Below are 55,723 nucleotides of genomic sequence, written 5' to 3'. Positions count from 1 at the left end.
TCTCGGCCTCGGTCCGGCCCAGCGCCTTGGCGGCCAGCGCCGCGACCTTCGAATTCGACAACGTGTCGATCTTCTCGCCGACGCGTTGTTCGACCTCGATGCGAACGACCTCGCGCGCGGCCCGCTCGACCCACAGTGGCTCGACCCAGGACAGCAGCAGCGCCGCACCGAACAGCGCGACGCCCGCCAGGCCGATGGCCAACAGCACGCTGCGCAGCAACGGGGTGGTTGGGGGAGGGTGCATGGGAGCCTTCTGGGTGGCGAAACCTGAGATTGCCCCGGAACGGTAGCGCAATACCGACCCGATCCTGCAACCCCACAAGCGGCGGCCAAGCGGCGGCCAAGCGGTGCGGGGCCGCCCGCCTCAGGCGCTTGCCGACGCCGCGCCGCCGCGTTGCAGGTACTGGCTCAAGGTCTGAGACAAGGTGACGAAGTCCGACGGGATCATCAGCACCGTCGTGCTGCTGTTCTCGGCCCCGACCTCCGAGATCATCTGCATCCGCCGCAGCTCCAGCGCGGCCGGGTTGGCCATGATCTGCGCCGCCGCCGCGGACAACTTCACCGACGCATCGAATTCGGCCTCGGCCTTGATGAGGCGCGCCCGCTTTTCGCGAATGGCCTCGGCCTGCATCGCCATGACCTGCTGCATGGCCACCGGCAGTTCGACATCTTTCATCTCGAAGCGTTGGACCTCCAGCCCCCAGGCCAGCGTCGAACCCTCGATGCTGTCGCCCAGCAGCGTGTTGATCTTGTCGCGCTCCTGCAGCACCTCGTCGAGGTCGTGCTGGCCGATGATGTTGCGCAGGCCCGTGAGGGCCAGTTGGTAGACGGCCGCCTCGGCGTCGGCAACCTCGATCACCGATTTGGCGGCGTCGACGATCCGGTACCACAGCACGGCGTTGACCTTGATCGTGACGCTGTCGCGGGTGATCGTCTCTTGCTGTTCGGCCGACACGGTGCGCGTGCGGATGTCGATCGTGACCGCCCGCTCGATGCCCAACGGGATGATCCAGTACAGCCCGGGCCCGCGCAGGCCCACATGGCGGCCCAACCTGAAGACCACGCCACGCTGGTACTCCTGCGCAATCCGCAGGCCGGACAGCAACAGCACGACCAGCACCACCAACGCAACTTCCACGATCATCCCCTTCGTCGAGAGTCCTTCGAATCGAGGCCCGCACCGACTCCCTGGCGGGTGCGTGGCTCGGGCCCGGCGGGCCGGGGATCATCGTGCGCCGCCGCGCATATGGATCGCATTGGGGTCGCGATCCGCGCGCCGATACTCGCGCCATCGGCCACGGCCTTTTTTGAGCCCATTGCGATGACCCGCTGCCTGCTGGTCGATGACGACCACGCCATTCGCACCCTGCTGCTGGACTACCTGCAGTCGTTCGGTTTCGAGGTCGAAGCGCTGGCCGATGGTGCGGCGCTGCGGCGCCGGCTGCCAGCCGGTGGCATCGACCTGCTGCTGCTGGACCTGATGCTGCCTGACGAGCACGGGCTCGGCCTGTGCCAGTGGGTCAAGCAGCAACAGCCTGCCCTGCCGGTGATCATGCTGACCGCACAGGGCGACCCGCTGTCGCGTGTGCTGGGGCTGGAGCTGGGTGCCGACGACTACCTGCCCAAGCCCTTCGAGCCGCGCGAGCTGGTCGCGCGCATCAAGGCCGTGCTGCGGCGCGGCCATGTGGTGCAAGCTGCGGCCACGGCCAGCCCCTCGCTGCGCTTCGGTGGCTGGGCCTTCGACCGGCTGCGCCAACTGCTGCAGGCGCCCGACGGCACGGTCGTTGCGCTGTCGAGCTCCGAGTACCGGCTGCTGTCGGCCTTCGTCGACCATCCCGGCCAGGTGCTGGGCCGCGACCGGTTGCTGGAGCTGTCGCGCCTGCCGGGCGCCGCGGCCAACGACCGAGCCATCGACCTGGCCGTCTCGCGCCTGCGCGGCAAGCTGCTCGGTGCCGGCGGCGCTCCGCTGATCCGCACCGTGCGCGGCGAAGGCTACCGCTTCGACGTACCGGTGGAGGCCCTGCGATGACATCGACCCCTGCCCGCGCCGTGACCGGTTGGCGGCGCTTCGACACGCTCGGCGTGCGCCTGTTCGTGCTGATGTGGGTGGTGCTGGTGGCCGCCCATGCGGCGGCGCACTGGATCGCAGTGCCACCGCCGCCGCCGGGGCACGCCGAGCCGCCGGCGAAACCGTTGGAGCCGTTCCCCTCGCTGCCGCCCGGGCCGCTGTGGCAGAAGAACGGGCCGCCGGCCGCCCATGGCGCGCCGCGGTCGCTGCCGCCTTGGCAGTCGATCTGGGTCGACTACGGCGTGCGCCTGCTCGTCATCGCGCTGGGGGCGGCGCTGTGCGCGCGCTGGCTGGCGGCGCCGATGCGGCGGCTGGCCGGCGCCGCGGGCGCGCTGTCGCAGGGCCTGCGCCCGGGCCAGGCGCCGCCGGCGCTGGACGAGCGCCACGGCAGCCGCGAGGTGCGCACGACCGCACAGGTCTTCAACCAGATGGCCGAGCGGCTGCAGGCGCAGTTCGATGCGCGCGGGCTGCAGATGGCCGCGGTCTCGCACGACCTGCGAACGCCGTTGACACGCCTGCGCATCCGGCTCGAAAGCCTGGACGCACCGATCGCCGCGGCGGCGATTGCCGACATCCGCGAGATGAACGCGTTGATCGACAGCTCGCTCGCGGTGCTGCACGAACAACGCGAGGCCGCACCACCCGCCATCGTCGACCTGGTCGCGCTGGCCCAGGCCGCGGTCGATGATTTCGCCGAACAAGGGCACGACGTGGCGCTGGCCACGGTCGCCCCACTGCGCGCCCGCGCCCACCCGGTCGCGCTGCGGCGCATCGTCGACAACCTGCTGGGCAATGCGCTGCGCCATGGTCGCCAGGTGCGCCTGAGCATCGGGCCCGACGCCGGTGGTGTGGTGCTGCAGGTCGACGACGACGGCCCCGGCATCGCACCCGAGCAGATCGAAGCCGCGCTACAGCCCTGGGTGCGGCTGGGGCCAGGCGACAGCGCCGGCCAGGGCCTGGGCCTGGCGATCGCGCGCGACCTGGCCGAGCGCGACGGCGGCCGGCTCGCGCTGGCCAACCGCGCCGAGGGCGGCCTGCGCGCCAGCCTGTGGTTGCCGGCGGCGTGACGTTTCTCCAGTACCGCCAATGTGTCGAGGTCGACACAGAGCGCCCAAACGCCCGATACACGGGGCCGCCACGATGCAGGCCATGGAACCCCTGCACGACGCCCACCCGCACGGCCTGGCGGCCGACCTGAACACCCTGGCCCAGCGCGCGTTGGCGCGCCGCGGCGTGCTGCGCTGGCTGGCGGCCGGCGCCGCGCTGGCCGGGCCGATGGCACTGATCGGCTGCGGAGGCGGCGGTGACGCCGACGTCGGCGACAGCAGCAGCGACAGTGGCGACACCAGCGGTGACACCGGTGGCGACACCGGCAGCTGCTCGGTGATCCCGAGCGAAACCTCCGGCCCCTACCCGGCCGACGGCACCAACCGCAACAGCGGCGGCACCGTCAACGCGCTGGCGATGACCGGCATCGTGCGCCGCGACATCACCACGAGTTTTGGCGACCACGGCGACAACGTGGCCGAGGGCGTGCCACTGACGGTGACGCTGAAGCTGGTCAACACAGCCTCCAGCTGCGCCAATCTGGCGGGCTATGCGGTCTACCTGTGGCACTGCGACCGCGGCGGCAACTATTCGCTGTATTCAAGCGACGCGGCCGACGAGAACTACCTGCGCGGCGTGCAGATCAGCGACAGCAACGGCGAGGTCAGCTTCACGACCATCTTCCCGGCCTGCTACAGCGGGCGCTGGCCGCACATCCATTTCGAGGTCTATGCGAGCGAGGCCGAAGCGACCAGCGGCAACAACGCCGTCAAGACCTCGCAGCTCGCGCTGCCCAGCGCCGCCTGCCAGCAGGTCTATGGCGTGGCCAGCGGCTACGACGCCAGTGTCAGCAACTTCGCCCAGGTCTCGCTGTCCAGCGACAACGTGTTCAGCGACGACAGCGCGGCGCTGCAGTTGGCCACGGTCGACGGCAGCGTGTCGGCCGGGTTCACGGCGACGCTGACGGTCGGCGTCAGCGGCTGACCAGGCCGCCGAGGCCACTCACGCGTCCGGCGGGCCCTTCAGCTCGATGGTGTTGCCCTCGGGGTCGTCGAGGTAGATCGACGGCCCTTCGCCCTCGGCGCCGTAGCGCTGGCCAACCGGCCCGGCCGGCACCCCGTGCGCCGCCAGTTGCTGGTAGATCGCCTCGGCATCGAACGGCTCGACGCGGAAACAGAAGTGGTCGACGTTGCGGCCCTCGCGCCCCGGCGCGGCGCCGCCTGCGCGGCCCAGCTTGCCGTCCACCGGCACCAGGTCGACCAGCGAACGGCCGGCGCGCAGCTGCACCAGGCCGATCTCGTCCTGCCGCCGCTCGATGCGGCAGCCCAGCACGTCGACGTAGAAACGCAGCATCTTGTCCAGGTCGACCACGCGCAGCACGATGTGGTCGATTTCGCGCAGGGTGATCGCGCTCATGCAGCCGGCTGCACCAGGTTGATCAGGTTGCCGCAGCCGTCTTCGAACAGCACCACGGTGACCGGCCCCATCGCCTGCGGCTCGCCGCGAAAGCGCACGCCCTTGGCGGTCAAGCGTGCGAACTCGGCGGCGATGTCGCTGCTGATGAACGCGGTGGCCGGAATGCCGGCCTCGAACAGCGCGCGCTGGTAGTCCCGCGCCGGCGCGAAGGCCATCGGCTCCAGCACCAGCTCGACGCCGTCCGCGCCCTCGGGCGACGTGACGGTCAGCCAGCGGAACGGTCCCATCGGGATGTCATGCTTCTTCTCGAAGCCGAGCGTGTCGGTGTAGAAGGCCAGTGCCTTGTCCTGGTCGTCGACCATCAGGCTGGTGAGCTTGATTTGCATCGGGAGTCTCCAGAAGGGTGTTCAGGCCAGCGCGATCCGGTAGCGCAGGCCCGGGGTGCTGCCGAACGCGGCCGGCTTGGTGAAGCGCTCGAACAGCACGCCGCCGTTGGCCTCGATCACGCGCTGCGAGGCGTGGTTGCTGGGGTCGGTCGTGATCTCGACGAAGGGCAGGCCCTCGGCGCGCGCCAGCGGCAGCATCTGCGCCAGGGCCTGCGTCGCGTAGCCCCGCCGCTGCTTCCAGGGCACCACGTTGTAGCCAATGTGGCCCAGGCAGTACGGCGGTAGTTCGGTTGTGCCACGTTGCCAGCGGCAGCTGATGACGCCAGCGAACTCGCCGTCCCACAGCCACATCTTGAAGCCGGGAATGCGCGCCACCTGGCTGCCATCGGGCAGCGTGACCGGGCCACCTTCCGCGGTGCGGTCTTGCTGCTGCTGGATGAACAGCGGCTCGTCCTGCCGCAGGCGGGCCAGCTCTTCACGCGCGGCGATGTCGCCGCGCTGGCTGTCGGGTGACCAGCCGCGTTCGAGGGCGGCGATGTAGCCGGGCAGGTGGTCGAGGGTGGGGACGACGATTTGCATGAAGTGACAGTGTCGCTGCCGTTGAAAAGGCTTGTTAGATGCCGGGCCTTGCGAGGCTACCGGGCCAGCGGCAGCGTGGCCAGAACGCTGAAGCGGCCGCCTTCGATGCTGCCGACCGACAGCGCGTCGATCGTGGCACGCATGTCCAGGCCGCCGGCATTCAGCCCGTCGCACAAGCCCTTGGCGTGGCGCCGGTCGGGCGAGCTGCCGATCGTGATGTGGGGCGTGTAGGGCAGATCCAACCGCAGGTGATCGGCCAACGCGCCGGTGTACAGGTGGTCGTGCAACAGCGACAGCGCCGCATGCCCCTCGTCGGGCACGAGGAAAACATAGGCCCGCTCGGCCTCGTCGTCGGCACCGAGCATCGCGTAGCGGCAGCGAAACGCTATCGGCGCGGTGCGCTCGCCCACCTGTCGGACATGCGCCACGTAGGCCGGCTCGGGCACCGCGGCGCAGCCGAAGACCAGCGTGACGTGGGCGTCGATTCGCGCGCGCGTGGTTGCGTCGTGCTCGGCGCGAAAGCCATCGATGAACGCCGCGTCGGCGTCGTCGAGGCGTGGAAAGGCGACAGTGAGGAGCCGGCGCACCGCGTCACGCCTCACGCTTCATGTCGCGAAACGCGGCGAACAGCCACGAGCGCATGCCGATCACCAGCGTGTACGGGCGTTTCTGGTCGGGTGGCAGTTTCTGGTCGGCCAGGTGCTGCTGGGCAAAGTCCTGCGCGACGCGCTGCAGCCGTTCGTTGAACAGCGCCGCCAGGCTGCGGCCGATCTGGCCGTGGACCAGCGTCAGCATCTCGCCTTCGCCGTCGAAGCCGCCGGCGTAGTAGTCGGTCACGACCTCTTCGCGGAAGTACTGCATCACCGGCCCATGCGGCCGCCAGCGGAAGGTCTTGGCCACACGCAGCCGGTAGCGGTTCATCGGCCGCAGCTCGATGATGCCGAGCCGGTCGAGCTGCGCCAGGTACTTGATCGCCTCGGCTTCGCTGACGCGGTAGGTGGCGACGATCTGCTCGCAGGTCCATTGGCTGAGGCAACAGATCGCCAGCAGCAACACCTTGCGGTCGGCGACCACCGCACGCTCCTGCTCCAACGTCAGCTCGCTGCGCAGCGGTTGCGCATCGGCGACCTTGCGCGCCAGGTCGGCGAAGTCGAGCTTGAGCACGCGGCAGATCTCGTCGACGCGCACCAGCGGCATGTCGCCCTTGGCAAACATGCGCTTGACGCTCGACTCGGCCATGCCGATGCGCGGCGCCAGCTGGGCATAGGTGAGGCCGGCGAGCTTCAGCTCGGTCTTGATCTGCTCGACCAGGGCCTGGGTGGTGGACATGCGTTCAGCTCCCTCCGCTCGAACCACGTTCGAGACCAGTAGTAGCGCCACAGGATACCGCCTGGCTCGCGCCCGGCCACTCGGCAGCGCCAGGCGGAACTTTGGTGCCCACCGCAGCGAGCATGCCGCGCCATGAACGATTCGTCCTCCTTCCACCCGCACCGCCGCCGCGCGCTGTGCTGCGGCGCCGCGGCCATCGCCGGCCTGTTCACCAGCCTGGCCGCGCAGGCCGAGGCCACCCCACCGGCCATGCCCTGGCAAGCCTGGCCCGCCCCGCTGGCCGATCTGCTGCACCAGACCTTCGAAGGCCTGGACCCCGCCGCGCTGTGGGACGTGCACACCCATCTGCTCGGCAACGGCGACAGCGGCTCGGGCTGCAGCATCCATGCGTCGATGACCGAAGGCTGGCACCCGCTGGAGCGACTGCGGCGCACGGCCATCATGCAAGCCGCCGGCGTGCCGGGCGAGGCGCTGGGCGAGGGCGGCGTCGACCGCGCCTACGTCGAACGGTTGCGCAGGCTCGCGGCCGGCTTCCCGCCCGGCGCACGCTGGCTGCTGTTCGCCTTCGACCGCGCGCTGGACGACCAGGCCCGCGAGCGGCCCGACTGGACCACCTTCCACGTGCCCGATGCCTACGCGCAGCAGGTGGCCGCGGCCACGCCCGATCGCTTCGGCTGGGTCGCGTCGATCCACCCGCTGCGCCCCGATGCGCTCGAACGACTGGACCGGGCGATTGCCGGCGGCGCACTGGCCATCAAGTGGCTGCCGAGCGCGATGGCGATCGACCTGCGCGACCGCCGGCTCAGCGCCTTCTATGCGCGGCTGGCCGCGAGCCGCACGCCGCTGATCGTGCACTGCGGCGAAGAAAAGGCCGTGCCCGGCGCCGGCCGCGACGAGCTGGGCAACCCGCTGCTGGTGCGCGCACCGCTGCGGGCGGGGGTTCGCGTCATCGTCGCGCACTGCGCCTCGCTCGGCCAGGCGCTGGACCTGGACCAGCGGCGCCCGACGATGCGCCCCGCCTTCGATCTGTCGCCAGGCTGATGGACGAGCCGGCGTGGCGCGACCAACTGCTGGGCGACATCTCGGCGCTGTTCCAGGTCAACCGCAGCGCCGACGCCTGGCGCACGGTGCTGCAACGCGCCGACTGGCACCCGCGCCTGCTGCACGGCTCGGACTACCCGCTGCCCGGCGTCGGGCTGCTGTACTCGACCGCACGGCTGGTGCACGAAGGCCTGCTGGACGCCAACGACGTCGCGCCGCTGGAACGCCTGCGCCGCCACAACCCGCTGCTGTTCGACCTGGCCCTGAAGCGCCGCGTGGCGTGGCGCGGCGAGCGGCTGTCGCCGCTGGTGTTCGACACCCGCTGGCACTTCGTGCAGGCCCCGGCAGGTATCGCTTGACGATACCCAACTGCGCGTTCGGCGCTACAGCCGCACCCGAAATGGAACTTTCGTGTCGAGCTGTCGCAGCATGCACCCATGTTCAACAGCCCCAGAGGCACCCGTATGAGTACCCCGTCACCCCGCTTCATCGTCCGCCGCGACACCAAGGCCTGGCGCGCCCAGGTCTGGATCTCGTTCGGTGTGTCGATCGCGGTCTGTGCCACCGGCCTGGCCTGGCTGCCGGGTGAAGACCTGGACCGGGCCTTCATGGTGATGGGTTATGTGTTCTGCCTCAGCTCGGCCTTCGCGCTGGCCAAGTATGTGCGTGACCTGGAGATGCGCGGCCCCAACGGCGACACGCCGATGTGGAACCTGGTGGTCTGGGGCGGTTTCGGCCTAGCGATGGGCCTGACCGGCTGGGGCCTGTGGCGCATGACGATCAACCCGACCTACAAGGCCTATCTGCTGGTCAGCTGGTTGTTCCTGATCTCGAGCGCCTTCACACTGGCCAAGACGCTGCGTGATGCCTTCGAAGCCGACCGCGCCGAGGCCTCGCTGCACCACCACCGCGAGCCGCGTGGCGAAGCGGCCGACCGCAACGCCTGACCCTGGAGCCGCCCCATGAACACGTCATCGATCAAGAAAGCCACCACCATGTCCACCCGCTCGCTGTTCTGCGCCACGGCCTTGGCGCTGGCGCTCGCCGCCGCCACCTCGCCGGCACAGGCCCATGACCCGTCGAGAGACTTGAGCGCGGCCTCGGGCCTGTCGCTGTCGGTGCCGGTCGCGATCTCGGTCGCGGCCCCGTCGGCGGTGCTGGTCAGCGGCGCGGCCTTCACCGTCGTCGCGGTCGAGGCGCTGGCCGAGGGCACCGTGTGGGTGCTGGAGCGCGCGTCGGACGGCGTGCGCTTCTCGGTGCGCTTCGGCAGCCAGGTGGCCGGCGCGTCGGTGGTGGTGGCCGGCACGCTGGTGGTCGCCAGCGTGGTGGCGGCCGGCTGCGTGCTGTCGGCCGCCGGCGAGGCGATCGCCTTCATCCCCAATGAGATCGGCCGTGCGCTGATCTATGACGAACGGATCACCCGATGAGCGCGCTCCATTCACCGCGCCGCGCGCTCGTGGCGCTGGCCGCGGCCGCCGTCCTGGCGCTGCCCGCGGCCCACGCCGGCCAGACCTGCGAAGAAGGCAAGCTGACCGGTCGCGAGCTGGCCGCCGGCATGGAGCTGGCTGCCCACACCGCCGACAAGCTCAATGCCTCGGGCGCCAAGGTGGTGCTGCTGGCCCGCGCCGGGCAGGACCTGTCGAAATACGGCCTGCGCTGGTCACACCTGGGCCTGGCCTACAAGGACGACTCGGCCGGCGGCGCCTGGCGCATCGTGCACAAGCTCAACGCCTGCGGCACCGACCATGCCGATGTGTTCCGCCAGGGCCTGGGCGAGTTCTTCAACGACCGGCCGTTTCGCTACGAAGCCGCGTTCGTGGCGCTGTCGCCCGAGCTGCAGGACCGCGTGCTGCCGCTGCTGCGCGACAACACCGCCGTGACCCGGCTGCACACGCCGCGCTACAGCATGGTGGCCTATGCCTACGCCACGCGCTACCAGCAGTCCAACCAATGGGCACTGGAGACGCTGGCGATGGCGATCGAGCCGGCCAACACCAGCCGTGCCCAGGCCCAGGCCTGGCTGCGCAACCAGGGCTACCGGCCCAGCGTGATGCACATCGACACCTTCACCCGGCTCGGCGCCCGGCTGACGCGGGCCAACGTCGAATTCGACGACCACCCGACCGGCGACCGCTTCGCCGGCCACATCGCCACGGCCACCGTCGATTCGATCTTCGACTGGCTCAGCCGCACGCAGCGCGGCGGCGCCATGCAGACCGTGCGCTAGCAGCGCGGCCGCAACACTCGCCAACCCCGATCGGCAGCGCCACCGCGCTGCGGCATCATCCAGCCCCATCGCTCTTGAGTCAGCGCAGGGCCGATCCCCGGCTGACTCAACCCCCTCGGGGGGCCTGGCGCGAAGCGTCAGGTCAGGGGGCCCTTTCTTTTCCAGCGAGGTTTGTCCATGTCCACCCCCTCCAGCCCCGGCCCGGCCCACGAAAGCAGCCAGTTCGCGCTGCTCGGCCAGCGCCGCTTCGCCCCCTTCTTCTGGACCCAGTTCCTCGGCGCCGCGAACGACAACATCTTCAAGTTCGCCTTCACGGTGCTGGTGACCTACCAGCTGAGCCTGTCGTGGCTGCCGGGGAAGATGGCAGGCCTCGTGATCGGCGCCGTCTTCATCGCACCGTTCCTGCTGTTCTCGGCCACCTCGGGCCAGCTGGCCGACAAGTACGACAAGGCGACGCTGACGCGGCTGGTGAAGAACCTCGAGCTGCTGATCATGGTGCTGGGCGCGGTGGGCCTGTTCACCACGCTGGTGCCGCTGCTGCTGGGCTGCATCTTCCTGCTCGGCCTGCACAGCACGCTGTTCGGCCCGGTCAAGTACGCCTACCTGCCGCAGCACCTGAACGAGCACGAGCTGACCGGCGGCAACGGCATGATCGAGATGGGCACCTTCGTCGCGATCCTGCTCGGCAACCTGGCCGGCGGCGTGCTGATCGCGCTGCCGGCCGACGCCTGGCTGCCGGGCACCCAGGCCGTCGCGCTGGTCTGCCTGGCGCTGGCTGTCGTCGGCCGGCTGGTCGCGCAGGCCGTGCCGGCCACGCCGTCGACCGCGCCGGGGCTGAAGGTCAACTGGAACCCGGTGAGCGAAACCTGGCGCAACCTGAAGCTGGCGCACGAAGGCGTCGCCGTCTTCCGCTCGCTCCTCGGCATCTCGTGGATGTGGTTCTTCGGCGCGGTGTTCCTGAGCCAGTTCCCGGCGTTTGCGAAAGACGTGCTGCACGGCAACGAGCAGGTCGCCTCGCTGCTGCTGGTGGTGTTCTCGCTCGGCATCGCCACCGGCTCGCTGCTGTGCGAAACGCTGAGCCGCCGCCATGTCGAGATCGGCCTGGTGCCGCTGGGCGCGATCGGCATGAGCGTGTTCGCGGCCGACCTGTACCTGGCCTCGCGCGGCCTGGGCGCGAACAGCAGTGGCACGATGACGGTCGGCGCCTTCATCACGCAGCTGGCCCACTGGCGCGTGCTGGCCGACCTGTTCGCGCTGTCGCTGGCCGCCGGCCTGTACAGCGTGCCGATGTACGCGCTGATCCAGCTGCGCTCGCCGCCCAGCCACCGTGCCCGCATCATCGCGGCCAACAACATCCTCAACGCGCTGTTCATGATCGGCAGCAGCCTGATCGTCGGTGCACTGCTGTCGGCGGGCGTCAGCATCCCCGAGGTCTTCGGCCTGATCGCGCTGGCCAACCTGGTGGTCGGCGGCTACATCTTCCTGCTGGTGCCCGAATACCTGCTGCGCTTTCTGGCCTGGGTGCTGTCGCGCTTCGTCTACCGGCTGCGCCTGATCGGCGACGAGCACATCCCGGCCACCGGCGCGGCGGTGATCGTCTGCAACCACGTCAGCTTCGTCGACGCAGTGCTGCTGATGGCGGCGAGCCCGCGGCCGATCCGCTTCGTGATGGACCACCGCATCTTCAAGGTGCCGGTGCTGGGCTGGATGTTCAAGCTGGCCAAGGCGATCCCGATCGCGCCGCGCGGTGAAGACCCGGCCGCCTACGAGGCCGCGTTCGCCGCCGCCGATGCGGTGCTGGCCGATGGTGAGCTGATCGGCATCTTTCCCGAGGGCGGCATCACCAACGACGGCAACCTGCAGCCGTTCAAGGGCGGCGTGATGAAGATTCTCGAGCGCCGGCCGGTGCCGGTGGTGCCGGTGGCGCTGGTCAACCTGTGGGGCTCGTTCTTCTCGCGCGCCGAAGGGGGCCGGGCGATGGTCAAGCCTTTCCGCCGCGGGCTGTTCAGCCGCGTCAGCGTGGTGGCGGCCCCGCCGATGGCGCCCGAGCAAGTCACGCCGGACGGCCTGCGCGCCACCGTGCACGGCCTGCTGCAGGCCCATGGCGAGCCGGTGCTGCTGCCGGCCGCGGCATGAACGCCGAGTCGCGCCTGGGCCGCCAGGGCTTCTGGATCACCAGCGTGCTGGTCTGGGCCGCGTTCTTCGGCTTGCAGCCGCTGCTGGCCGGCTGGCCGACGCTGGGCCTGGCCTGGGCCGCGGCGGCGTTGCTGGTGCTGGTGGTGTTGATGCGCGCGCGGCTGCTCGACCGCGGCCTGAGCCCCTGGTGGCTGCTGGCCCTGGCGGTGCCGGTGCTCGGCGCGCTGTGGTTGTTCTGGGAGCTGGCCTGCCGCCAGGCCCATGACGCAGGGGTGCCGCGCCGATGACACGACGACTGCCCCAAGCGCCACGCCGCGCCGTGGCGCTGCTGGTGATCGGCCTGGCCGCGTGGGCCGGTGTCTCGGCGGCCGACGGCCTGTCGCGCACGCCCGACGAGCACCGCCGCGGCGGTGTGCAGACCTACCGCAGCCTGCCCGAATGGCGGCCGGTGCAAAGCCAGGCCGAGCTGGCCGACTACCTGGCCGCGCAGCGCGCGCCGAGCGCGTTTCCGTTCTTCAGCCAGGTGGCGCAGTTCTGGCAAAGCTACGGCGAGATCAGCCAGGCCACGCCCAGCCAGACCTTCGACGCCGGCTACCACCTGCGCTCGATCATGATCGGCCTGCAGACCAGCGCAGAGTACAGCCTGAAGGCCTGCTACGAGGCCACCGTGGGCCGACTGGCCGAGGCCAGCGCGACCGGCCCGACCGCCGAGGAGCAACTGGCCGCGCGCGTCGCCCAGGACCACGCCACGTTCATCCGCAGCCGGCCAGCGCGAGAGTACGACTACGGCGCCCGCTTGAAAGAGCTGTGGCAGGCCACGCCGCTGTGGGGTGACGACCTGCTGCGCAAATGGGAGCGGCGCTTTGCCCTCAGCACCGAATACGGCGCGAAGGCCGCCTACGGCTGGCTGATGCAGCAGGTCGACAAGCCCGCGTCACCGCCACCGCCCGCCACCACCGCGCTGCTGCTGGACCGCTGGCCCAGCGGCGCCGCCGAGTTGCCGGCGATGAAGCGCCTGCGCGACCTGGGCACCGGCGTGCTGGTCAGCGTGCCGCGCCGCGGCGGCTTCACCCACCATGCCGGCGTGCTGGCGCGCCAGGGCGTGCAGATCGCCGAGGTGGCCGGCAACCAGGGCCCGATCCTCGTCAGCCTGCTGACCCCGCGTGACGCAGCGCCGGTGGCCGAGGCGCGGCTGCTGTTCGCGCAGCCGGTGCTGACGCGGCCCGACACCGAGCGGCGCTGGCTGACGGTGCCGGTGCCGCAGCTGGCCGACGCACTGCGCGCCTGGACGGCGCGGCCCGAGTTGCAGGTCGAGCACCTGTACGACTACTGACGCATCGCGACCACCCCGTCACGCCAAAGGAGCTTCGATGCCACCCACCCCCAACGACACGCCCTCGCCCCTGGGGCGTGCGGTGGTCATGCTGCTGCTGATCCTGGCGGTCTGCGGCCTGGGCTTGGTCACGCTGTGCGGCGGCGTGTTCACGGTCGCCGGCATGGGCGGCGGCGAATACATCGGCGGCGTCTGGATCATCTCGGTGCCGTCGCTGCTGATCGGCGGCTGGCTGTTCTACCTCTGTGCGCGCCAGCTGCGCCGGCTGTGGCTGGCTGCACCGCCAGCACCGACGCCACCGACGCCACCGACGCCACCCTCGGCGGGCGATGATCACTGAGCTGCACACCGCGGCGTGGGTGCACACCACGTTCGAGTACCTCGGCATCGCCACCGGTGCCTGGCTCTGGCGCCGCACGCTGCGCACGCAACAGCTCGGTGGCCCGCTGTCGGACCGCAACTTCGCCGTCGTCGTCGGCCTGCTGCTCGGCGCGGCGATCGGCAACAAGGCGGTGTACCTGGTCGAGCGGCCCGATGTCGCCCTGGCGATCTGGCACGGCCAGGCACTGTGGCCGGGCCAGAGCATCGTCGGCGGGCTGCTGGGCGGCTTGATCGGCGTCGAACTCGCCAAGTGGGCCAGCGGCCAGACACGCAGCACCGGCGACGCGCTGGTGCTGCCGCTGGTGGCCGGCATCACGATCGGCCGCATCGGCTGTTTTCTGGCCGGGCTGCACGACGACACCTACGGCCTGCCCACGACGCTGCCCTGGGGCGTCGACCTCGGTGACGGCGTGGCGCGCCACCCGTCGCCGCTGTACGAGATCGCGTTCCTGGGGGCGCTGGGCACGTGGCTGTGGCGCACGCGTGAGCGATGGGCCGCGGTGCCCGGCCTGCAGTTCAAGCTCTTTCTCGGCGGCTACCTGCTGTGGCGGCTGCTCGGTGACGGCCTGAAGCCGGTTCGCCAGCCCTACCCCTTCGGCCTGTCCGGCATCCAGTGGGTGTGCGGCGTCGCGTTGCTGTTCTACGCCCCGCTGGTGTGGCGCGCGATCGGCCGCCTGCCCCCCAAGGCCCGAACCGAGGCCCGCACCACATGAGCGACCGCAAGACCCGCCCCTACCTCTTCTACGACACCACGCAGTCGGTGTGCACCACCTGCCTTCGCCAGATCGAGGCCAAGATCGTCTTCAAGGACGGGCGTGTCTACATGGACAAGTGGTGTCCGGTGCACGGCACCGAGCGTGTGCTGATGAGCGACGACGTCGCCTACTACCGGCTGTGCCGCGAGGTCTTCGTCAAGCCGCCCGAGATGCCGCAGCGCTTCGAGACGACGATGCGCCACGGCTGCCCCTACGACTGCGGGCTGTGCCCGGACCACATGCAGCACAGCTGCCTGGCGGTGGTCGAGATCACCGACCACTGCAACCTGCGTTGCCCGACCTGCTACGCATCGTCTGGCCCCGAGCGGCTGACGCACCGCAGCTTCGACGAGGTGCTGGCGATGCTCGACGCGGTGGTGGCCAGCGAAGGCCAGGCCGACGTGGTGCAGATCAGCGGCGGCGAGCCCACGCTGCACCCGCGATTTTTCGACATCCTCGACGCGGCGAAGGCTCGGCCGATCCGCCACCTGATGCTCAACACCAACGGCATCCGCCTCGCGCAGGAGCCGGGCTTTGCCGAGCGGCTGGCGAGTTACGCGCCCGGCTTCGAGGTGTACCTGCAGTTTGATTCACTGCGCCGCGAGCCGCTGCTGGACCTGCGCGGCGCCGACCTGCGCCGCATCCGGCAAGAGGCGCTCGACAAGCTCAATGCGCTGAACCTGTCGACCACGCTGGTGATGACCGTCAAGCGCGGTGTCAACGACGACGAGATCGGCGAGGTCATCCGCTTTGCCGCACAGCAGCGCTGCGTGCGCGGCGTGACGCTGCAGCCGGTGCAGGACGCCGGCCGCGTCGACGCCTACGACGCCACGAAACACCGGCTGACGGTCAGCGAAATCCGCCGCCGCATCGTCGAGCAATCGGGCCTGTTCAGCGCCGAAGATGTGGTGCCCGTGCCCTGCAACCCCGACACACTGGCGATGGCCTATGCGCTGCGTACCGACGACAACACGCTGCAGCCGCTGACGCGTTTTCTCGACCCGCGCACGCTGGTCGAAGGGGCCGGCAACACGATCGTCTTCGAGCACGACGCGTCGTTGAAGCAGCAGGTGTTCAAGCTCTTCTCGACCAACCACTCGCCCGAGTCGCAGGCCAGCTGCCTGAGCGACCTGATGTGCTGCCTGCCGAAGGTCGCCGCGCCGGCGGCGCTCGATTACACCAAGGTGTTCCGCGTGCTGATCGTGCAGTTCATGGACGCCCGCGGGCTCGACATCCGCGCGCTGAAAAAGAGCTGCATCCACATGGCCCAGCCCGACGGCCGGATGGTCCCGTTCGAGAGCCACAACATCTTCTACCGCGACGAGCGGGCGCTGACGCTGGCCGCGCTGCGCGCCGAGCTCGACCGTTTCCACCAGGCCCGGCGCGGCGCCGTGCCGATCGTCGCGTCGTAGCCCGGGCGGGCAGACCGCTGGCAAGCGACGTGCCGGCCACACTACACTGCAACGGTCGAACGCCCAAAAGGGTGGTGCCCATCGCCACCCCATAACACCGCGCCGACACGCCCCGCCTCACGGTTTCGATGAAACGAGATCGCACCATGCCGATTGGCCGCGCCATCGCCATTGCCGCCGCCGGGCTGGCCGGCCTGTTGGCCGCCAGCGCCAGCGCTGCGGCTGAAGAGACCTGGGACTACCGTGTCGTACCCGGCGACACGCTGATCGGAGTGCGCGACCGCCTGCTGGTGCCCGGCAGCGACTGGCGCGTGCTGCAGCGGCTGAACCACGTCGACAACCCGCGCCGGCTGATGCCCGCCAGCACGCTGCGCATCCCGCTCAAGATGCTGCGCCTGCAGCCGCTGTTCGCCGACGTGCTGTACACCCATGGCGACGTGCGCGTCGAGCGCGCCGGCGCCACCGCGCAGCCGCTGGCCGGCGGCGAGCGCGTCAACACCGGCGACCTGGTGCGCACCGGCCCGCAGTCGTCGACCGTGCTGCGCTTCGGCGACGGCGCCCGTGTGGTCGTGCGGCCCGACAGCCTGCTGCGGGTCGAGCAGTCGGCGCGGCTGGGCAGCAGCCCCACGGTCGACACCCGGCTGCGGCTGGACAGCGGCGGCGCCGACACCCAGGTGCCCAAGCAGAGTGCGCGGCGCTTCGAGATCCGCACGCCGGTGGCCAACCTGGGCGTGCGCGGCACCGAATTCCGCACCCGGGCCAGCGCCGAGCAGACGGCCGTCGAGGTGCTGGAGGGCAACGTCGCCGCCACCGGCACCGGCACCCAGGGCGTCAACGCCGGCTTCGGCACGGTGGCCACCGCGCAGGCGGTGAGCGCCGCCTCGCCGCTGCTGGCGGCGCCCGAGCTGGCGCAGCTGCCGCGCCGCATCGACCGCCTGCCGCTGAACCTGCCGTGGGTGTCGAGCGCCGACGCCGGCACCCGCTACCGGGCCCAGGTGGTCGACGCGCAGCGGCCCGACCAGCTGCTGCTCGACGGCCTGTTCACCGGCCACGCCGCGCGCTGGAGCGACGACCTGCCCGATGGCGACTACCTGCTGCGCGTGCGCGCCGTCGACAGCCGCGGCCTCGAAGGCCGCGATGCCACCGCCGCCTTCACGCTGAAGGCGCGGCCCGAGCCGCCGTTCACCACCGAGCCCCGGGCCGGCCAGCGCACCGCCGACGAGACCATCGGCTTCGGCTGGACGATCCACCCCGGCGCGGCCCGCTATCGCCTGCAAGTGGCCGACACGCCCGATTTCGCCCAGCCGCGCGTCGACCGCGACGACGTGACCGGCCACACGCTGAGCCTGCCGCTGCCGGTGGGCACCCACCACTGGCGCATGGCCAGCATCCGCGCCGACGGCGACACCGGCCCCTGGGGCGATCCGCAGCAGGTGACCCGCGTCGCCCTGCCGCCGCCGCCCGAAAGCCAGCCCCCGCAGACCACCGGCGACGGCGTGCTGCTGGTCTGGCGCGAATCGGCCGGCGCCCACTACCAGGTGCAGGTGGCGCGCGAGGCCGGCTTTGCCGAGCTGCTGCACGACGAGCAGGTCGACACGCCGCAGTGGCTGCTGCGCGCGCCGCCGGCGGGGCGCTACTTCGTCCGTGTCCGCTCGGTCGACGCCGACGGTTTTGCCGGGCCGTTCGGCGCGCCGCAGCAGGTCGACGTGCCCTCCTCACTGACCTGGCTGTGGATGCTGCTGCCGCTCGTGCTGCTGCTGTGAGCCCCACCCCGGCGGCACGTGAACCGATCGCCTGGGTGCCGCTGGGCGCCTGGCTGGTCGGGCTGCTGCTGGCCTGGACACCGCTGCAGGCGCTGCTGTCGCAGCCGATGGTCGATTGGCAGCTGCGGCGCGTGGCGCCCACCGCGCCGCCGGCAGGCGTGGTGGTGGTCGACATCGACGAGGCCTCGCTGCAGGCCTTGAAGCCGGTGTTCGGCAACTGGCCGTTCAAGCGCGGCGTCTATGCGCTGGCGATCGAGCAGCTGCGCGAGGCCGGCGCCAGCGCGATCGCGATCGACCTGCTGCTGGCCGACGCACACGAAGGCGACGAGGCGCTGGCCCAGGCGATCGCCCGGCCCGGCGCGCCGGTGGTGCTGGCCGCCGCCGGCCTGCGCCAAGCGCCGGACGGCACGGCCCCGCCAGCCGCCACCACGTCGCAACCGCCCGACCCGCCCGCCCGCGCGTGGCCGGCCTTCGCGATGCCGGCCGACAGCCTGCTGAAGGCCTGGCCTGGCGCGCCCCGCATCGGCGTGATCACCGCCCCGCTGGACGACGACGGCCGGCTGCGCCGGCTGCCGCTGTGGCACGAGGCGCAGGGCCGGCGGCTGCCGCTGATGCCACTGGCCGTGTGGTCGGCGCTGCAGCCGGGCGCGGCGCCGCAGGCGCGCGATGTCGATGGCGAGGGCCTGATCCGCGTCGCCTTCGCCGGCAACAAGGCGGCCGTGCCGACGCTGCCGTTTGCCGACGTGGCGCGCCCGGCCCTGGGGCTGGCCTCGGCCGATGCGCTGAAGCAGGCGGTGCAGGGGCGCGTCGTGTTCATCGGCAGCACGGCTTCGCTGGCCGACAACGTGATGACTGTCAGCGGCCAGCTGGGCGGTACCGCGGTGCTGGCCCAGACCTTCGACGCGATGCGCCAGGACCGCCTGCTGCGCCCGCCCGGCCCGGGGCCGCAGGCGCTGCTGATGGCCATGGCGCTGCTGCCGGCGCTGTGGACCTGGCGCCGCGGGCGCGCCCGCGGCGGGGCCGACGCGGTGGCGGCCGGCCTGGCCGCGGCGGCGGTCGTCGGCGCCGGGCTGGCGATGCTGTGGGGCTTGCGCATCGTCACGCTGTGGGCCGCGCCGCTGGCGGTGGCCGCTGCGGGCTGGCTGCTGGCCGAGGCCGCGCGCCAGCATGCGCAGCTGCTGACCAACCGCCGGCTGGCCTACGAGCGCGCCGTGGCCGCCGCCGCCAACAAGGCCAAGAGCGAGTTCCTGGCCAACGTCAGCCACGAGATCCGCACGCCGATGAACGCCTTGCTCGGCGTGGCCGAGCTGCTGGCCGAGTCCGAGCTGACGCCGCAGCAGCGGCAGCAGGTGCAGATCTTTCGCGAGGCCGGCCGCACGCTGCAGGAGTTGATCAACGACCTGCTCGACCTGTCGAAGATCGAGGCCGGCCGGCTCGAGCTGCACAGCGCGCCGTTCTCGCTACACCACACGCTCGAACGCCTGATCGCGCTGCAGCGTGCCAACGCCGAACAGAAGGGCCTGCAGCTGGCGCTCGACATCGCCGCCCAGGTGCCCGACGCGGTCGTCGGCGACCGCCAGCGGCTGGAGCAGGCGCTGAACAACCTGCTCGGCAACGCGATCAAGTTCACCTCGCAAGGCAGCGTGCGGCTGCGCGCCGAGCCGGTGCCGCACAGCCCCACCGGCGAGCTGCGGCTGAGCGTGGTCGACAGCGGCATCGGCATCGCACCGAGCAAGCTCGAAGCGATCTTCGACCCCTTCACCCAGGCCGAGGGCGGCATCTCGCGCCACTACGGCGGCACCGGGCTGGGCCTGTCGATCACGCGCAGCCTGGTCCAGCTGATGGGCGGGCGGGTCGAGGTGCGCAGCGTGCCGGGCCAGGGCAGCACCTTCACGTTGACGCTGCCGCTGCCGCCCGCGCCCGCGACCGCAGTGCCGGCGATGGCCGCCACGGCCGGTGTCGGCGGCGCGCGGCCGGCCGCGGCCAGCGCGCAGGCCGAGCCGCACCTGCTGCTGGCCGAGGACAACGAGGTCAACGTCTACCTGTTCCAGGCGATGCTGGCCGGCCAGGGCTGGCGCATCGATGTCGCGCCGAACGGGCCGACCGCCGTCGAGCTGGCGCAGCGCCACGCCTACGACCTGATCTTCATGGACGTGCAGATGCCCGGCATGGACGGCCTGAGCGTGACGCGCGAGCTGCGCCGCTTCGAGCGCGTCAGCGGGCGGGCGCGGGCGCCGGTGGTGGCGCTGACCGCCAACGCCTACGAGCGCGACGTGCTCGACAGCGCCGCCGCCGGCTGCGACATGCACATGGCCAAGCCGTTCACCAAGGCCGATCTGCTGGCCGTGCTGGCGCGCTTTGCGCCGGCGGTGCCGGCCGCTGCCGCGCGGCCGGCCGCGGCCCCGCCGCCGCCGCCGGCGGTGATCGACGCACCGCGGGCCCTGGCCCGGCTGGGGGCCGACGCCGCGCGCTACCCGCAGATGCGGGCCCACGCCAAGGTCTTCGTCGACCGCTGGGCGCAGGACTTTGCCGCCGCCTCGGCGCAGGGCCGCGGCGAGCTGCGCCTGGGGCTGGTGCGCGACCTGCACCAGATCGCCGACGGCATCGGCGCCCAGGCGCTGGCCAATGCCGCCTCGCAGCTCGAAGAGGCGATCGCGGCGCCCCGCCCGGTCGAGGCCCAGGCCGCGGCGCTGGCGCGGGTCGAGGCCGAGATCGCGCCGGTGATCGTCGAGCTCACGCTCGGCACGCCGGCCCCCGGGGCCGCCTCGACGGTTTGAGCCGGCAGCCACTGCGGTGATCGCTCTCACACACCGTGAGGGGTGCGTAATCCCACGTACGCAAACTCCGCAAGCGCGAGGCGGCCAGAGTGCAACACTACGCGCCGCCGCGCCGGCTTTTCAGGCGCACGCGCCGCGCAGGCAAAGGAGCCCAGGCGATGCAGGTGCTCAACAGTCGCTTCAAGTTCCCGCTCAGGGCCCTGGTTCGCTGGCCGTGGTCGGCTCGCAGCGCCGAAGTGGCGCAATTGCGCGCAGACCTGGCCCACGCGCGTGACGCCGCTGCCGAGGCGCAACGCACGCGCCACGCCTGCCTCACCCGCACGACCCACGAGTTGCGCACGCCGCTGAATGCAGTGCTCGGCTACGCCGAGCTGCTGCACACCGAGGCCGGCCTGACGGCCAAGCAGGCCCATGGCCTGAAGATCATCGAACAGGCCGGCCACCACATGCTGACGCTGGTCGACGAGATCCTCACGCTGTCGTGCCTGGAGACGGGCTCGTTGGTGCTGCACGATGCGCCGCTGCGGCTGCCGACCTGGCTCGACAACGTGACCGACTTCGTGCGGCCGCAGGCGGCACACAAGCGGCTGGTGCTGCGGCTCGACGCGCCGGCGCTGCCGAATGGCGTGAGGGTCGACGCGCAGCGCCTGCGCCAGGTGCTGCTGAACCTGTTGGCCAACGCCGTGCGCTTCACCGACGAAGGCGAGGTGGTGCTGCGTGTGCGCACCGCCACCGGCCCCGCGGGCATGGCCCGGCTGCAGTTCGAGGTGGCCGACACCGGTGTGGGCATCGCACCGCAAGACCTGCCCAAGCTGTTCCGGCCGTTCCACCAGGTCGGCGATGCCGCGCGACACGCCGGCGGCACCGGCCTCGGCCTGGTGATCAGCCGCCAGCTGGTGCGTGCGATGGGCGGTGAGCTCGACGTGCGCAGCGCGCCCGGTCACGGCACCAGCTTCACCTTCACGCTCGACCTGCCGCTGGCGGTGCCCGGCGCGCCGCCCGCCACGGTGAGTGAGGCATCGACCGCCGCGGCCACCGCGCCGACCAGCTGACCGACGGTCTCGACATCACCACCGGGGCGGTAGCTGACACCCAGCCGCACGACGACCAGGTCGAGGCTGGGCACGATGACGATGAACTGGCCCAGGTAGCCGCGGACGAAGAAGGCTTCGGCCGGTGCGCCGGGCAGGCCCCAGCGGCCCGGCAGCGGGTGGCGGTCGTGGCGGTGGTTGAGCCAGAAGCCGCGGCCGTAGCCGGCGTCCAGCGTCGGTGTGCGGGCCTCGGCCACCCAGCCTTCGGGCAGCAGGCGCTGGCCGTCGACGACCCCATCGTGCAGGTACAGCAGGCCGAAGCGGGCCCAGTCGCGGGCACTCGCGAAGAAAAGGTTGGCGCCCATCGGTGTGCCGGTCGCGTCCAGCGTCAGCACCGTGTGGCGCATGCCCAGCGGCGCCAGCAGCTCACGTTCGGCGAAGGCGTTGAAGCCGTCGGCGTCGCCGCCGTTCAGGTCGCGCAGCAGGCGCGACAGCACCGTCCAGCCGGCGTTGCTGTAGGCGAAGTGGGTGCCGGGCGCGGCTTCGGCGGGCAGGCTGACGGCGAACGCCGCGGGGTCGGGCTCGACATGCCACATGCGGGTCGCGCCGTCCCAGCCGCGGCTGGCCTCGTCCCACGGCAGGCCGCTGGCGTTGGCCAGCAGCAGGTTGGGCGTGATCGCCGCGCGCGGGTCGCCCGGTGAATGCCACGCCGGCACCGCCACCGGCGCGTTCGGATCGAGCCGGCCCTGGCGCACCAGCACACCGACCAGCGCATGCACCACCGACTTGCTGACCGAGTGGCCGGCCAGCGGCGTGTCGGGCGTGATGTCGGGCGCGTAGCGCTCGGCCAGGATGCGGCCGTGCTGCACCACCAGCACCGCCTGGGTGCGGCGGGGTGCGGCGCCGGCTTCTTCGGCGAAGGCCGCCTCGACCGCGGCGGCGATGCGCGGGTCGGCCGGCGCGACCGGTGCCGCCAGGCCCGGGAACGGGTCGGGCCGCTCGACACGGCGGATCGGCGCCGGCACGACCGGCGCCACGTCGCCATGCGCCACGGTGCAGCCGCCGCCTTCGCGCCAAACGGCCCGGCCCAGCGCCCGGCCGGCAAAGGTGGTGCGCACCTCGTGGCGCTCGGCATCGACCTCGCTGCGCAGGCCCCAGGCGATCAGGCCCATGCCGCCGGCCGGGCGCATCTCGTCGGCATCGGCGCGCTGCGGGTCGATCCGCGAGACGAAGGCGGCGTTGCACATCACCTCGCTGGTGCCGGCGGTGGCGATGCGCACCGCGCGCACCGGCGGGAAATCGGCGCAGCCGGCCAGGCCTGCGGTCAAGGTCGAGGCGCTGGCGAGCTCCAGCGCCAGGCGTTTCAGGGTCCACCCCATGGTTCGAGTCCACACCGGGAGCGACGGCCCCCGTTCGTGGCGCATCGTCGCGAAGCCTCGGCGCCCGGTCTGGCCGATGGCTGACCACCGCTGGCCGATTGCAGCAATCGGCGCGGGATTTCAGCTTTCGGCCAGGGCCTGCTGGCGGAATTCGGTCGGGGTGAGGCCCGTGTCGGCCTTGAAGGCGCGGTTGAACGGGCCGATCGACTGGAAGCCGGCGTCCAGCGCGATCGTCAACACCGGCAGCGTGCGCCGGGCCGGGTCGGCCAGCGCGGCCTTGGCCTCGGCCAGCCGGTGGCCATTGGCGAAGGCGCTGAAGTTGCGGTGGCCCAGGCGCTGGTTGATGACCCTTCGCAGCCGGTATTCGGGCACCCCCAGGCGCTGGGCCAGCGTGGCCAGCGTCAGGCCCTCGCTGCGGTGCGGGCGTTCGGTCGCCATCAGGGTCTGCAGCGCCTCGGCCAGCGCCTGGTCGGCCTGCTCGGTCGGGTCGACGGTCGGGGGTGGCTTGGGCTCGCTCGGGGCCGGCGGCGGCGTCTCAGTCGTTGGCCGCGGTGCCGGTGCCAGCGAAGCGAACAATTCGCTCGGCCGCAAACGCAACAGGCTGGCCGCCAGCGCCGCGACGATCGCCAGCAGCCACACGCTGTCCACCCCGGCCCACGCCGCCGACAGCACCCCCTGCGGCGACGCCCAGCGCACCCCCAGCATGCCCAGGGTGTAGACGCTGCCGGCCACGACGACGAACCAGCGCAGCCGGCGCCGGCGCTCGACCAGGTCGTCGCGCCAATGCGCCAGCGCGGCCGCCACCACCCAGGCCACGCACACCAGCGGCACCCAGCGCAGCACCTGGGTCAGCACCACCTCGGCCGTCACCACCTCGGCCGGCCCGCCCGGCCACGCCCCCGCGCAACGCGCGGCGGCCAGCACGACCAGCGCGCCCCACGCCAGCCCATGCCACACGCGCCAGCGCGCCGCATCGTCGAACAAGGCGCGGGCAAACAACGCGAACAGCAGCGCGTTGCCGCTGGCCAGCCCGACCCAGGGCGAGCGGCCGAGCGGCGTCAATTGCAGCGCCAGGGCCGGTGCGGTGCCCAGCGTCGCCAGCGCCAGCCCCAGCCCGAGCAGCCCGCCGGCTTGCGCCGCCAGCGGCACCGGCCGCTCGCGCCACAAGGCCGCGGTCAGCATCAGCAGCAGCGCCACCAACGCGCCGCGCACCAGCAGGTCCAGCGCACCGATCAGCGAGGCGTCCATCGCCGCGCGTCAGCCCCAGGCCGCGCGCCAGCGGCGCCAGCGCAGGCGCAGCCGCCGCCGCACGGCGCGGGCGATGCGAAACGGCATCGTCGCGCGGGCCCAGGCCAGCAGCGATTGCTTCCACGCGGCCCAGCGCGCATAGGTGCGGGCGAACCAGCCCAGCTGCATCAGCGCCGGCTGGGTCAGCGTGAACAGGCGCGCGAGCACGGCCGTGCCGACCAGCTTGGCCAGCAGGATCACCACCGTGCCGAGCACGACCCGCCCCAGGCTGATCAACCACAGCGCGAGGATCTTGATCGGCAGCAGCGCCAGCGCCGGCAGCACGAACAACGCCAGCGCGGCATAGGGCGGCAGGCGCTGGACCCAGCCCTCGATCCAGCGCAGGCCGGGCGAGCGGCCGATGCGGGCCAGCAGGCGCTGCAGCGGCTCCCAACCCCATTCTTCGAACAGGATCAGCAGCGCCAGCAGCCATTTGAAAGGCCAGGCCAGGGCCTTCATCACGAGGCGCATCACGGCGCCGACGCTATCAGACGCCGCGCGCCCGGTCGGCGGCGAAGCGAACGCGGAAGTCGGCGAAGCGGCCGGCGTCGAGCGCGTCGCGCACCTCCTGCATCAGGTTCAGGTAGTAGTGCAGGTTGTGGATCGTCGCCAGCATCGGCGCCAGCATCTCGCCGCAGCGCTCGAGGTGGTGCAGGTAGGCGCGGCTGAAGCCACCGCCGCCCTGGCCGTCGCCGGCGCAGGCATAACAGCGGCAGCTCTCGTCGATCGGCCGCTCGTCGCTCTTGTGGCGGGCGTTGCGGATCTTCAGGTCGCCATAACGCGTGAACAGGTGGCCGTTGCGCGCATTGCGGGTCGGCATCACGCAGTCGAACATGTCGACGCCGCAGGCCACCCCCTCGACCAGGTCTTCGGGCGTGCCCACACCCATCAGGTAGCGCGGCTTGTGGGCCGGCAGCCGGTGCGGCGTGTGGGCCATGATGCGCAGCATCTGCTCTTTCGGCTCGCCGACCGAGACGCCGCCGACCGCGTAGCCGGGCAGGTCAAGCTCGACCAGGCTGGCCAGCGACTCTTCGCGCAGGTGCTCGAACATGCCGCCCTGCACGATGCCGAACAAGGCGTTCGGGTTCTGTAGCCGCGTGAACTCGGCCTGCGAGCGGCGCGCCCAGCGCAACGAAAGCTCCATCGACGCACGCGCCTCGGCCTCGGTCGTCAGGTGGCCCTTGGTCTCGTAGGGCGTGCACTCGTCGAACTGCATCACGATGTCGGAGTTCAGCACGGTCTGGATCTGCATGCTGATCTCGGGCGTCAGGAACAGCTTGTCGCCGTTGACCGGCGAGGCGAACTTGACGCCCTCTTCGCTGATCTTGCGCATCTCGCCCAGCGACCAGACCTGGAAGCCGCCCGAGTCGGTCAGGATCGGCTTGGACCAGTTCTCGAAGCCGTGCAGGCCGCCAAAGTGCTGCATCACGTCCAGCCCCGGCCGCATCCACAGGTGGAAGGTATTGCCGAGGATGATCTGCGCCCCCATGTCGTGCAGCGAACGCGGCAGCACACCCTTGACGGTGCCGTAGGTGCCCACCGGCATGAAGATCGGCGTCTGCACGACACCGTGGTTCAGCGTCAGACGGCCGCGCCGCGCGTGGCCTTCGGTGGCCAGGAGTTCGAACTGGAGCATGGGCCGGATTGTCGCCGCGCTGGATCCGGCGCCCGCGGCTAGAACAGCGTGAACAACTGGGCCCAGGGGATGCGCACCCTCAGCAGCGACGGGTTGACCGCCGCCACCACGGTGTGGCCGGGCTGGCTGGTGTCGCGCCGGGCCGGCGTGACCCGCGCTTCGCCGTTGGCGTTCTGCAGCGCGATCGCGACCGGCGCGTTCATCGCCACGCCGCGCCGCACCACCAGCGCCAGCTCGAGCGAGGCCAGGCGCACCACGGTGCCGGGCGGGTACAGGCCGAACTCCTTGGCCAGGGCCAGCGCGGTCGGGTCTTTGGCGTGCTGCTGGTACAGGCGCCGCACGGCGGCATCGGGCAGCAGCGACGGCCGCTGCGCGCGCGAGCCGAAGCAGGCGCAGTAGATGTCGATCAGGTGCAGCCGGCGCGCCTCGGGCAGCGGCTCGGCCAGCGCCGCCGGGTAGCCCGAGCCGCCGGCCACCTCGTGGTGCTGCTCGACCATCGCCAGCCACAGCGCATCGGTGACGCCGGCCGCCCGCAGCATCGTGGCGCTCTGCTTCGGGTGCAGCTGGATCTGGTCACGCTGGGCCGGCTTGAGCGGGCCTTCCTGGTTGGTCAGCCGGTCCTGCAGCTGCAGCATGCCCAGGTTCATAGTCAGCGCGGCGGCCAGCGGCACCTCGAGCGCGGCCGGCTCGGCGCCGTCCTGGCGCAGCGCCAGCAGCGCCCAGGTGGCCGCCACGCGGGCCGAGTGGGCCACGCTGTAGGGCAGCTCGGCACACAGGTCGGGGTGGGCGAGCAGCGCCTGCGCCATGTCGGGATCGCTCTTGACCAGCGCGCCCAGCTCGCTGGCAATGCCGCGGATGCTGGTCTCCAGGCCCTTGGCCGCGGGGTCTTGCAGCGTCACGTTCAGGCGCGTCATCAGGCCGCGCCAGAGGTTCAGTCGCCGCTCGCCGATCGGCAACGCGTTGTCGCGCTGGCCGGCGCGCACCTCGTCCATGTCGACGAAGGCGCCGCGTTCGAGCAGCGCGTCGCGCATCGCGTCGTTGGTGATCAGGTTGCCGCGGGCCAGCAGCAGCCCGCCCTGTGCATCGCGCACGCTGAAAGGCAGGGGGGCCGCGCCCTTGACCTGGGCGGCCACCTGCCCCAGCGGCACGAGCTTCATGGCATGGTGCGGGCGCGGTCCAGCAGCATCGCGTCGCCGTAGCTGAAGAAGCGGTAGCGCGCTTCGATCGCATGGCGGTACAACGCCATCACATGCTCGTGCCCGGCGAAGGCGCTGACCAGCATCATCAGCGTGCTCTTGGGCAGGTGGAAGTTGGTGATCAGCCGGTCGACCACCTCGAACTCGAAGCCCGGGGTGATGAAGATGTCGGTCTCGCCCTGCTGCGCGGCGCTCAGGCCCTGGCCCGGCGTGCGCTTGGCGGCCGATTCGAGCGCCCGCAGCGTCGTGGTGCCGGCCGCCACCACCCGCCGCCCGGCGGCGTGGGTGCGGGCCACGGCCTGGACCGTGGCCTCGGGCACCTCGAACCACTCGCTGTGCATGCGGTGCTCGGCCAGATTCTCGCTGCGCACCGGCTGGAAGGTGCCGGCACCGACATGCAGGGTGACCCGGGCGGTGTCGACACCGCGCGCGGCCAGCGCCGCCAGCACGGCCTCGTCGAAATGCAGCGACGCGGTCGGCGCGGCGACCGCGCCCGGGCGGTTGGCGAACACCGTCTGGTAACGCTGCTCGTCGTCCGGCGCGTCGGCATGGGTGATGTAGGGCGGCAGCGGCACGTGGCCAAAGGCCTGCAGCAGCGCCAGCGGGTGGGCCGGAAAGCGCAGGCGGAAGAGCGAATCGTCCGGCCCGGCGCGGCCCAGCACTTCGGCGTCGAAGCCTTGCGCCGCGTCGCCGAAGCGCACGCTGCTGCCCGGCTTGGGCGATTTGCTCGCGCGCAGGTGGGCCAGCACCTGGTGCGGTGGTTCACCGTCGACGTCGGGCACGATGCGCTCGACCAGCGCCTCGACCGCGCCGCCGGTGGGCTTTTCGCCCAGCAGCCGGGCCTTGATGACGCGGGTGTCGTTGAAGACCAGCAGGTCGCCCGGCGTCAGCAGCGCGGGCAGTTCACGGAAGACCCGGTCCACTGGGCGCTCACCACGGCCGTCGAGCAGGCGCGAGGCGCTGCGTTCCGGGCTCGGGTGCTGCGCGATCAGTTCGGGCGGCAGCGTGAAGTCGAAATCGGCGAGGGTGTAGGGTCGGCTGTTCTGGGCGGGCATGGGCTTGCAGGCTTCACCGGCCTTCAAACACGATGGCCGGATTGTTCCACGCCGCCGCGTGGGCGTGTGGGCCCCGCGTGCAGCATGCCCGTCTTAGGGGACACCGGCACGATTCGGTTCCGCGCCGGGCCACCGAACCTCGCACGATCAGTGAGAACTGGGCGCCGGCGCCTGCTGCGGGGCCGCCGGGCTGGCCTGGGCGCGCGCATCGGAGCGGTCCCAGGCCCATGCGAAGGCCACGCCCAGGCCCAGCACGGTGGTGATCAGAACAAGCAGACGGACAGCGAAACGCATGGTGGGCAATGGCAAGAAGAGGGCGCGGGCAAATTGTCCTGCCAATTCGGCCGCCCTGTGCTCAGGGTTCGTGAGCAGTCGCAAGCGGCCGTCACCGCCTGTGGCGTGGGCGCTGCAGCGGTGGCCGCCGAGGTGGCCGCAGTGAAAATGCCGCGATGCCCAGCGCCGAAACCACCGCCCCCGCCAAGTCCGGCCCGGCGCGGGCGCTCGAGACGCTGGGGCTGACGACGCCGATCGCGCTGGCGCTGCACCTGCCGCTGCGCTACGAAGACGAGACCCAGCTGACCCCGCTGGCGCAGGCCCGGCCTGGCGACACCTTGCAGATCGAGGCGGTGGTGCAGGACGCGCGGGTCGAGTTCCGCCCGCGCCGCCAACTGGTGGTGCGGCTGGCCGACGACGAGGGCGAGGCGCTGGTGCTGCGCTTCGTCAACTTCTACCCCTCGCACCAGAAGACGCTGCAGCCCGGCGCGCGCATCCGCGCCCGCGGCGAGCTGCGCGGCGGCTTCTTCGGCCGCGAGATGGTCCACCCGCAGTTCAAGGCGGTGCAGCCGGACACGCCGCTGGCCGCCGAGCTGACCCCCGTCTACCCCAGCACCGCCGCGCTGCCGCAGGCCTACCTGCGCAAGGCGGTGGCCTCGGGGCTGCAGCGCGCCAATCTGGCCGAGGTGCTGCCGGCCGGCGTGGTGCCGGCCGGGCTGCCGCCGCTGCGCGAGGCGCTGCTGTTCCTGCACCACCCGCCGCCCCACACCGCGCTGGCCACGCTCGAAGACCACAGCCACCCGGCCTGGCAACGGCTGAAGTTCGAAGAGCTGCTGGCGCAGCAGCTGGCGCAGGCGCAATCGCGGCGCGAGCGGGCGCGGCTGGCGGCGCCGCTGCTCGCCACGCGCGCCGGCGGCCTGCACGAGCGCCTGCTGGCGGCGCTGCCGTTCCAGTTGACCGGCGCGCAGCAGCGCGTGGCGCGCGAGATCGCCGCCGATCTGGCGCTGGGCCGGCCGATGCACCGGCTGCTGCAAGGGGATGTGGGCGCCGGCAAGACGGTGGTCGCGGCGCTGGCCGCCGCGGTGGCGATCGACGCCGGCTGGCAATGCGCGCTGATGGCGCCGACCGAGATCCTGGCCGAGCAGCACTTCGCCAAGCTGGTGCAGTGGCTGCAGCCGCTGGGGGTGCAGGTGGCGTGGCTGACCGGCAGCCAGCGCGGCAAGGCCCGCGCGCGCGCCGTGGCGGCCGTGGCCAGCGGCGAGGCCGCGCTGGCCGTCGGCACCCATGCGGTGATCCAGGGCGACGTGCAGTTCGCGCGGCTCGGCCTGGCCGTGGTCGACGAGCAGCACCGCTTCGGCGTGGCGCAGCGGCTGGCGCTGCGGCGCAAGCTGCAGCTGCCGGGGGATCGACAACTCGAACCGCACCTGCTGATGATGAGCGCAACGCCGATCCCGCGCACGCTGGCGATGACCTACTTCGCCGACCTGGAGGTGTCGACGATCGACGAGCTGCCGCCCGGGCGCACGCCGATCGTCACCAAGCTGATCGCCGACAACCGGCGCGACGAGCTGATCGCCCGCATCCGCGACGAGGTGGCGCAGGGCAAGCAGGTCTACTGGGTCTGCCCGCTGATCGAGGCCGCCGAAGAGACCGGCGAGGCACCGGCCCAGCCCGCGCGCGGCAAGCCGATGGCCGAGCTGCGCAACGCCACCGAAACCCACGCGCAGCTGAGCGCCGCGCTGTCCGGCGTCGAGGTCGGCCTGATCCACGGTCGCCTGAAAGCCGCCGACAAGGCCGCGGTGATGGCCCGCTTTAAGGCTGGCGAGCTGGCGGTGCTGGTGGCCACGACGGTGATCGAGGTCGGGGTCGACGTGCCGAACGCGAGCCTGATGGTGGTCGAGCACGCCGAGCGCTTCGGCCTGGCCCAGCTGCACCAGCTGCGTGGCCGCGTGGGGCGCGGCGAAGTGGCCAGCGTCTGCGTGCTGATGTACTCGTCGCCCCTGTCGGACAGCGGCAAGCAGCGCCTGCGCGCAATGGCCGAGACCCACGACGGCTTCGAGATCGCGCGGCGCGACCTCGAGATCCGTGGGCCGGGCGAGTTCATGGGCGCACGCCAGTCGGGCGATGCACTGCTGCGCTTCGCCGACCTGGCCGACGACGCGCCGCTGCTGGCCCAGGCCCGCCGCCAAGCCACCTGGCTGCTCGACCACCACCCGCAGGCCGCGCAGTCCCACGTCACCCGCTGGCTCGGCCACCAGCTCGATTACCTGAAGGCCTGAGCAGGCGAAGGCGCGGCGCCGCGACGCGCCCCGCAATGATCAACAACCATCAACGGGGCCACACACCACGGAACCCGGTGAGACGCGTGACGCCCGGTGGGGCCGTGAAGAGGCGTTAACCCGCCCCCCAGTTCTCGGGATGGTTGGTGCCCCCCGCTGACGCCGACAGTGTGTGAAGCACTTGCCCGGCCTCGCCGCCGCTACGGCCCAGGTGCAAAGACTGTTGCCCGCGTCATCAAACGCCGGGCACCGTGCATCCCCTGCCAATTCACCGTTGGAGACACCATGACCAAGTTCACCTTGATTCATCAAGCGACGATCGCTGCACTGGCGTCGTTCGCCGCGCTGGCCGTGCAGGCCGCCGCGCCGGCCGCCGACCACCCAGCCGTGCAACGTGCGCTGTCACACCTGAAGGGCCAAGCGGCCGCCGCCGGCCAGGTGTCCGCCGGCGACAGCTTCCAGGCACGCGACCTGATGGCCGATGCCGATGGTTCGCAGCACGTGCGCTTCGCCCGCCTGTACCGCGGCCTGCCGGTGATCGGTGGTGACCTGGTGGTGCACCTGTCGCCCAGCGGCCAGTACAAGGACCTGTCGATCTCGCAAGCCTCGCGCATCGAGCTCGACGTGAAGCCGCAGATGGCTTCGCGCGACGCCGCCGCCAAGGCCCTGGCCGCCTTCCCGCACCGCGACGGCAAGGTCGACAGCCAGCAGCTGGTCGTCTACGCCCGCGACACCCAGCCGCAACTGGCCTGGAACGTGCTGATCAAGGGCGTGCAGGCCGACGGCACCCCGAGCGAACACCACGTGATCATCGGTGCCGGCGGCAAGGTGCTCGACCACTGGGACGACATCCACACCGCCGACAACATCGGCCAGGGCAAGACGCTGTACTCGGGCAACGTGCCGCTGCACGACACCTTCAACGCCTCGACCGGCAAGTACAAGCTGAAGGACATCACCCGCGGCAAGCACTACACGGTGGACATGAAGCACACCACCGGCAGCGAAACCATCTTCTCCGGCAAGGACAACGTCTGGGGCAACAACTCCGAATCCAGCAACGAGACGGTCGGTGCGGATGCCCACTACGGCCAGAACATGACCTGGGACTACTACAAGAACGTCCACGGCCGCAACGGCATCGCGAATGACGGCAAGGGCGCCCGTTCGCGCGTGCACTACTCGAACAACTACGACAACGCGTTCTGGAGCGACAGCTGCTTCTGCATGACCTACGGCGACGGCAGCTTCTTCACCCCGCTGGTGTCGCTGGACGTGGCTGGCCACGAGATGACCCACGGCGTGACCTCGCGCACCGCGGCGCTGATCTACTCGGGTGAATCGGGCGGCCTGAACGAAGGCACGTCGGACATCTTCGGTTCGATGACCGAGTTCTATGCCAACAACGCCAACGACCCGGGCGACTACCTGATCGGCGAAGAGCTGTCGAGCTCGCCGCTGCGCAACATGATCACCCCGAGCAGCGACGGCGCGTCGTCCGACTGCTGGTACAGCGGTGTCGGCAACCTCGACGTGCACTACTCGTCGGGCGTGGCCAACCACTTCTACTACCTGCTGGCCGAAGGCACGACCAACGGCTCGCCGTCCAAGACCTGCGTGTCCGGCAACACCCGCGTCGCGACCGGCAACGGCACGCTGACCGGCATCGGCCGCGACAAGGCCGGCAAGATCTGGTACCGCGCGCTGTCGATGTACATGACCTCCAGCGAAACCTTCGCCAAGGCCCGCCTGGACACGGTCAAGGCCGCGACCGACCTGTACGGCGCCGGCTCGGCCGAAGTCAACGCGGTCAACGCCGCCTGGACCGCTGTCAACCGCCCGTAATCCAACGGCACTGGCGCGCGCCGCTTCGGCGGCGCCGCCCTCAAGACCGCCGCCCGGCGCCTCACGGCCCGGGCGGCTTTTTCTTGCGCCGCGCGGTGTCACGCGAACCTCTGCACAATGCCGCCATGACCCTGACCGAGCTGCGCTACATCGTCGCCGTGGCCCGCGAGCGCCATTTCGGCCGCGCGGCCGAAGCCTGCTTCGTCTCGCAGCCGACGCTGTCGGTGGCCATCAAGAAGCTCGAAGAAGAGCTCGACATGAAGATCTTCGAGCGCGGCAGCAACGAGGTCACGATGACGCCGCTGGGCGAGGCCGTCGTGCGCCAGGCGCAACAGGTGATCGAGCAGGCGCAGGGCATCCGCGAGATCGCCAAGCGCGGCAAGGACCCGCTGGCCGGCCCGCTGCGGCTGGGCATCATCTACACGATCGGCCCCTACCTGCTGCCCGAGCTGGTGAAGAACGCGATCGAGCTGACGCCGCAGATGCCGCTGATCCTGCAGGAGAACTTCACCGTCAAGCTGCTGGACATGCTGCGCACCGGCGAGCTCGACTGCGCGATCATGGCCGAGCCCTTCCCCGACACCGGGCTGGCCATCGCGCCGCTGTACGACGAGCCGTTCATGGCCGCGGTGCCACGCACGCACCCGCTGGCGTCGCGCGAGCGCATCACGTCGGAAGAGCTCAAGCGCGAGACGATGCTGCTGCTGGGCACCGGCCACTGCTTTCGCGACCACGTGCTAGAGGTCTGCCCCGAGTTCGCGCGGTTTTCGAGCGACGCCGAGGGCATCAAGAAAAGCTTCGAGGGCTCGTCGCTCGAGACGATCAAGCACATGGTCGCGTCCGGCATGGGCGTCACCGTGGTGCCGGCGCTGTCGGTGCCGCGCGAGCCGCAGCTGCACGTGGTCTTCATCCCGTTTGCCGACCCGGTGCCCACGCGCCGCGTCGTGCTGGCCTGGCGCAAGACCTTCACCCGCTACGAGGCGATCGCGGCGCTGCGCAATGCGGTCTACGCCTGCGAATTGCCCAGCGTCAAGCGGCTGACCGGCTGAGCCCGGCGCCACCGGCCGCTGCGCGCTGCGGCGTGCCCTGGCCTTCGCGTTACGAAATCTCGGCGTTGTCCGGCACGCGCGGCCGGCTTACGGTGGGTGGGTCTCTGATGCACGGCGGGCTCGACCCTGCCTGCGGCCCACAACACCAAGGGAAACACCATGCTAGTTTCAGACGCCGGCGCGTCTGCAGGGGCCTATGGGCCGCCGCAGGCCTACGATGCGCAGCCCGTCACGCCGCCCCCACCACCGCCACCGCCGCCCGCACCGCCGCGCTACAGCGAGCAGCAGGCCAGCACCGACGCCAAGCAGCTGTGGGATGCGACCGAAGGCGGCCTGTTCGGCTGGGGCACCGACGAAGACCAGATCTGGTCGACGCTGAAAGACAAGAGCGCCGACGACCTGGCGCTGCTGGGCCGGATGTTCAAGCAGAACTACGGCAAGGACCTCGACCAGGTGCTGCGCGACGAGCTCAGCGGCGACGAGGCCCGCCGCGCCGAGTCGCTGCTGCAGGCGAACGCGCCCGATGCCGACGCGGTGGCGTTGCACAAGGCCCTGCAGAACGGCTCGACCAACGGCGTGCTCGACCTCGTCGAAGGCCTGGACGCGAAGGGCCGCGACGCGTTGGCCCAGGCCTATGCCCAGCGCTACGGCCAGCCCGCCGACCAGCACGACGCCGGCGCATACCTGCTGGCGCAGATCCAGGGCTCGCCGCAGCAGCTGGCCCGCTTGCGGCTGTCGCCTGAAGAGAGCACGCGCCTGACCAGCCTGCTCGCGCCGCAGGGCGGCGACGTGGCCGCGGGCGAGGCGCAGGCCGATGCGGCCAAGGCCAAGCAGGCGATGGACGGCTGGGGCACCGACGAAGGGGCGCTGCGCGACATCTTCAGCGGTAAGACGCCCGAGCAGGCCCAGGCCATCTCGACCGCCTACCAGGTGGCCTATGGCGACGACCTGAAAGGCCGCCTCGACGACGAGCTGAGCGGCACCGACCAGGACGAGATCTTCCACCTGCTGGACGCGCCCACCAGCGACCCGGGCGCCCAAGCGGCCTGGCAGGCCGACGACAGCGCGATCCAGCTGCACAAGGCCGTCGACGGCCTGGGCACCGACGAGGACAAGCTGCGCGAGGTGCTGCAAGGCAAGACACCCGAGCAGATCGAGGCGATCAGCGCGGCGTTCCACCAGCGCTACGGCAGCGACCTGGCCTCGCGGCTGGAAGAAGACCTGAGCGGCGACGACGCGGCCGGCATCCTGCACCTGCTGCAGACCCCGGGTGCGAACGACCCGCAACGTGCCGCGTGGCAGACCGAGCAGGACGCCGTCGAGCTGCATCGCGCGGTGGACGGGCTGGGCACCGACGAAGACAGCATCCGGCAGATCCTCGGCATGCACAGCAAGGGCGAGATCGATGCGATCGCATCGGTCTACCGCGACCGCTACGGCAGCGACCTGCGCGCCGACCTGACCGATGACCTGGACGGACGCGACGAGAAGGAGCTGGTCGACCAGCTCTACGACCGCGGCGCGATCGACCTCAACGCCGATCCGGCGGCGGTCATTGCCGAGAAGAACCGGCGCACCCGCGAGCTGCAGGCCTTCGAGGGCGACACCAGCGGCATCGGTTTCGCGCAGCAGCTGTTCCGCGCCGACTTCGATTTCGAGACCGACGGCGAGCGGCTGGAGCGCACGCTCGACACGTCGGAAAACGCGTTGAAGCAGGGCGACATCGCGACTGCCGCGCGCCATGCGGGCTTCTCGGAAGACAACCTCCAGACGCTGGTCCAGACCAAGGACCAGGCGGGCGAAACCGCGGCCGCCACGGCAGCGGTGGCGGCCACGGTCGTCGTCAGCGTGGCCACCGCCGGCACCGCGACACCGCTGGCGGTGGCCGCGCTGTCGGCCGCGGCCGCCGGCACGGCCAGCGGCACCGCCTATGTCGCCGTCGACGCGCAGGCCGGTGGCACCGAGGTGGCGCGGCAGGTGCTGATCGGCACGGTCTCCGGCGCCACCGGCGCGGTGCCGATCGGGCGCGCCACCACGCTCGGCGCGTCGCTGGCCGACGACGCCGCGCTGGCGGGCACGCGCAGCACCGTGCTGGGCGCGGTGCGCCAGAAGGTCGGCGACCAGGTGATCATCGGCGCGCAGACTGGCATCGGCGACAGCGTCACCCGCACCGCGACCGAGAGCGCCACCTGGTCGGGCGACATGCTCGATGGGCTGAAGCAGATCGGCGAGAACGCCACGCTCGCGGGCGGTGCCGGCGCGATGATGGCGATGGTGCCGATCGTGCCGCGCGGCGCATTCTCGCGCGGGACATCGCAGGCGGCCGACGCCGCGGCCAGCCGGGCGATCCCGACGCGCCCGCCGTGGTACATGGACAGCAAGCCGCCCGAGTGGTACCTGCACCCCCGCCAGCTGTTCCGCAACGACACCCTGAAGAAGGTCTACGACGACCCGAACCACCCGCTGCGCGGCATCATCCTGGCCGACCGCAAGGCCGCCGGCACCGACCCCTACAAGAAAGACTGGCTGAAGCCCCCCGCCCGCACGCACGAGGCGCTGATCGGCGGCTCGCCGTACCACGACGCGCCGCACCTGCGCCAGCTGGCGCAGCAGCACCCCGAGTTCGGCACTTGGGTCCGCAACGCCGAGGCCGCCGGCATGCCGCCGGTCGAGACCCTGGCCAGCAAGGAAGACTGGGCCCGGTGGATCGACGACGCGACGACCCAGGTGGGTCGCCCACCGGCCGCGGTGCTGGACCTCAAGCCGATGTATTTCGAGGCCTCGCACCTGACCTCGCTGGCCGCGCTGAAGACCGAGTGGGGCGACTGGATCTACCGCGCCGAGCAGGCCGGCGCGCAGAAGTTCGACAACCTGGCGCCGGGCGAATTTGCCGACTGGGCCCGCCAGACCAGCGACCTGGTCGGCCCGCCGCCGGCGACCCCGGAGCGGTTGGCGGTCGGCTTCGCCTACATCAACCAATGGGACAGCGTATCGATCGAGGCCAAGGGCGGCTTCATCGAGCTGCAAGCGGTCGACGTGGGCGGCGTGCCGGTCGAAGCGCGCACCGCGCAGCGGCTGGTCGACGAGGGCTACCTGAAGCCCAGCGACATCGGCGGCCCGCACCCGGGCTGGACGATGAAGTAGCCGCCGCAGGTGTGGCGTGGGCCCTGTGGGGCGGCACGGGCGCGGCGGTGCGTCAAGCCACGCGGGGCTATCGCCGCGCTGAACAAACTCAATTGGCCTTCACACGCCGCCGAAAAATAGACTTTGCTCATCGCCCTCTACCGGGCTGCCCCACAGGAACCCACGATGAGCACCACCCCGCCCCGCCTGACCACCGCCTCCGGCATCCCGGTGGCCGACCACCAGAACTCGCTGTCGGCCGGCCGCCGCGGCCCGCTGCTGCTGCAGGACTTTCACCTGATCGAGAAGCTGCAGCACTTCAACCGCGAACGCATCCCCGAGCGCGTGGTGCACGCCAAGGGCTCGGGCGCCTACGGCAGCTTCACCGTCACGCACGACATCACCCGATACACCAGCGCCAAGCTGTTCGCCCAGGTCGGCCAGGCCACCGAGACCTTCGTGCGCTTCTCGACCGTGGGTGGCGAGCGTGGCTCGGCCGACACCGAGCGCGACCCGCGCGGCTTCGCGCTGCGCTTCTACACCGAAGACGGCAACTGGGACCTGGTCGGCAACAACACGCCGATGTTCTTCATCAAGGACCCGATCAAGTTCCCCGACTTCGTCCACACCCAAAAGCGCGACCCGCAGACGAACCTGAAGTCGGCCCAGATGATGTGGGACTTCTGGAGCCACGCGCCCGAATCGCTGCACCAGGTGACGATGCTCTTCAGCGACCGCGGCACACCCGACGGCTACCGCCACATGGACGGCTTCGGCAGCCACACCTACAGCCTGATCAACGCGGCCGGCGAGCGCGTCTGGGTCAAGTGGCACCTGAAGACGCAGCAAGGCATCAAGAACCTGATGGCCGACGAAGCGGCGCGCCTGGCCGGCACCGACCCCGACCACGCGCAGCGCGACCTGTTCGAGGCCATCGCGCGGGGCGACTTCCCGCGGTGGAACGTCTATATCCAGGTGATGACCGAGGCCCAGGCCGACACCTGGGAGCAGCGCACCGGCTGGAACCCGTTCGACCTGACCAAGGTCTGGCCGCATGCCGATTGCCCGCGCATCCCGGTGGGGGTGGTGACGCTGAACCGCAACCCTGACAACTACCACGCCGAGGTCGAGCAGGCCGCGTTCTCGCCGGCCAACCTGGTGCCGGGCATGGGCTACAGCCCCGACAAGATGCTGCAAGGGCGGCTGTTCGCCTACCACGACGCGCAGCTGTACCGCGTCGGCACCAACCACCAGCACCTGCCGGTCAACCGCGCCCGCTGCCCGTTCCACCACCAGCAGCGCGACGGCGCGATGGCGATCGCCAATGGCGGCGCTGCGCCGAACTATGAAACGGTGAACGCCGCCGGCACCGCGCCATCAGGCTTCGGCCACGGCGACCCCGGCTGGGCACTGCACGGCGTGGCCGGCCGCTACGACGAGCGCGGCGAATCGGACGATTTCACCCAGGCCGGCAACCTGTTCCGCCTGATGCCGCCCGATGCGCAGGACCGGCTGACGACGAACATCGCCCACGCGATGCAGCACGTGAGCGACGACGTGCAGCAGCTGCAGATCGGCCATTTCACGAAGGCCGACCCGGCCTACGGCGCGGCGGTGCGGCGCAAGCTGGCCGATCTGCGCGAGGGCTGATACCGTACGGCCCGATTCCGCCAAATCCGTGATTGCGCAACCGACAGGAGCGAACACCCCCATGGCCAAGACCAAGAACAAGGCCACGCCGGCCAGCGCCGCCAGCGTGGGCATCAACATCGGCATCAGCGACAAGGACCGCGCCGCGATCGCCGGCGGCCTGGCCAAGCTGCTGGCCGACACCTACACGCTGTACCTGACCACCCACAACTTCCACTGGAACGTGACCGGGCCGATGTTCAACACGCTGCACGCGATGTTCATGGCCCAGTACACCGAGCTGTGGAACGCTGTCGACCCGATCGCCGAGCGCATCCGCTCGCTGGGCCACCCGGCACCGGGCAGCTACGCCCAGTTCGGCCAGCTCAGCTCGCTGGAGGACGCCCCGGCGACGCCGCCGAAGGCGCTTGAGATGGTGCGCATCCTGGTCGAGGGCCACGAGGCCGTGGCCCGCACGGCACGCGGCATCTTCCCGTTGGCCGACAAGGCCAGCGACGAGCCGACCGCCGACCTGCTGACCCAGCGCCTGACGGTGCACGAGCAGACCGCCTGGATGCTGCGCAGCCTGCTCGAAGAGTGAGCCCGGCGCGCGGGCCGGCCCGTTCAGCGGCGACAGGCCGCAGGCAAGGGTCCGATGCTAGAGAGCGCCGCCAATGGTGGGCATCGCGTTTGAATGGCCGTCCATCAGCCCCGCTGATGGTCTGGCGGGTTCAGCGCCGCCGGAGCGTCGAGTGCAGCACGTGCAGCAACAGCATCGCGCTCAGGCCACTGGCCACCGCGGGCTGGCGGCTGACCAGCTCGGCGACCTGGCCGAACACGTCCGGCGCGGTCTGCTGCAGGTAACTCGACAGCTCGAGCACCTGGTCGGCGCTGATGCGCGCGGCGTCGTCCAGCGTGACCTGCAGCCGGTCCCAGCCATGACGTTGCCGCAACGCGGCGAACACGCCATTGGCCACCGCCACCAGGCCCAGCGCGCCCATCGGCCGCATCAGGCACTCGATCAGTTGCACACGAAAGGCCGCCGGGGCCTCGCGGAAGACACCGGCCACGTACAACGGCACCAGCGCGGCACCGCCCTCGCCGCTCGGCGCGGAAGATTGCAGGGCTTGGTTCATGGTGGCTCGATGCTGCGAGCGTTGCGTAGACCCCGCGTGAAGCCCAGGTAAAAAACGGTGACAGCCCGCGACGAGGGGCGTGCCTGGAGTGGGCCACCGCGATGCCGCGGCAGGGGCCGGGTCACTCGTCCAGCATCTTGGGCCAGCTGGCCTTCAGCAGCCGCGACAGCGCCCGGTCGGCCAGCAGCTTGCCCCCGGTCTGGCAACGGGCGCAGTAGTCGGTTTCGTTGCTGGCGTAGACGATGCGCTGCACCGGCGCGCCGCAGACCGGGCACGGCTGGCCGAAGCGGCCGTGCACCGCCATCTCGGGCCGGAAGGCGGTCACGTTCTTCGGCCAGCCGCCGCTGCGCGCGGCTTCGGCGCGCAGCCGCTCGGTCCATTCGGCGAGCACTGCGCGCGTGGCCTCGAACAGCCGCGCACGCTCGTCGGCACTGAGCGCAGTGGTCAGCGTCACCGGCGACAGGCGGGCGCGGTGCAGGATCTCGTCCGAGTAGCTGTTGCCGATGCCGCTGAAGGCCTGCGGCGCGGTCAGGGCGCGCTTCAAGGTGTGCCGGCCGGCCAGCAGGCGGGCCTCGAACTCGGCCAGGCTGGCCTGCATCACCTCGAGGCCGCCGGGGTCCATCGCCGCCAGCGCCGCACGGCCCGCCACCAGGTGCAGTGACGCGCGGCGCTGCGTGCCGGCTTCGGTGAAGGCCAGCGTGCCGGCATCGAACTCGAAGAAAGCCTGCGCCCCCTTGGCCGCGGGCTTGGCACCGGCGGCGTACCAATGCAGCCGACCGGCGATCATCAGGTGCAGCACGAGGAACCAGTCCTGCGCCGGGTCGCCGGCCACGTCGCCCTGCAGCGCGATGACGACCCGTTTGCCCAGCCGCTCGACGCCGTGCACCGATCGCCCCTCTGCCGCGTTGATCGGCGGCACCGCGGTGCGCAGCAGGAACGGGTGGACGATGCGGACGCGCCGCAACACCCCACCCCCTAGCTTCGCGGCCAGGCTCTCGGCGTAGACAGAAACGTCAGGGAGTTCAGGCACGGTGCTGGCATCATCGCAGCCTTTCGAGCGTACAGAGCAGGACGAGGGACATGACAACAAGCACCCACATCGGCGCGCAACGCCTGGCCTTGGCCGCGACCTTGCTGGCCGCCGCCCTCGGCCTGGCCGGCTGTGGCAAGAGCAAGACCGACCTCGGCGATGGCGGCGCGATCGTCACCGGCTCGGCCGGCCCGGCCGGTGCCCACAACGCCGCCCGCGAGCTGCAACGCTGCGACGCCCCGGTGGCCACGCTGGCGCTGGTCGAGAACCCGAACGGCTACACCTACTCGAGCAGCTACCACCTGCCGCCGACGCCGTTGCCGCTGGTGCGGCTGCTGGCCCAGCAGAGCAACTGCTTTCGCGTCGTCGACCGCGCCGCCGGCCTGCGCGGCACGATCCAGGAGCAAGAGCTGAAAGACGCCGGCGTGCTGCGCAAGCAGGGCAACACGGTCGAGAAGGGCAAGGGCTACGAAGCCCAGTACACGCTGACGCCGAGCCTGACCTTCTCCGAGAAAGACGCCGGCCGCGAGATCGGCGGCATCATGGGCATGATCCCGGTGCTGAACAAGTTCGTCGGCGTGGCCGAACAGGTCAAGCTGAAAGACGCGCAAGTGGCCTTGCTGCTGACCGACAACGAGACCACCGAGCAGGTGGCCGCCGCGACCGGCTCGGTGCGTGTGACCGACCTCGGCATGGGCGGCTTCGTGCTCGGCAAACTCGGCGGCGCCGCCGGTGCCGGCTGGAGCAACAGCAACGAAGGCAAGGTGATCGCCGCCGCCTTCCTCGACGCCCACAACCAGCTGGTCGCGCAGATGCGCGAACTGCAGGCCAAAGACCTGCCGCCGCCGGTGCCGACCAAGGCCGCTGCGGGCAAGCAGAAGGGCTGACGGGTCTCGGCCGGCATGCAAGGCCGGCCGGCTCCGCCGCTGCCGTTTGGCGCGGGCTCGACGCGTCAGGGTGAGTCGGCCACCGCCGTGATCGCCGGCTGTTCGACGAAGGCGCGCAACGTGCGCGGGTCGAAGCGCTCGGCCGGGATCGGCTGCCCGTCGCTGAAGTCGACCAGCTTGTGGTTGAAATAGGCGGTGTTGACGCCCATCAGCCGGTCCATCGCGTCGTTCTTGGTTGGGCCGTTGCTCTTGAGCACCACGGTTTCGTGGCGGCCGTTGAAAACGTAGACGGGCTGTTTCGCGTAGAGGCAGAAGTCAACGGCCGCGTTCGGATCATGGCCCTTCGCGGGTCGGCCGAGCTTGCGAATCGCGTTCGCGATGACGTCCGAGTGCCAGACGCACTGGACGCCCTGGCCGGCGTCTTCGCGCGGTACGCCCTCCAGGTCATAGGCTTGCCGACGCCGGCTGCATTCGGTCCTGCGGTTCGACTCGGCCGAGACCTCCACCCGAGGCGCGGCCGGATGCTCCATGTCGACCAGGTCACCCAGCAGTGTGGTGTGGCCGCTGGTGCCGCTGTCGCAGATGTCTCCGACCTGGGCGTGCCGGTGATGGAACAGTTTCAGCTCGCAGGACCCGCTGCGGGGATCGGGCCAGACCAGGCGTTGCGTCTGGAATTTCGCATGCCGGGCGCCGTCGAAGTACTCGTCCGACTCGATCAAGGCCAGCTTGGCCAGATAGGCATCCGACGGCAACTTGATCGGTCCGGGCGGCAGCTTCTTGGTGGCGCGGCAGGCCTCGACCCCCGTCCGGATGCCGTTCTTCAGCCCCTCGACGTCGCCGGTCCCGATGGTGTGCAGATGGATGGGGGTCGAGCTGTTCGGTGCATCGGCCGCGGCGCACGCACCCGCCTGCAGCGCCATGGCAGTGATGAGCATCGCTCGCTTCATGGTGGTCCTCATGGCTTGCCTGGGAACGATGTCGCGCCGACCCGGCAGTAGTAGCTCAAGCCCTCGGGCATGTCGGGAAGGTGAAAGGCAAAGTCCGGAAACGGTGCATCCAGCCGGCCATAGCTCAGCACCGAACGATCCAAGTGGACTGAGCTGCCATCGACCCACTCGTAGGTGCCGCCGAGGAATCCATCACCATGGCGGCCCCCGATCGAGTGCTCGACGACGCGGCGCTTGCGGTCGCCGAACGGCAGCAGTCGGCCGTCGATCCAGACGCCCTCGGCGCCCACCTTCAGCGACGCGCGGCGGTCGGCCGGACGCGGACCGTCGCCGCCCATGGCGCGGCATTGGCCAGATATCACGAGGCCATGGGTGTCGAAGACGGGCAGCAGGAGTTCGTTCATGTCGTAGTCGGCCGCGGCGATGCGGGCGCTGCTCATGTCGACCTCGGGGCAGACGACGCCTTTTTGCGCATTGCCGGTGCCGCCATCGTCGCCGGTCTCGAGGAACACCTGGCTGGCGGACGGGCCGGAGTCGAGGCGGAACAACTGCTGCTGGCTTCGCAATTTCAGTTCGAAGCCGAACAGTGCTTCGGTCGTCCTCGGCGGGTACGGTGGGTAGCGACGCTGCAGCAACATCTCCCCGCGCGGGTCGAACATGTTCAGTTGGACTTGGCCCCGCGGCGATACCAGACGCCCGTCGATGCCGATCTGCAGTGTGCCGGTCCACGGCTCACCATCATCCGGGCTGCCGATCGAGTTGCAATGCTTCGCCGGGTGGCTGCCTGCCAGCGCACCGGCCATCGCGTTTTTCAAGTCTTCGAGGGTGGCGATGCGGGGTGCCGGTGCAGCACCGGCGGCGTGCGAGGCCGCGCAGACCAGCGCGGTCACCACCACGGCGCGTGAGGCTATCGATCGCAATTTCATGGTGCAGTTCCCACGGCGGTGATGGCCGGCTGGTCGAGGAAGGCGCGCAGGCTGCTTTCACTGAAGCGCGCCTCAGGGATCGGCGTGCCGTCGCTGAACTCGACGACGCGCTGGTTCACATAGCCGGTGCGCGCGCTGGCGGCGGCGTCGATTGCGTCGCGCTTGGCGTCTCCCCGCCCCTTGAGGATCACCGGCTGGCGATGTCCGTTGAAGACATAGATCGGTTGACCGACGTAGACACAGAAATCGACGTCCGAGCGTTCGGCGGCGCGGCCTTTGGGCGGCATGCCCAGCTTGCCCAGCGTCTTGCCCAGGAGGGCCGAGTTCCAGACGCATTGCCGGCCCTCGCCGGCGTCTTCTCGCGGCAGGCCGTCGAGGTCATAGGCGTGGACGTGTCCGTCGCAACTGCCGTGCGGTCCGGGGTCGGCCTCGATGTCGACCTTTGGCGGCAACGGATGCCGGAAATCGAACAACTCTCCGGCCGACCGGGTGCGACCTTTCGTGCCGCCGCTGCAGACACGTCCGACCCAGGCGGTTCGCTGGTGAACCAGCTTGAGCTCGCAGGTGGCGCTGCGGGGATCCGGCGCGACCGTGCGAACCGTCTGATAGCTCGCCCATTGCTCGCCGTCGAAATACTCGTCGATCTCGTACAGGGCCAGCTTTGCCAGGACGCCATCGGGTGGGAACAGAATCGGCGCGCCGTCCGGCAGCCCCTTGACCATCCGGCAGGACTCCACCAGCACGGTGATGCCCTCTTTCATCGCATCGACACGTCCCTCGCCCAAGCGGTGAACGTGGATGGGGCGCGGGCTGTTGGGCGCATCCGCGGCGCCGGCGGGGCCGGCGAGCGATGCCAGGCTGGCCACGAGCGCGGCACCTGCCAGGCGGCCCGGCGAAGGCGCCGTTCGGCGCCGAAACAAGCTGTTCATGTCGATCTCCCTCGTGCGGCTGGCGCGTTGGCGCTCGTTGTGTCGTGCAATGTGCCCCAACGGTCTCCCCCCCTGCGCGGTGCACAGGCAGCCGGCTTCGGCCTAGGGGGTCGTTGCCGCCGATAATCCCGCCTGGCAGCCCGCGGCGCGGGCCGCTTCATCTGACCACTTTGCCACTTCGCCGCCCGGCCTCACGTGCCGATGCGCCGCGCCCGACCACCATGGCCTCCGATCTCACGCCCCACGTGCGCCGCCGGCGCACCTTCGCGATCATTTCCCACCCCGACGCGGGCAAGACCACGCTGACCGAGAAGCTGCTGCTGTTCTCGGGCGCGATCCAGATCGCCGGCTCGGTGAAAGCGCGCAAGGCCAGCCGCCATGCCACCAGCGACTGGATGGAGATCGAAAAGCAGCGCGGCATCTCGGTGGCCTCGTCGGTCATGCAGATGGAGTACCGCGACTGCACGATCAACCTGCTCGACACCCCGGGTCACCAGGACTTCTCGGAAGACACCTACCGCGTGCTCACGGCCGTGGACGCGGCGCTGATGGTGATCGACGCGGCCAACGGCGTCGAGCCGCAGACGCGCCGGCTGCTGCAGGTCTGCCGGGCGCGCAACACGCCCATCCTCACCTTCGTCAACAAGATGGACCGCGAGGTGCAAGAGCCGCTCGCGCTGATGGACGAGATCGAGCGTGAGCTGGGCATGACGGTGGTGCCCTTCACCTGGCCGGTCGGCATGGGCAAGTTCTTCGGCGGCGTGCTCGATTTGCGCAAGGACCAGATGCGCGTCTTCACGCCGGGCGAAGATCGCATCGCCGGCACCGAGGAGATCGTCGAGGGCATCACCAACCCGGCGCTGAACGACCGCTTCGGCGCCGCTTATGAGCAGGCCGCCGGCGAGATCGAGCTGGTGCGCGACGCCGCGCCAGCCTTCGACGAAGCCGAGTTCCTGGCCGGCCGGCAGACGCCGATGTTCTTTGGCTCGGCGGTCAACAACTTCGGCGTGCAGGAGGTGCTGGACGCACTGGTCAACCTGGCGCCCTCCCCCAGCACCCGCACCGCGATCCAGCGCACGGTCGAGCCCGACGAGCCCAAGTTCAGCGGCGTGGTCTTCAAGATCCAGGCCAACATGGACCCGGCCCACCGCGACCGCATCGCGTTCGTGCGCGTGGCCTCGGGCAAGTTCGAGCGCGGCATGCGCATGAAGGTGGTGCGCTCGGGCAAGGAGCTGCGGCCCAACACCGTGGTGACCTTCATGAGCCAGAAGCGCGAGTTGCTGGACGAGGCTTACGCCGGCGACATCATCGGCATCCCGAACCACGGCGTGCTGCAGCTGGGCGACACGCTGACCGAAGGCGAGGCGCTGCAGTTCACCGGCCTGCCCTTCTTCGCGCCCGAGCTCTTCCGCTCGGTCGAAGTGGCCGACCCGCTGAAGACCAAACAGCTGCGCGCCGGCCTGACGCAGCTGGGCGAAGAAGGCGCTATCCAGGTCTTCCGCCCGATCCTCGGCACGGTGCTGCTGCTCGGCGCGGTCGGCCAGTTGCAGTTCGAAGTGGTCGCCCACCGACTGGAGCACGAATACGGCGTGAAGGCCCGCGTGACGCCGGCCCGCTACAACGTCGCGCGCTGGGTGACCTGCGACGCGGCCGATGGCGGCGACGCCGAGCTCAAGCGCTTCATCGACGGCAACAGCCACCGCATCGCCTACGACGCGGTCAATGCGCCAACGCTGCTGCTCGAATACGCAGCCGAGCTACGCGCGATCGAAGGCAACTGGCCGAAGATCAAGTTCCACGCACTGCGCGAGCATGCGGGGTTGGTGTTTCAGCGGCGGTTGGAAGGCTGATCTTCTTGCTTGGAAAGCGCGGGCGTTCGGGGGATGACGATCGTTCAGTAGTAACCGATCTCTACGCCCATGAGGCGGGCCTCAGGCTTGAACGCCGTGGTGCGGCGCGGTGACTCCGGGTAGAAGATGCTGGTGTAGTCGACCCGGAAATGCATCCACTCCGATGCCGACTTGAACCTCGCGTACTCACGTTCCTCGATGTCGCTCTTGCCGATTTCCACCAGTCCGCCGTAGGCGGAAGCTGCATCGCTCAGCAAGGTGCCTGGCCCGATGCCACGAGAGTCCTTGCACCAGGGGTGGTAAGTCGCGAGATCCTGCAGGACCGTCTTCTCGGGCAAAGCGCCGGGCGGGATGTCGTATCCGAGGCCACTGATGACCAGCGTCTGGCCATCCACGACCACGGCAAGTTCCACCAGATCATCGAGGCCCACACGTCGCTCGAACTTCGCCGCTGGCCACGCCTTGCGTGCTTCGCCCAAAGTCATTCCGATGCGCAGCGGCCCGATGCTGTTTTCGGTGATGGGGCATGACACCGTGGCCGGCCCCACGTCGTAGTTCTCGGCCGGCACGATCTGGGCCGAGGCCGTGCCCATGGCACAGGCCAAGGCAACGGCACCCAGCGCACTTCTGGTGGTCGTCATCTGCATCTGCGGTCGCTTCAGTTGAGGATCTGGTACAGGTTGTTGCGGCTGTCGGTCCACAGCTGCAGCCCGGCGATCGGCACGATGGGCTTGCGCTGCTTCAGCACCGCGGGGTCGTTGAGGAAGACCTCGTCGTTGGTGACGAGAACCCAGGCCGAAGCGGTCTCCGGGTACTTCTCTTCGTTGCGCATGTAGACGGCCTGCATGCCGGCGTTCGCGGCCAGGTCGGCGACCACCGGCTTCAGGTTCAGGAAGAGGTTGGACACGTGGAACGCGATGATGCCGTTGGGCTTCATGTGCGCACGGTAGATGTCCATCGCCTCCTTGGTCAGCAGGTGGACCGGGATCGAGTCACCGGAGAAGGCATCGACGACCAGCACGTCGTAGCGGCCCGGTTCCCCGCGCTCCAACTCGGCCTGCATCTGCAACCGTGCGTCGCCGAGCACGACATGGATGTCCGCCGCCGAATTCTTAAGGAAGCTGAATTCGCGCTCGGCGATCTGTTGGCTTTGCGGGTTGATCTCGTAGAAACGGATGACGTCCTTGTCCTTGCCGTAGGCGGCCATCGTGCCCACGCCCAGGCCGATCACGCCAACGTTGCGAGGCGCGTCGGCAAACCGCCGCATCGCGTAGCCCACGCCGCTGGCCGCCCCATAGTAGGTGGTGGGCATGCCGATCTTGGCGTCCGACAGCACCTGCAGGCCGTGCATGATCTGGCCGTTGTTCAACACGTGCATCGTCTCGCCGTTGAACTTGCGCTCGATCACCTGCGAGGCCGCATAGAAGTTCCGCATCCTCAACAGCGTGCCATTCATCTCCTTGTTGATCGAGGCCGCGGCCATCACGAAGGTCAGCAAGGTGCAGAGGATGGCCAGTGCCAGGACGATGTAGGCCGCCTTGTTGGCGGTCAGGTATTTGCGCAACAGCACCAGCATCAAAACCGACGTGGCGACGAGCACCAAGGGGAACTCGTACAGGCCGGACAGCACATTCGGCGCCAGAACACCGATCACGAGCCCGCCCAGGGCGCCGCCCAGGCTCAGGGTCAGGTAAAAGCGCGTGAGGTAGCCGGCCGCCGGCTTGCGCAGGCTGAGTTCGCCGTGAAAGAACATGCAGCAGCAGAAGGTGCCGATGGCATAGGTGGGCACCGCCAGCATCACGTCGATGTCGGCCGGCGGCGTGTTCATGCCCCATGACATGGCGATGAGCGACAGGATCAGCGGCGCCGCGAAGACCGAGCGCCGATACCAGCCGCGCCCTTCGAAACACAGCACGAAAGTCAGCAGGTAGAGCGACAGGGGCAGCAGCCACAACATCGGCACGGGCGTGATGTTCTGCGTGATGTGGCTCGTCACCGACATCAGCATCATCGAGCCCATGGCCGACAAGGTCAGCCACAACGCGTAGTCCTTGCGCGAAGGCGGCAACGAGGGCGCCTGATCGGCGGCGGCCGCAGACGCCTGCGGTGCTGGCCGCTGGGCGTTGCGGCTCGCCCACGCACAGGCGCCACACAGCAGCGCGAAGACCCCGAAGCCGATGCTCCAGTAGTTCGATTGCTGCACGCTGCCCGCGTAGGGCTCGATGCTGAATGGGTAAGCCAGCAATGCCACGAGAGACGCCAGGTTCGACAGCGCGAACAGGCGGTAGACCTGGCTGCCCGGGTACAGGCGGGTGTACCAGGCCTGCAGCAGCGGCCCGGTGGTGGCCAGGCAGAAATACGGCAGGCCCACCGTCGCCAGCAACAGCAGCAGCACCTGCCCAATCGGGGCCCTCTGCGGATCGGGTTTCAACCACTCACCCGGCACGATCGGCAGAAAGGCCAGGGCGGCACACAGCAAGATCACGTGCAACAAGGCGTGGGATTTCGGCTTGAGCAGGCGCGTGGCCAGGTCGGAATATGCATAGCCCGCCAGCAGCATCAGCTGAAAGAAGGTCAGGCAGGTCGTCCAGACGGCCGACGTGCCACCGAACCACGGCATGATCTGCTTGGCAATGATCGGCTGGACGAGGAACAGCAGAAACGCCGACAGGAAGATGCAGGCGATGAAGAGGTAACGGGTGGCACTGCCCACGCGGGCGGAAACCGGGAAACCACCGCCGGCGGCCTCGAAGGTGGGCACGGACGTCTGACTCATTGGAGGACCATTTCTACGCGGCGGTTGCGCGCCCTGCCCGCCTCATCCGAGTTGGGAGCCGCCGGCGCGATGTTGGCAGCCCCCTTGGCGCTCATTCGCCGGGCATCGATGTTGAATGGAGCGGCAGCCAAGGCGGTGACGACCGCCTGGGCCCTTTGCTGGGACAAGGCCAGGTTGGCGTCGAAATCACCGACGTTGTCGGTGTGGCCGACGATGAAAACCTTCCACGCCGACTGGGCCTTCAGCACCGAGGCCATCGCTTCGAGCTGTGGCTTGGAGTCCGGTTTCAGTTGTGCCTTGCCGGTATCGAAGAACAGCCCGCCGAGCGTCGCCTTGCCCTGCTCGTTCAGGCCCAGCTGCAGCGCCGCGGCGTCGGCCACTTCGACTTGGCCGGTGGTCATCGCCTTCGGCTCGACGATCTGCAGCAAGGCGGTGGCCAGCCCGGTCTTGTCGTTGGCCGCGTCCGCCGTGTACAGCAGCACCTTGGCCCCCCGGGGAGACGCGCCGACCCAGAACCGGCCATGGCTCGGCTGCAATGCCGAGCTCATGCTGTACCGCCCGCCGCCCTCACCCGCCGGAATGAAGCCTTGGGTTTGCCAGCGCAGGCCTTCAGTCGGCTTGGTGTGCTTGAACCAGGCCCAGTAGAAGGCGTCGCAAGCTTGTTCGCATGAAAACTCACGCTTGAAACCAGCGGCCGCGAACGCCTGCTCGTGGTTGCGAAAGACCTCGAGCGGGCTTTTGCCTGCAGGTGCCAGGTAAACCAGCCGGGTGATCTCGCCTTCGAGCGTGACGGTGTCCTTGAGCCGGTCGCTGGCGGCCAACGCCATGCTGGTCGGCCATAGCGTCTGGTCCCAGGGTTGCTTCTGGTGGGCGACCAACCAAGCCCCGGTAAAGCGCCGGACCAGCGGGTGATCCGCCCCACCGGGGACATCGGTACCCCATGGCGCGTCGGCCGCGGCGGCCAGGCTGCAGACGCCGGCCAGCAACAAGGCAATGATTGCCGACGGCAGGCGGCCGGCGGCACCGCGAAAGGGCGTCATCGCCTTCGAAGCGTGTGTCATGGGATGAGAGCTCAGGCGGCCAGCGCGAGCACCATGCCCGGCTTCAATTGAAGTTGATTCGCCAACCCGGCGCGCAACTCGAGCGTGAAGCGGGCCTGGCGGCACCCTGCGGCGCGCCAGGGGCGCAGTTGCTCGACGACTTTCGCGATCGTGCCGTCGCTGCGCACGAACACCACGTCGATCGGGTAACGCATGCCCAGCGTATGGACCGAGTTGCATGGCGCAATCCAGAGCCCGCACGGGTCTTCCAGCGCCGGGGTGGCCAGCAAGCCAATGGCCCGCGACCACCAGCGCGCGGCCTGGCGGATGCGCCAGGCCGTGCGCTGGCCGTCGACATGCAGGTTCATCAAGGACATGGGACCTCGTGCCGCCGGCTCACATGCCCGACGCGAGAAACTTCATGACGATCGGAAAGCCGATGACGACGAAGGTGCAGGGGAAGATGAACATGATCAGCGGGCCCAGCATCTTGACCGGCGCCTCCATGGCGAGCTTCTCGGCGCGCTGGAACCGCTCGGTGCGGCGCTGGTCGCTCTGGGCCCGCAGAATCGGTCCGAGGCTGGAGCCCATCAGCTCGCCTTGCACCAAGGCGCTGACCAGGCTGGAAATCGGCGCGTAGTCCATCCGATCGGCCAGGTCGCGCAGTGCCTCGATGCGCGGCTTGCCGGCGCGCACGTCACGCAGGACGCGGTTGATCTCCACCATCAGCGGGCCGGGCTTGCATTTGTCGACCGACTTCTGCAGCGCGCCGGTCAGGTTCAGGCCGGCCTCGATCGACAGGGTGACGATGTCCAGGAAGAACGGCAACGCCTTCAGGATGGCCAGGTTGCGGGTCTTGGTGTGGTCGTTCAGCCATATGTCGGGGTAGACGAAGCCAAACAGCCCTCCCAGCAGTGCCCCCATCAGCACCATGCCATCACCAGCCAGCGCCATGCCGACCACAGCACCGAGCATCAGGCCCACGAGCTTGCCGCCGAAGAACTGATGCGGGGTCAGCGCATATTCCTGGCCAGCCTTGCGCAGCCTGGCCAACAGCGCGGCTTCGCGATCGCCTCGCAACAGGAAGCCGAAGGTATTGGCAAAGATGTTGACTGCGGGCCACAGCCAGCGGAAGCCGCTGGGCGGACGGTCGCGGTAGATGGTCTCGGCACTTCCCAGCTCGGCCACCAGGCGCCAGATCGAGAAGGCAGCGATGGCCAGCGCACCGCCCGCCATCATGGAGACGAAGATGGTGTCGTTCATGGTTGCCACCTACACATCGATGGTGACGATCTTCTTGATGAAGAAGCCGCCCAACATCAGCATGACGAACACCCCCGCCATCACGCCCCAGCCGTACCAAGTGACGAACAAGGGCATCATCGACGCCGGGTCCATCACATAGAGAATGCCCGCCAGGAAGATCGGCAGCATGCCGACGATGAGGCCCTGCAGCTTGCCCTGCGAGGTCAGCGCCTTGATCTTGCCTTCCATCACCTGCTTGGCGCGCAGCGTGCTCGACAGGCGGTCCAGGATCTCGGACAAATTTCCGCCGACTTCCTTGGCGATGCTCATCGCCGACACGAACAGTTCGATGTCTTCGACCTTCAGCCGCTGGGCCATGCCACGCAGGGAATCTTCCAGCGCCAAGCCCAGGCGTTGTTCACGCAGCAACAGCGAGAACTCCTGCGAGATCGGTGCCGGGCTCTCCTTGACGACCATGTCGAGGGCCTGTTGAAGGCTGGCGCCCGCGCGCAGGGAGCCTGCCATCATCGTCAACGCGTCGGGCAGCTGCAGCACCAGCTTGGCCATGCGGCGATTGCGCAGCACGACCCAGGCGACACGCGGAAAGATGGCGCCGAACAGGGCGGCCACCACGGCGAAGAACAACGCCCCGGTCGCCAACCAGACGAACAGCGGCAGCAACAGGAACAGGGCCACGTTGGCCCGGAACAGCGCACGCGGATCGAGGAAGAGGAACATGTCCTCCATCGAGACCCGCGCGTTTTCGGTGAACTGCTCGCGCCAGCCCTGGTAGGCGCTGCGCAGCGTCCACAGACCCGCCATCACGGCGCCGAGCACCATCAGGCTGATCAGCGCGTAGTCGAGCATCATCCCCGACGCTCCTCGTCCTGGTCGGGCGGCAAACCATCGTTGAAGATCCCCAGGTCGAGCGGCACGCCGATGCGCGCCAGTTCGTCGTAGAACTCCGGCACGAAGCCGCGGCCGACGAAGAAGCCCTGGGTCTTGCCAGCGGCATTGATGCCGGTCTGCTCGAAGGCGAACACCTCTTGCAGCTGAATCTTGCCGCTCTCGACACCGGTGACTTCGACGATGCTGGTGACCTTGCGGGTGCCGCAGGCAAAACGCGTCTGCTGCACGATGATGTCAATCGCCGAGGCCACCTGTTCGCGGATGGCGGTCACCGGCAGGTCCATGCCGGCCATCAACACCATGACCTCCAGACGGGCCAGCATGTCGCGTGGGCTGTTGGCGTGCGCGGTGGTCAGCGAGCCGTCGTGGCCGGTGTTCATCGCCTGCAGCATGTCCAGCGCCTCACCGCCACGGCATTCACCGACGACCACCCGATCGGGGCGCATCCGCAGCGAGTTCTTGACCAGTTCGCGAATCGAGATGTGGCCCTTGCCTTCGATGTTGGCCGGGCGGGCCTCGAGCGACACGATGTTGCTGTGGTGCAGTTGCAGTTCGGCCGCATCCTCGATCGTGACGATGCGTTCGCCATCGGGGATGAAGTTCGACAGGATGTTCAGCAGCGTCGTCTTGCCGGAGCCGGTACCGCCAGAGATCAGCATGTTCTTGCGCTTTTCGACGCAGACACGCAGGAACTCGATCATCGCCGGGCTGGCCGAGCCGAACTTCAACAGGTCGTCGGAGCCGAGCTTGCGCTTGGAAAACTTCCGGATCGTGATCGACGGGCCTTTCAACGCCAGCGGGGGAATCACGGCGTTGACGCGCGAGCCATCTTTCAGTCGCGCATCGACCATCGGCGAGCTCTCATCGATGCGGCGGCCGATGGGCGCGACGATGCGTTCGATGATGCCCTGCACCGCCCGGTCGCTGGTGAACACCGCCGGCCAGCGCTGTAGCTGCCCCATGCGTTCGACGAACACCTCGTCGTGGCGGTTCACCATGATTTCAGTGATGGACGCATCGGCCAGCAAGGGCTCGAGGGGGCCCAGCCCGATCGCTTCATCCCGCACCTCGTCCAGCAGGTGCTGCTTGTCGATGTGCGGCGGCAGGTCCGACCCCATCTTGGCGATCAGATCGCGGATCAGCTTTTCGGTCAGCTCGCGCAGATCGTCGTCCGCCATCCGATGTGTGTCGGTGCGGCGGACGTCGAACGCTTCCAGCAGCCGGTCATGCAGCAGGCGGCGGAACTTGTACTGCTCTTCATTGATGGGCGACGGGGTCACCGGCGCGGGCTCGACTGCGGCCGGCGCAGGCGCCGGTGCCGCAGCGGCGGCCGGCTGCTGTTGCGGTGCGCGGGTCGCAGCCGGAGCCGCGCCGCGGCCGGGCTTGTCGGCAGGCTTGGCAGCGGGCGCCCTTTCCGCTGGCGTGGCGTCGTCGCCACCGGGCCGGTGCCACATCACCTTCAACGAGTGGGAGCCGATCTTGATTTCGTCGTTGTTGCCCACCGGATGGGCTTGTTCCAGCTTGCGGTCGTTGACCAGCGTGCCGAAGGTCGAATCGAGGTCGCGCACATAGACGCGGTCGTTCGACACGAACACTTCGGCGTGCCGCTTGCTGACGCGCCAGCCCGGCAGCGTGACCTCGCAGTCCATGTCCTTGCCGATCACGCAGCGGGGCGCATGAATGCGCAACGGGTTGGACGAAGACGCAGAACTGCCGGCTATTTCAATCGTGAGCATGGAATGATCCTCGGAGGGCTATCGCGTACCGCGAGAGGCGCCACCCGCTGGTGCGCTGTCGACTGCCGGTGCCGTCTCAGGCTTTGCCTCGAGCCTGGCACGCGTTTTTTCGTCGGTCTCGGCGGCCAAGGCGGCGGCCTTTTCGAGGCCGAGCTTGTTCAGCGCCGACTCCGGGGTGACCACACGGGGCGTGGCGATCACGAAAAGTTCGGTCTGCTCGGTGCGCGCTTCCTTGGCCCCGAACAGCATCCCGATGAAGGGCAACCGGCCCAGGCCCGGGATCGCGTCCCCGGACTTGTCCGACTTCTGCCGCAGCAGGCCCGAGATGACCAGGGGCTCACCAGTCTTCAGGGCCAGCTGGGTTTCGGTGCGGTTGGTGGTGAACGCGATGAAGCCACCGTTGGCGTTGCGGGTGTCAGGCTCACTGACCTCGATCAGCAGGTGCGAATCGATGTTGCCCTCGGCGTCGGCCACGGGTTTGAACTCGATCGACACACCGTACTTCTTGTACTCCACCGAGACAACGCCGAACCCTTGCCCGACCGGAATGGGAATTTCGCCACCCGCCAGGAACTCCGAGGAGCCGCCACTGCGGCACGACAGACGCGGTTCGGCCAATGTCCAGGCGTCGCCGTTTTGCTCCAGGAACTGCAGCGCCGACGTGATCTGGGTCGCCATGCCGAAGAAGGTGGAAATCGGATGCGCGGTGTTGACCGGCGAGAGCGAGTCGATCAGATACTGATTGCCGGGCCGGAATGGCGTGTTGGCGTAGCCCAGCGCGGTGGTCGCCAGAACCGGCCCGTTGGCACTGGAGGCCCACTTGATGCCGAGTTGGTCGAGCGCGCGTTTCTTGACTTCCACCACGCGCAGGTCGATCTGGACCATGCGCTCCATTTGCAGCGGGTCGGCATCGGCCGGCGCATCGGGCACCAGGTTCAGCACCTGCGGGAAATGCGTCGCCAGCAGCTTGATTCGCGCGGCCGCCTCGGCATTGGGGTAGCGGCCCTCGATGATGACGCGCTCACCCACGGTCCGCGCGGTGATGCCTTGGGTCTCCCGCAGCAGGGCCTGCAGTTCGTCCAGCACGAAACTGGCGCGCGAGGCCAGCACCTGCACCTCGTAGCTGAGTTGGCGACCGTTGCGCAGCCACACGTGCATCACCGTCTGGCCCGGCCCTTCGGCCAGCAGAACAATCTCGCGATCGTCGACCACCGTGGCCTTGACCAAGGCGCCGTTGCCGATGGCGATGCGCGCGACGCCGGGCAGGCCGATCGTGGTCACCTCGCCGACGGCCATCACCCGCTTGAGCCCGGTTTCGACCACCACCGGCCCGGCCGGCGCGCGGGTGACGGGGCTGGCAGGCCTTTGCGTCTCGATCAGGGTGCCAGGCGTCGTCAGCACGGGCTGGGGGTTCACCTGCCCCCGCCCCGCGCCGGCATCATGCGGCGTGCTGCTCGTACCCGCAGCTTGTGCCCATGCCGAGGCAACAGGCGCGACGGCCAAACCCAGCGGCACCAAGCCGCGGGCAACAAAAGACATTACGGGCGACAACAAGACGCTTCCCCCCAAGATCACGGAACGTGTTTTTCGTCAATGGCATGCGGGCTCAGCGCACGGAAGGTGCAGGCGCCGCGGTGCCTGTACGGTTGGTTTTGGCTTGACCGGCCGGTGACAGTGCGGCGGACGCCAAACGAGCGAGTTGGAACTGGGTGTCGGCCGGGCCACCACCGCCGCCGCCGACGATGTATTCGATCGACGGGCCGAGGTTGGCGCGGCCGTCGCCGTGGCTGGCCAGGTTGGCGGCCGTCAGGGCGCGGGTGGTGTTGTCGGCTTCATCGTCCGGGTGCCGCAGCACCGCCGTCAGCCGCCCGGACTCTTTC

At 69.9% G+C, this 55,723-nt stretch carries 53 protein-coding genes (2 of these 53 only partly in view); 25 read left to right on the top strand and 28 right to left on the bottom strand.

The features are described from left to right. Nucleotides 1–244, bottom strand: partial view of a hypothetical protein gene (locus tag ACE3SG_RS11390; RefSeq protein WP_374565052.1) — the beginning only. The gene continues 551 nt to the left of window position 1, outside the view; 244 of the gene's 795 nt are visible here — the first part of the coding sequence; the start codon lies at nt 242–244; its stop codon lies beyond the left edge, outside the window. Nucleotides 245–364: 120 nt separating this feature from the next. Continuing rightward, a complete protein-coding gene (locus ACE3SG_RS11385; protein ID WP_374565051.1) occupies nt 365–1,138 on the bottom strand; it encodes an SPFH domain-containing protein in 774 nt (257 codons plus the stop codon). Between the two features lie 183 nt (nt 1,139–1,321). On the opposite strand from ACE3SG_RS11385, the gene ACE3SG_RS11380 reads away from it, so the two are divergent. The 3 genes from ACE3SG_RS11380 (at nt 1,322) to ACE3SG_RS11370 (ending at nt 4,099) form a co-directional block, all read left to right on the top strand. Then, nucleotides 1,322–2,029, top strand: coding sequence for a response regulator (locus ACE3SG_RS11380; RefSeq protein WP_374565050.1), 708 nt, complete (start codon nt 1,322–1,324; stop codon nt 2,027–2,029). Next, nucleotides 2,026–3,135, top strand: coding sequence for an ATP-binding protein (locus ACE3SG_RS11375; RefSeq protein ID WP_374565049.1), 1,110 nt, complete (start codon nt 2,026–2,028; stop codon nt 3,133–3,135). Before ACE3SG_RS11380 ends, ACE3SG_RS11375 begins: the two co-directional genes overlap by 4 nt. 82 nt (nt 3,136–3,217) lie before the next feature. Further along, on the top strand, nt 3,218–4,099 hold the full coding sequence (locus ACE3SG_RS11370) for an intradiol ring-cleavage dioxygenase (protein ID WP_374565048.1): 882 nt from the start codon (nt 3,218–3,220) through the stop codon (nt 4,097–4,099). 18 nt (nt 4,100–4,117) lie between these two features. Here the strand turns inward: ACE3SG_RS11370 and ACE3SG_RS11365 are convergent, their stop codons facing one another. From ACE3SG_RS11365 to ACE3SG_RS11345, 5 genes are read right to left on the bottom strand one after another with little or no spacing between them, the layout of a single operon-like run. Continuing rightward, entirely contained in the window at nt 4,118–4,531 is a 414-nt protein-coding gene (locus tag ACE3SG_RS11365; protein ID WP_374565046.1) for a VOC family protein, read from the bottom strand. Next, nucleotides 4,528–4,917, bottom strand: coding sequence for a VOC family protein (locus ACE3SG_RS11360; protein WP_374565045.1), 390 nt, complete (start codon nt 4,915–4,917; stop codon nt 4,528–4,530). The genes ACE3SG_RS11365 and ACE3SG_RS11360 overlap by 4 nt, the downstream gene beginning before the upstream one ends. Nucleotides 4,918–4,938: 21 nt before the next feature. Continuing rightward, complete coding sequence (locus tag ACE3SG_RS11355) at nt 4,939–5,496, bottom strand: GNAT family N-acetyltransferase (RefSeq protein ID WP_374565044.1); 558 nt, start codon at nt 5,494–5,496, stop codon at nt 4,939–4,941. Nucleotides 5,497–5,552: 56 nt separating this feature from the next. Then, on the bottom strand, nt 5,553–6,083 hold the full coding sequence (locus ACE3SG_RS11350) for a 2'-5' RNA ligase family protein (protein ID WP_374565043.1): 531 nt from the start codon (nt 6,081–6,083) through the stop codon (nt 5,553–5,555). Nucleotides 6,084–6,087: 4 nt separating this feature from the next. Beyond that, nucleotides 6,088–6,825 (bottom strand): helix-turn-helix domain-containing protein, encoded by a 738-nt coding sequence (locus ACE3SG_RS11345; protein ID WP_374565042.1) that lies wholly within the window; start codon nt 6,823–6,825, stop codon nt 6,088–6,090. Between the two features lie 132 nt (nt 6,826–6,957). Here ACE3SG_RS11345 and ACE3SG_RS11340 point away from each other — a divergent pair, with 132 nt between their 5' ends. The 14 genes from ACE3SG_RS11340 (at nt 6,958) to ACE3SG_RS11275 (ending at nt 21,702) form a co-directional block, all read left to right on the top strand. Further along, a complete protein-coding gene (locus ACE3SG_RS11340; protein WP_374565040.1) occupies nt 6,958–7,866 on the top strand; it encodes an amidohydrolase family protein in 909 nt (302 codons plus the stop codon). Beyond that, complete coding sequence (locus ACE3SG_RS11335) at nt 7,866–8,225, top strand: hypothetical protein (RefSeq protein ID WP_374565039.1); 360 nt, start codon at nt 7,866–7,868, stop codon at nt 8,223–8,225. Before ACE3SG_RS11340 ends, ACE3SG_RS11335 begins: the two co-directional genes overlap by 1 nt. A gap of 105 nt (nt 8,226–8,330) precedes the next feature. After that, nucleotides 8,331–8,813 carry a YiaA/YiaB family inner membrane protein gene (locus ACE3SG_RS11330; protein WP_374565038.1) on the top strand — a complete coding sequence of 161 codons (483 nt, stop codon included), beginning with the start codon at nt 8,331–8,333 and terminating at the stop codon, nt 8,811–8,813. A gap of 15 nt (nt 8,814–8,828) precedes the next feature. Continuing rightward, nucleotides 8,829–9,293, top strand: a complete 465-nt coding sequence (locus ACE3SG_RS11325) for a hypothetical protein (RefSeq protein ID WP_374565037.1) — start codon at nt 8,829–8,831, stop codon at nt 9,291–9,293. Next, the gene (locus tag ACE3SG_RS11320; RefSeq protein ID WP_374565036.1) at nt 9,290–10,093 is read left to right on the top strand and encodes a DUF2145 domain-containing protein; all 804 of its coding nucleotides are present in this window, start codon (nt 9,290–9,292) and stop codon (nt 10,091–10,093) included. Before ACE3SG_RS11325 ends, ACE3SG_RS11320 begins: the two co-directional genes overlap by 4 nt. Nucleotides 10,094–10,270: 177 nt before the next feature. Continuing rightward, complete coding sequence (locus tag ACE3SG_RS11315) at nt 10,271–12,229, top strand: MFS transporter (RefSeq protein ID WP_374565035.1); 1,959 nt, start codon at nt 10,271–10,273, stop codon at nt 12,227–12,229. Then, complete coding sequence (locus tag ACE3SG_RS11310) at nt 12,226–12,516, top strand: DUF805 domain-containing protein (protein WP_374565034.1); 291 nt, start codon at nt 12,226–12,228, stop codon at nt 12,514–12,516. The genes ACE3SG_RS11315 and ACE3SG_RS11310 overlap by 4 nt, the downstream gene beginning before the upstream one ends. After that, nucleotides 12,513–13,562, top strand: a complete 1,050-nt coding sequence (locus ACE3SG_RS11305; RefSeq protein WP_374565033.1) for a hypothetical protein — start codon at nt 12,513–12,515, stop codon at nt 13,560–13,562. The genes ACE3SG_RS11310 and ACE3SG_RS11305 overlap by 4 nt, the downstream gene beginning before the upstream one ends. 37 nt (nt 13,563–13,599) lie before the next feature. Further along, a complete protein-coding gene (locus tag ACE3SG_RS11300; protein ID WP_374565032.1) occupies nt 13,600–13,902 on the top strand; it encodes a hypothetical protein in 303 nt (100 codons plus the stop codon). Further along, the gene (locus ACE3SG_RS11295) at nt 13,892–14,656 is read left to right on the top strand and encodes a prolipoprotein diacylglyceryl transferase (RefSeq protein WP_374565031.1); all 765 of its coding nucleotides are present in this window, start codon (nt 13,892–13,894) and stop codon (nt 14,654–14,656) included. Before ACE3SG_RS11300 ends, ACE3SG_RS11295 begins: the two co-directional genes overlap by 11 nt. Beyond that, nucleotides 14,653–16,110, top strand: a complete 1,458-nt coding sequence (locus ACE3SG_RS11290) for a radical SAM protein (RefSeq protein WP_374565030.1) — start codon at nt 14,653–14,655, stop codon at nt 16,108–16,110. The genes ACE3SG_RS11295 and ACE3SG_RS11290 overlap by 4 nt, the downstream gene beginning before the upstream one ends. Nucleotides 16,111–16,256: 146 nt before the next feature. After that, on the top strand, nt 16,257–17,873 hold the full coding sequence (locus ACE3SG_RS11285) for a FecR domain-containing protein (RefSeq protein ID WP_374565029.1): 1,617 nt from the start codon (nt 16,257–16,259) through the stop codon (nt 17,871–17,873). Beyond that, nucleotides 17,870–20,650, top strand: coding sequence for a CHASE2 domain-containing protein (locus ACE3SG_RS11280; RefSeq protein ID WP_374565028.1), 2,781 nt, complete (start codon nt 17,870–17,872; stop codon nt 20,648–20,650). The genes ACE3SG_RS11285 and ACE3SG_RS11280 overlap by 4 nt, the downstream gene beginning before the upstream one ends. Before the next feature lie 158 nt (nt 20,651–20,808). After that, nucleotides 20,809–21,702: a sensor histidine kinase gene (locus tag ACE3SG_RS11275; RefSeq protein WP_374565027.1), complete on the top strand. Its 894-nt coding sequence runs from the start codon at nt 20,809–20,811 to the stop codon at nt 21,700–21,702. Here ACE3SG_RS11275 and ACE3SG_RS11270 read toward each other — a convergent pair. The 7 genes from ACE3SG_RS11270 to ACE3SG_RS11240 all read right to left on the bottom strand — a co-directional run bounded on the left by ACE3SG_RS11270 (nt 21,591) and on the right by ACE3SG_RS11240 (nt 28,528). Next, the gene (locus ACE3SG_RS11270) at nt 21,591–23,060 is read right to left on the bottom strand and encodes a serine hydrolase domain-containing protein (protein ID WP_374565026.1); all 1,470 of its coding nucleotides are present in this window, start codon (nt 23,058–23,060) and stop codon (nt 21,591–21,593) included. The two genes, ACE3SG_RS11275 and ACE3SG_RS11270, sit on opposite strands and share 112 nt — an antisense overlap. 120 nt (nt 23,061–23,180) lie before the next feature. Further along, complete coding sequence (locus ACE3SG_RS11265) at nt 23,181–24,308, bottom strand: helix-turn-helix domain-containing protein (protein WP_374565025.1); 1,128 nt, start codon at nt 24,306–24,308, stop codon at nt 23,181–23,183. A 9-nt stretch (nt 24,309–24,317) separates the two neighbouring features. Continuing rightward, nucleotides 24,318–24,818, bottom strand: coding sequence for a hypothetical protein (locus ACE3SG_RS11260; RefSeq protein ID WP_374565024.1), 501 nt, complete (start codon nt 24,816–24,818; stop codon nt 24,318–24,320). Nucleotides 24,819–24,834: 16 nt separating this feature from the next. Then, the gene (gene tgt / locus ACE3SG_RS11255; RefSeq protein WP_374565023.1) at nt 24,835–25,983 is read right to left on the bottom strand and encodes a tRNA guanosine(34) transglycosylase Tgt; all 1,149 of its coding nucleotides are present in this window, start codon (nt 25,981–25,983) and stop codon (nt 24,835–24,837) included. 38 nt (nt 25,984–26,021) lie between these two features. Continuing rightward, nucleotides 26,022–27,140, bottom strand: coding sequence for an HD-GYP domain-containing protein (locus tag ACE3SG_RS11250; RefSeq protein WP_374565022.1), 1,119 nt, complete (start codon nt 27,138–27,140; stop codon nt 26,022–26,024). Next, on the bottom strand, nt 27,137–28,234 hold the full coding sequence (queA, locus tag ACE3SG_RS11245) for a tRNA preQ1(34) S-adenosylmethionine ribosyltransferase-isomerase QueA (RefSeq protein ID WP_374565020.1): 1,098 nt from the start codon (nt 28,232–28,234) through the stop codon (nt 27,137–27,139). The genes ACE3SG_RS11250 and queA overlap by 4 nt, the downstream gene beginning before the upstream one ends. Before the next feature lie 147 nt (nt 28,235–28,381). After that, complete coding sequence (locus tag ACE3SG_RS11240; RefSeq protein WP_374565018.1) at nt 28,382–28,528, bottom strand: hypothetical protein; 147 nt, start codon at nt 28,526–28,528, stop codon at nt 28,382–28,384. 155 nt (nt 28,529–28,683) lie between these two features. Here ACE3SG_RS11240 and recG point away from each other — a divergent pair, with 155 nt between their 5' ends. The 6 genes from recG to ACE3SG_RS11210 all read left to right on the top strand — a co-directional run bounded on the left by recG (nt 28,684) and on the right by ACE3SG_RS11210 (nt 39,033). After that, complete coding sequence (recG, locus tag ACE3SG_RS11235) at nt 28,684–30,786, top strand: ATP-dependent DNA helicase RecG (RefSeq protein WP_374565016.1); 2,103 nt, start codon at nt 28,684–28,686, stop codon at nt 30,784–30,786. Nucleotides 30,787–31,071: 285 nt separating this feature from the next. After that, on the top strand, nt 31,072–32,631 hold the full coding sequence (locus ACE3SG_RS11230) for a M4 family metallopeptidase (protein WP_374565014.1): 1,560 nt from the start codon (nt 31,072–31,074) through the stop codon (nt 32,629–32,631). A 125-nt stretch (nt 32,632–32,756) separates the two neighbouring features. After that, nucleotides 32,757–33,680, top strand: a complete 924-nt coding sequence (locus tag ACE3SG_RS11225; protein WP_374565013.1) for a LysR substrate-binding domain-containing protein — start codon at nt 32,757–32,759, stop codon at nt 33,678–33,680. 159 nt (nt 33,681–33,839) lie between these two features. Next, nucleotides 33,840–36,824, top strand: a complete 2,985-nt coding sequence (locus ACE3SG_RS11220) for an annexin (RefSeq protein WP_374565011.1) — start codon at nt 33,840–33,842, stop codon at nt 36,822–36,824. A gap of 165 nt (nt 36,825–36,989) precedes the next feature. Then, the gene (locus ACE3SG_RS11215; protein ID WP_374565010.1) at nt 36,990–38,453 is read left to right on the top strand and encodes a catalase; all 1,464 of its coding nucleotides are present in this window, start codon (nt 36,990–36,992) and stop codon (nt 38,451–38,453) included. 61 nt (nt 38,454–38,514) lie between these two features. Next, nucleotides 38,515–39,033, top strand: a complete 519-nt coding sequence (locus ACE3SG_RS11210; RefSeq protein WP_374565008.1) for a Dps family protein — start codon at nt 38,515–38,517, stop codon at nt 39,031–39,033. Between the two features lie 130 nt (nt 39,034–39,163). Here ACE3SG_RS11210 and ACE3SG_RS11205 read toward each other — a convergent pair whose 3' ends face one another. Together ACE3SG_RS11205 and ACE3SG_RS11200 are read right to left on the bottom strand one after the other, a co-directional pair. Continuing rightward, the gene (locus tag ACE3SG_RS11205) at nt 39,164–39,568 is read right to left on the bottom strand and encodes a hypothetical protein (RefSeq protein WP_374565007.1); all 405 of its coding nucleotides are present in this window, start codon (nt 39,566–39,568) and stop codon (nt 39,164–39,166) included. Nucleotides 39,569–39,689: 121 nt separating this feature from the next. Then, entirely contained in the window at nt 39,690–40,598 is a 909-nt protein-coding gene (locus tag ACE3SG_RS11200; protein WP_374565005.1) for a DNA-formamidopyrimidine glycosylase family protein, read from the bottom strand. A gap of 50 nt (nt 40,599–40,648) precedes the next feature. Between ACE3SG_RS11200 and ACE3SG_RS11195 the strand changes: the two genes are divergently transcribed. Beyond that, complete coding sequence (locus tag ACE3SG_RS11195) at nt 40,649–41,485, top strand: CsgG/HfaB family protein (protein ID WP_374565004.1); 837 nt, start codon at nt 40,649–40,651, stop codon at nt 41,483–41,485. Between the two features lie 65 nt (nt 41,486–41,550). Here ACE3SG_RS11195 and ACE3SG_RS11190 read toward each other — a convergent pair whose 3' ends face one another. From ACE3SG_RS11190 to ACE3SG_RS11180, 3 genes are read right to left on the bottom strand one after another with little or no spacing between them, the layout of a single operon-like run. Then, nucleotides 41,551–42,432: a hypothetical protein gene (locus tag ACE3SG_RS11190; protein ID WP_374565002.1), complete on the bottom strand. Its 882-nt coding sequence runs from the start codon at nt 42,430–42,432 to the stop codon at nt 41,551–41,553. A gap of 8 nt (nt 42,433–42,440) precedes the next feature. Continuing rightward, nucleotides 42,441–43,358, bottom strand: a complete 918-nt coding sequence (locus ACE3SG_RS11185; protein ID WP_374565000.1) for a hypothetical protein — start codon at nt 43,356–43,358, stop codon at nt 42,441–42,443. Then, nucleotides 43,355–44,287 (bottom strand): hypothetical protein, encoded by a 933-nt coding sequence (locus ACE3SG_RS11180; RefSeq protein WP_374564998.1) that lies wholly within the window; start codon nt 44,285–44,287, stop codon nt 43,355–43,357. The genes ACE3SG_RS11185 and ACE3SG_RS11180 overlap by 4 nt, the downstream gene beginning before the upstream one ends. Nucleotides 44,288–44,508: 221 nt before the next feature. Here ACE3SG_RS11180 and ACE3SG_RS11175 point away from each other — a divergent pair, with 221 nt between their 5' ends. Continuing rightward, nucleotides 44,509–46,137, top strand: a complete 1,629-nt coding sequence (locus ACE3SG_RS11175) for a peptide chain release factor 3 (RefSeq protein WP_374564996.1) — start codon at nt 44,509–44,511, stop codon at nt 46,135–46,137. Nucleotides 46,138–46,181: 44 nt separating this feature from the next. Here ACE3SG_RS11175 and ACE3SG_RS11170 read toward each other — a convergent pair whose 3' ends face one another. The 9 genes from ACE3SG_RS11170 to cpaB all read right to left on the bottom strand — a co-directional run. Further along, nucleotides 46,182–46,784, bottom strand: coding sequence for a hypothetical protein (locus ACE3SG_RS11170; RefSeq protein ID WP_374564994.1), 603 nt, complete (start codon nt 46,782–46,784; stop codon nt 46,182–46,184). Between the two features lie 11 nt (nt 46,785–46,795). Further along, nucleotides 46,796–48,913 (bottom strand): spermidine synthase, encoded by a 2,118-nt coding sequence (locus ACE3SG_RS11165; RefSeq protein WP_374564993.1) that lies wholly within the window; start codon nt 48,911–48,913, stop codon nt 46,796–46,798. Further along, nucleotides 48,910–49,902: an OmpA family protein gene (locus ACE3SG_RS11160; protein WP_374564991.1), complete on the bottom strand. Its 993-nt coding sequence runs from the start codon at nt 49,900–49,902 to the stop codon at nt 48,910–48,912. The genes ACE3SG_RS11165 and ACE3SG_RS11160 overlap by 4 nt, the downstream gene beginning before the upstream one ends. Nucleotides 49,903–49,985: 83 nt before the next feature. Then, nucleotides 49,986–50,330: a DUF192 domain-containing protein gene (locus tag ACE3SG_RS11155; RefSeq protein ID WP_374564989.1), complete on the bottom strand. Its 345-nt coding sequence runs from the start codon at nt 50,328–50,330 to the stop codon at nt 49,986–49,988. A 19-nt stretch (nt 50,331–50,349) separates the two neighbouring features. Beyond that, the gene (locus ACE3SG_RS11150) at nt 50,350–51,216 is read right to left on the bottom strand and encodes a type II secretion system F family protein (protein ID WP_374564987.1); all 867 of its coding nucleotides are present in this window, start codon (nt 51,214–51,216) and stop codon (nt 50,350–50,352) included. Between the two features lie 9 nt (nt 51,217–51,225). Next, nucleotides 51,226–52,068 (bottom strand): type II secretion system F family protein, encoded by an 843-nt coding sequence (locus ACE3SG_RS11145; protein ID WP_374564985.1) that lies wholly within the window; start codon nt 52,066–52,068, stop codon nt 51,226–51,228. Next, nucleotides 52,065–53,843, bottom strand: a complete 1,779-nt coding sequence (locus ACE3SG_RS11140) for an ATPase, T2SS/T4P/T4SS family (protein WP_374564984.1) — start codon at nt 53,841–53,843, stop codon at nt 52,065–52,067. The genes ACE3SG_RS11145 and ACE3SG_RS11140 overlap by 4 nt, the downstream gene beginning before the upstream one ends. 18 nt (nt 53,844–53,861) lie before the next feature. Then, nucleotides 53,862–55,382, bottom strand: coding sequence for a type II and III secretion system protein family protein (locus ACE3SG_RS11135; RefSeq protein WP_374564982.1), 1,521 nt, complete (start codon nt 55,380–55,382; stop codon nt 53,862–53,864). A gap of 67 nt (nt 55,383–55,449) precedes the next feature. Beyond that, nucleotides 55,450–55,723 carry the end of a Flp pilus assembly protein CpaB gene (gene cpaB / locus ACE3SG_RS11130; protein WP_374564980.1) on the bottom strand. The gene runs 656 nt beyond the window's last position, so only the last 274 of its 930 coding nucleotides appear in the window; its start codon lies beyond the right edge, outside the window; it ends in the stop codon at nt 55,450–55,452.

The organism is Ideonella sp., from assembly GCF_041914305.1.
Classification (GTDB): Bacteria; Pseudomonadota; Gammaproteobacteria; order Burkholderiales; family Burkholderiaceae_C; genus Ideonella.
The sequence above is the reverse complement of the archived record's forward strand: the minus strand, read 5'-3'. Positions and strand labels throughout refer to the sequence as shown.

What these genes read in the sequence shown, in the direction of transcription:
- ACE3SG_RS11345 (WP_374565042.1), bottom strand. Translation starts at nt 6,825, where the DNA reads ATGTCCACCACCCAGGCCCTGGTCGAGCAGATCAAGACCGAGCTGAAG.
- ACE3SG_RS11340 (WP_374565040.1), top strand. Translation starts at nt 6,958, where the DNA reads ATGAACGATTCGTCCTCCTTCCACCCGCACCGCCGCCGCGCGCTGTGC.
- ACE3SG_RS11335 (WP_374565039.1), top strand. Translation starts at nt 7,866, where the DNA reads ATGGACGAGCCGGCGTGGCGCGACCAACTGCTGGGCGACATCTCGGCG.
- ACE3SG_RS11210 (WP_374565008.1), top strand. Translation starts at nt 38,515, where the DNA reads ATGGCCAAGACCAAGAACAAGGCCACGCCGGCCAGCGCCGCCAGCGTG.
- ACE3SG_RS11145 (WP_374564985.1), bottom strand. Translation starts at nt 52,068, where the DNA reads ATGATGCTCGACTACGCGCTGATCAGCCTGATGGTGCTCGGCGCCGTG.
- ACE3SG_RS11360 (WP_374565045.1), bottom strand. Translation starts at nt 4,917, where the DNA reads ATGCAAATCAAGCTCACCAGCCTGATGGTCGACGACCAGGACAAGGCA.
- ACE3SG_RS11275 (WP_374565027.1), top strand. Translation starts at nt 20,809, where the DNA reads ATGCAGGTGCTCAACAGTCGCTTCAAGTTCCCGCTCAGGGCCCTGGTT.
- ACE3SG_RS11155 (WP_374564989.1), bottom strand. Translation starts at nt 50,330, where the DNA reads ATGTCCTTGATGAACCTGCATGTCGACGGCCAGCGCACGGCCTGGCGC.
- ACE3SG_RS11190 (WP_374565002.1), bottom strand. Translation starts at nt 42,432, where the DNA reads ATGAAGCGAGCGATGCTCATCACTGCCATGGCGCTGCAGGCGGGTGCG.
- ACE3SG_RS11355 (WP_374565044.1), bottom strand. Translation starts at nt 5,496, where the DNA reads ATGCAAATCGTCGTCCCCACCCTCGACCACCTGCCCGGCTACATCGCC.
- ACE3SG_RS11330 (WP_374565038.1), top strand. Translation starts at nt 8,331, where the DNA reads ATGAGTACCCCGTCACCCCGCTTCATCGTCCGCCGCGACACCAAGGCC.
- ACE3SG_RS11195 (WP_374565004.1), top strand. Translation starts at nt 40,649, where the DNA reads ATGACAACAAGCACCCACATCGGCGCGCAACGCCTGGCCTTGGCCGCG.
- ACE3SG_RS11375 (WP_374565049.1), top strand. Translation starts at nt 2,026, where the DNA reads ATGACATCGACCCCTGCCCGCGCCGTGACCGGTTGGCGGCGCTTCGAC.
- ACE3SG_RS11135 (WP_374564982.1), bottom strand. Translation starts at nt 55,382, where the DNA reads ATGTCTTTTGTTGCCCGCGGCTTGGTGCCGCTGGGTTTGGCCGTCGCG.
- ACE3SG_RS11205 (WP_374565007.1), bottom strand. Translation starts at nt 39,568, where the DNA reads ATGAACCAAGCCCTGCAATCTTCCGCGCCGAGCGGCGAGGGCGGTGCC.
- tgt (WP_374565023.1), bottom strand. Translation starts at nt 25,983, where the DNA reads ATGCTCCAGTTCGAACTCCTGGCCACCGAAGGCCACGCGCGGCGCGGC.
- ACE3SG_RS11170 (WP_374564994.1), bottom strand. Translation starts at nt 46,784, where the DNA reads ATGCAGATGACGACCACCAGAAGTGCGCTGGGTGCCGTTGCCTTGGCC.
- ACE3SG_RS11325 (WP_374565037.1), top strand. Translation starts at nt 8,829, where the DNA reads ATGAACACGTCATCGATCAAGAAAGCCACCACCATGTCCACCCGCTCG.
- ACE3SG_RS11230 (WP_374565014.1), top strand. Translation starts at nt 31,072, where the DNA reads ATGACCAAGTTCACCTTGATTCATCAAGCGACGATCGCTGCACTGGCG.
- ACE3SG_RS11365 (WP_374565046.1), bottom strand. Translation starts at nt 4,531, where the DNA reads ATGAGCGCGATCACCCTGCGCGAAATCGACCACATCGTGCTGCGCGTG.
- ACE3SG_RS11380 (WP_374565050.1), top strand. Translation starts at nt 1,322, where the DNA reads ATGACCCGCTGCCTGCTGGTCGATGACGACCACGCCATTCGCACCCTG.
- ACE3SG_RS11220 (WP_374565011.1), top strand. Translation starts at nt 33,840, where the DNA reads ATGCTAGTTTCAGACGCCGGCGCGTCTGCAGGGGCCTATGGGCCGCCG.
- ACE3SG_RS11140 (WP_374564984.1), bottom strand. Translation starts at nt 53,843, where the DNA reads ATGCTCACGATTGAAATAGCCGGCAGTTCTGCGTCTTCGTCCAACCCG.
- ACE3SG_RS11315 (WP_374565035.1), top strand. Translation starts at nt 10,271, where the DNA reads ATGTCCACCCCCTCCAGCCCCGGCCCGGCCCACGAAAGCAGCCAGTTC.
- ACE3SG_RS11265 (WP_374565025.1), bottom strand. Translation starts at nt 24,308, where the DNA reads ATGGACGCCTCGCTGATCGGTGCGCTGGACCTGCTGGTGCGCGGCGCG.
- ACE3SG_RS11300 (WP_374565032.1), top strand. Translation starts at nt 13,600, where the DNA reads ATGCCACCCACCCCCAACGACACGCCCTCGCCCCTGGGGCGTGCGGTG.
- ACE3SG_RS11285 (WP_374565029.1), top strand. Translation starts at nt 16,257, where the DNA reads ATGCCGATTGGCCGCGCCATCGCCATTGCCGCCGCCGGGCTGGCCGGC.
- ACE3SG_RS11165 (WP_374564993.1), bottom strand. Translation starts at nt 48,913, where the DNA reads ATGAGTCAGACGTCCGTGCCCACCTTCGAGGCCGCCGGCGGTGGTTTC.
- ACE3SG_RS11225 (WP_374565013.1), top strand. Translation starts at nt 32,757, where the DNA reads ATGACCCTGACCGAGCTGCGCTACATCGTCGCCGTGGCCCGCGAGCGC.
- ACE3SG_RS11290 (WP_374565030.1), top strand. Translation starts at nt 14,653, where the DNA reads ATGAGCGACCGCAAGACCCGCCCCTACCTCTTCTACGACACCACGCAG.
- ACE3SG_RS11240 (WP_374565018.1), bottom strand. Translation starts at nt 28,528, where the DNA reads ATGCGTTTCGCTGTCCGTCTGCTTGTTCTGATCACCACCGTGCTGGGC.
- queA (WP_374565020.1), bottom strand. Translation starts at nt 28,234, where the DNA reads ATGCCCGCCCAGAACAGCCGACCCTACACCCTCGCCGATTTCGACTTC.
- ACE3SG_RS11215 (WP_374565010.1), top strand. Translation starts at nt 36,990, where the DNA reads ATGAGCACCACCCCGCCCCGCCTGACCACCGCCTCCGGCATCCCGGTG.
- ACE3SG_RS11185 (WP_374565000.1), bottom strand. Translation starts at nt 43,358, where the DNA reads ATGAAATTGCGATCGATAGCCTCACGCGCCGTGGTGGTGACCGCGCTG.
- ACE3SG_RS11250 (WP_374565022.1), bottom strand. Translation starts at nt 27,140, where the DNA reads ATGAAGCTCGTGCCGCTGGGGCAGGTGGCCGCCCAGGTCAAGGGCGCG.
- recG (WP_374565016.1), top strand. Translation starts at nt 28,684, where the DNA reads ATGCCCAGCGCCGAAACCACCGCCCCCGCCAAGTCCGGCCCGGCGCGG.
- ACE3SG_RS11180 (WP_374564998.1), bottom strand. Translation starts at nt 44,287, where the DNA reads ATGAACAGCTTGTTTCGGCGCCGAACGGCGCCTTCGCCGGGCCGCCTG.
- ACE3SG_RS11270 (WP_374565026.1), bottom strand. Translation starts at nt 23,060, where the DNA reads ATGGGGTGGACCCTGAAACGCCTGGCGCTGGAGCTCGCCAGCGCCTCG.
- ACE3SG_RS11260 (WP_374565024.1), bottom strand. Translation starts at nt 24,818, where the DNA reads ATGCGCCTCGTGATGAAGGCCCTGGCCTGGCCTTTCAAATGGCTGCTG.
- ACE3SG_RS11150 (WP_374564987.1), bottom strand. Translation starts at nt 51,216, where the DNA reads ATGAACGACACCATCTTCGTCTCCATGATGGCGGGCGGTGCGCTGGCC.
- ACE3SG_RS11295 (WP_374565031.1), top strand. Translation starts at nt 13,892, where the DNA reads ATGATCACTGAGCTGCACACCGCGGCGTGGGTGCACACCACGTTCGAG.
- ACE3SG_RS11305 (WP_374565033.1), top strand. Translation starts at nt 12,513, where the DNA reads ATGACACGACGACTGCCCCAAGCGCCACGCCGCGCCGTGGCGCTGCTG.
- ACE3SG_RS11310 (WP_374565034.1), top strand. Translation starts at nt 12,226, where the DNA reads ATGAACGCCGAGTCGCGCCTGGGCCGCCAGGGCTTCTGGATCACCAGC.
- ACE3SG_RS11175 (WP_374564996.1), top strand. Translation starts at nt 44,509, where the DNA reads ATGGCCTCCGATCTCACGCCCCACGTGCGCCGCCGGCGCACCTTCGCG.
- ACE3SG_RS11320 (WP_374565036.1), top strand. Translation starts at nt 9,290, where the DNA reads ATGAGCGCGCTCCATTCACCGCGCCGCGCGCTCGTGGCGCTGGCCGCG.
- ACE3SG_RS11370 (WP_374565048.1), top strand. Translation starts at nt 3,218, where the DNA reads ATGGAACCCCTGCACGACGCCCACCCGCACGGCCTGGCGGCCGACCTG.